The 41,083-nt window shown below is 45.9% G+C and carries 40 protein-coding genes, 1 tRNA gene and 4 pseudogenes; 33 read left to right on the top strand and 12 right to left on the bottom strand.

The features are described from left to right. Window positions 1-1,249: 1,249 nt before the first annotated feature. From JCM2765_RS07190 to JCM2765_RS17560, 5 genes are all read right to left on the bottom strand, one after another. Entirely contained in the window at window positions 1,250-1,888 is a 639-nt protein-coding gene (locus JCM2765_RS07190; protein ID WP_054735514.1) for a GyrI-like domain-containing protein, read from the bottom strand. A gap of 6 nt (window positions 1,889-1,894) precedes the next feature. Beyond that, the gene (locus JCM2765_RS07185) at window positions 1,895-2,329 is read right to left on the bottom strand and encodes a GNAT family N-acetyltransferase (RefSeq protein WP_054735511.1); all 435 of its coding nucleotides are present in this window, start codon (window positions 2,327-2,329) and stop codon (window positions 1,895-1,897) included. Between the two features lie 20 nt (window positions 2,330-2,349). Beyond that, the gene (locus tag JCM2765_RS07180; protein ID WP_054735508.1) at window positions 2,350-2,778 is read right to left on the bottom strand and encodes a MarR family winged helix-turn-helix transcriptional regulator; all 429 of its coding nucleotides are present in this window, start codon (window positions 2,776-2,778) and stop codon (window positions 2,350-2,352) included. A 132-nt stretch (window positions 2,779-2,910) separates the two neighbouring features. Beyond that, complete coding sequence (locus JCM2765_RS17565) at window positions 2,911-3,540, bottom strand: YczE/YyaS/YitT family protein (RefSeq protein ID WP_173585541.1); 630 nt, start codon at window positions 3,538-3,540, stop codon at window positions 2,911-2,913. 3 nt (window positions 3,541-3,543) lie between these two features. Then, window positions 3,544-3,987, bottom strand: coding sequence for a MarR family winged helix-turn-helix transcriptional regulator (locus JCM2765_RS17560; protein WP_054735505.1), 444 nt, complete (start codon window positions 3,985-3,987; stop codon window positions 3,544-3,546). Window positions 3,988-4,550: 563 nt separating this feature from the next. Here JCM2765_RS17560 and JCM2765_RS07165 point away from each other — a divergent pair. From JCM2765_RS07165 to JCM2765_RS07155, 3 genes and pseudogenes are all read left to right on the top strand, one after another. Continuing rightward, the gene (locus JCM2765_RS07165; protein ID WP_054735502.1) at window positions 4,551-5,552 is read left to right on the top strand and encodes a ketopantoate reductase family protein; all 1,002 of its coding nucleotides are present in this window, start codon (window positions 4,551-4,553) and stop codon (window positions 5,550-5,552) included. Window positions 5,553-5,554: 2 nt separating this feature from the next. Then, window positions 5,555-6,756 (top strand): annotated as a pseudogene (locus tag JCM2765_RS07160) (aminotransferase-like domain-containing protein). Window positions 6,757-6,977: 221 nt separating this feature from the next. Further along, the gene (locus JCM2765_RS07155) at window positions 6,978-7,475 is read left to right on the top strand and encodes a GNAT family N-acetyltransferase (protein ID WP_054735525.1); all 498 of its coding nucleotides are present in this window, start codon (window positions 6,978-6,980) and stop codon (window positions 7,473-7,475) included. A 412-nt stretch (window positions 7,476-7,887) separates the two neighbouring features. On the opposite strand, the gene JCM2765_RS07150 is transcribed toward JCM2765_RS07155, so the two are convergent. Then, on the bottom strand, window positions 7,888-8,202 hold the full coding sequence (locus tag JCM2765_RS07150) for a helix-turn-helix domain-containing protein (protein WP_054735499.1): 315 nt from the start codon (window positions 8,200-8,202) through the stop codon (window positions 7,888-7,890). 223 nt (window positions 8,203-8,425) lie between these two features. Between JCM2765_RS07150 and JCM2765_RS07145 the strand changes: the two genes are divergently transcribed. The 6 genes from JCM2765_RS07145 (at window position 8,426) to JCM2765_RS07120 (ending at window position 12,218) form a co-directional block, all read left to right on the top strand. Continuing rightward, window positions 8,426-9,031: a zinc ribbon domain-containing protein gene (locus tag JCM2765_RS07145; RefSeq protein WP_054735496.1), complete on the top strand. Its 606-nt coding sequence runs from the start codon at window positions 8,426-8,428 to the stop codon at window positions 9,029-9,031. A gap of 16 nt (window positions 9,032-9,047) precedes the next feature. Continuing rightward, window positions 9,048-9,572, top strand: a complete 525-nt coding sequence (locus JCM2765_RS07140) for a zinc-ribbon domain-containing protein (RefSeq protein WP_156301715.1) — start codon at window positions 9,048-9,050, stop codon at window positions 9,570-9,572. A 64-nt stretch (window positions 9,573-9,636) separates the two neighbouring features. Next, window positions 9,637-10,785: a hypothetical protein gene (locus JCM2765_RS07135; protein ID WP_054735490.1), complete on the top strand. Its 1,149-nt coding sequence runs from the start codon at window positions 9,637-9,639 to the stop codon at window positions 10,783-10,785. 78 nt (window positions 10,786-10,863) lie between these two features. Next, the gene (locus tag JCM2765_RS07130; RefSeq protein WP_054735487.1) at window positions 10,864-11,391 is read left to right on the top strand and encodes a zinc-ribbon domain-containing protein; all 528 of its coding nucleotides are present in this window, start codon (window positions 10,864-10,866) and stop codon (window positions 11,389-11,391) included. A 199-nt stretch (window positions 11,392-11,590) separates the two neighbouring features. Then, window positions 11,591-11,797 carry a hypothetical protein gene (locus tag JCM2765_RS07125; RefSeq protein ID WP_054735484.1) on the top strand — a complete coding sequence of 69 codons (207 nt, stop codon included), beginning with the start codon at window positions 11,591-11,593 and terminating at the stop codon, window positions 11,795-11,797. A gap of 184 nt (window positions 11,798-11,981) precedes the next feature. Then, entirely contained in the window at window positions 11,982-12,218 is a 237-nt protein-coding gene (locus tag JCM2765_RS07120) for a hypothetical protein (protein WP_054735481.1), read from the top strand. Between the two features lie 65 nt (window positions 12,219-12,283). Here JCM2765_RS07120 and JCM2765_RS16690 read toward each other — a convergent pair. Together JCM2765_RS16690 and JCM2765_RS07110 are read right to left on the bottom strand one after the other, a co-directional pair. After that, window positions 12,284-12,736 (bottom strand): annotated as a pseudogene (locus JCM2765_RS16690) (virulence RhuM family protein); the annotation flags it as partial. Between the two features lie 106 nt (window positions 12,737-12,842). Then, window positions 12,843-12,915, bottom strand: a tRNA-Lys gene (locus JCM2765_RS07110). 368 nt (window positions 12,916-13,283) lie between these two features. Here JCM2765_RS07110 and JCM2765_RS07105 point away from each other — a divergent pair. The 4 genes from JCM2765_RS07105 (at window position 13,284) to JCM2765_RS07095 (ending at window position 15,647) form a co-directional block, all read left to right on the top strand. Next, entirely contained in the window at window positions 13,284-13,733 is a 450-nt protein-coding gene (locus JCM2765_RS07105) for an acetyltransferase (protein WP_054735475.1), read from the top strand. Between the two features lie 225 nt (window positions 13,734-13,958). Continuing rightward, entirely contained in the window at window positions 13,959-14,093 is a 135-nt protein-coding gene (locus JCM2765_RS18735) for a hypothetical protein (protein WP_263849350.1), read from the top strand. Beyond that, on the top strand, window positions 14,048-14,875 hold the full coding sequence (locus JCM2765_RS07100; RefSeq protein ID WP_225352026.1) for an ABC transporter ATP-binding protein: 828 nt from the start codon (window positions 14,048-14,050) through the stop codon (window positions 14,873-14,875). Before JCM2765_RS18735 ends, JCM2765_RS07100 begins: the two co-directional genes overlap by 46 nt. Beyond that, on the top strand, window positions 14,862-15,647 hold the full coding sequence (locus JCM2765_RS07095; protein ID WP_054735471.1) for an ABC transporter permease: 786 nt from the start codon (window positions 14,862-14,864) through the stop codon (window positions 15,645-15,647). Before JCM2765_RS07100 ends, JCM2765_RS07095 begins: the two co-directional genes overlap by 14 nt. A gap of 75 nt (window positions 15,648-15,722) precedes the next feature. On the opposite strand, the gene JCM2765_RS07090 is transcribed toward JCM2765_RS07095, so the two are convergent. Then, the gene (locus tag JCM2765_RS07090; RefSeq protein WP_054735467.1) at window positions 15,723-16,328 is read right to left on the bottom strand and encodes an FMN-dependent NADH-azoreductase; all 606 of its coding nucleotides are present in this window, start codon (window positions 16,326-16,328) and stop codon (window positions 15,723-15,725) included. 53 nt (window positions 16,329-16,381) lie between these two features. On the opposite strand from JCM2765_RS07090, the gene JCM2765_RS07085 reads away from it, so the two are divergent. From JCM2765_RS07085 to JCM2765_RS07040, 11 genes and pseudogenes are all read left to right on the top strand, one after another. Further along, window positions 16,382-17,731, top strand: a complete 1,350-nt coding sequence (locus tag JCM2765_RS07085; RefSeq protein WP_054735463.1) for an aminotransferase-like domain-containing protein — start codon at window positions 16,382-16,384, stop codon at window positions 17,729-17,731. 168 nt (window positions 17,732-17,899) lie between these two features. Continuing rightward, complete coding sequence (locus tag JCM2765_RS07080) at window positions 17,900-18,226, top strand: PadR family transcriptional regulator (protein ID WP_054735460.1); 327 nt, start codon at window positions 17,900-17,902, stop codon at window positions 18,224-18,226. Continuing rightward, complete coding sequence (locus JCM2765_RS07075; protein ID WP_054735457.1) at window positions 18,223-18,576, top strand: DUF1048 domain-containing protein; 354 nt, start codon at window positions 18,223-18,225, stop codon at window positions 18,574-18,576. The genes JCM2765_RS07080 and JCM2765_RS07075 overlap by 4 nt, the downstream gene beginning before the upstream one ends. Beyond that, window positions 18,576-18,779: a DUF1048 domain-containing protein gene (locus tag JCM2765_RS07070; protein WP_054735453.1), complete on the top strand. Its 204-nt coding sequence runs from the start codon at window positions 18,576-18,578 to the stop codon at window positions 18,777-18,779. Before JCM2765_RS07075 ends, JCM2765_RS07070 begins: the two co-directional genes overlap by 1 nt. Continuing rightward, on the top strand, window positions 18,719-18,871 hold the full coding sequence (locus JCM2765_RS18730; RefSeq protein WP_369404048.1) for a DUF1048 domain-containing protein: 153 nt from the start codon (window positions 18,719-18,721) through the stop codon (window positions 18,869-18,871). The genes JCM2765_RS07070 and JCM2765_RS18730 overlap by 61 nt, the downstream gene beginning before the upstream one ends. Before the next feature lie 599 nt (window positions 18,872-19,470). Beyond that, window positions 19,471-20,186, top strand: a pseudogene (gene yycF, locus JCM2765_RS07065) (response regulator YycF). 34 nt (window positions 20,187-20,220) lie between these two features. After that, entirely contained in the window at window positions 20,221-22,095 is a 1,875-nt protein-coding gene (gene walK / locus JCM2765_RS07060; RefSeq protein WP_082405034.1) for a cell wall metabolism sensor histidine kinase WalK, read from the top strand. After that, window positions 22,085-23,377, top strand: coding sequence for a YycH family regulatory protein (locus JCM2765_RS07055; protein ID WP_054735450.1), 1,293 nt, complete (start codon window positions 22,085-22,087; stop codon window positions 23,375-23,377). The genes walK and JCM2765_RS07055 overlap by 11 nt, the downstream gene beginning before the upstream one ends. Beyond that, the gene (locus JCM2765_RS07050; RefSeq protein WP_054735447.1) at window positions 23,374-24,201 is read left to right on the top strand and encodes a two-component system regulatory protein YycI; all 828 of its coding nucleotides are present in this window, start codon (window positions 23,374-23,376) and stop codon (window positions 24,199-24,201) included. Before JCM2765_RS07055 ends, JCM2765_RS07050 begins: the two co-directional genes overlap by 4 nt. 467 nt (window positions 24,202-24,668) lie before the next feature. After that, window positions 24,669-25,478, top strand: a complete 810-nt coding sequence (locus tag JCM2765_RS07045) for an MBL fold metallo-hydrolase (protein WP_054735445.1) — start codon at window positions 24,669-24,671, stop codon at window positions 25,476-25,478. 232 nt (window positions 25,479-25,710) lie between these two features. Further along, window positions 25,711-27,001 (top strand): annotated as a pseudogene (locus JCM2765_RS07040) (S1C family serine protease). Window positions 27,002-28,448: 1,447 nt separating this feature from the next. Here JCM2765_RS07040 and JCM2765_RS07035 read toward each other — a convergent pair. Next, window positions 28,449-29,756 carry an RNA-guided endonuclease TnpB family protein gene (locus JCM2765_RS07035; RefSeq protein ID WP_054735441.1) on the bottom strand — a complete coding sequence of 436 codons (1,308 nt, stop codon included), beginning with the start codon at window positions 29,754-29,756 and terminating at the stop codon, window positions 28,449-28,451. Window positions 29,757-29,926: 170 nt separating this feature from the next. Here JCM2765_RS07035 and rlmH point away from each other — a divergent pair, with 170 nt between their 5' ends. The 5 genes from rlmH to JCM2765_RS18075 all read left to right on the top strand — a co-directional run bounded on the left by rlmH (window position 29,927) and on the right by JCM2765_RS18075 (window position 33,782). Continuing rightward, the gene (gene rlmH / locus JCM2765_RS07030) at window positions 29,927-30,406 is read left to right on the top strand and encodes a 23S rRNA (pseudouridine(1915)-N(3))-methyltransferase RlmH (RefSeq protein ID WP_054735519.1); all 480 of its coding nucleotides are present in this window, start codon (window positions 29,927-29,929) and stop codon (window positions 30,404-30,406) included. Between the two features lie 162 nt (window positions 30,407-30,568). Next, window positions 30,569-31,066: a TetR/AcrR family transcriptional regulator gene (locus JCM2765_RS07025; RefSeq protein WP_054735438.1), complete on the top strand. Its 498-nt coding sequence runs from the start codon at window positions 30,569-30,571 to the stop codon at window positions 31,064-31,066. A gap of 114 nt (window positions 31,067-31,180) precedes the next feature. Beyond that, window positions 31,181-31,648, top strand: coding sequence for a hypothetical protein (locus JCM2765_RS18080; protein ID WP_054735435.1), 468 nt, complete (start codon window positions 31,181-31,183; stop codon window positions 31,646-31,648). Further along, window positions 31,621-33,318 carry an efflux RND transporter permease subunit gene (locus JCM2765_RS07015; RefSeq protein ID WP_054735433.1) on the top strand — a complete coding sequence of 566 codons (1,698 nt, stop codon included), beginning with the start codon at window positions 31,621-31,623 and terminating at the stop codon, window positions 33,316-33,318. The genes JCM2765_RS18080 and JCM2765_RS07015 overlap by 28 nt, the downstream gene beginning before the upstream one ends. Beyond that, a complete protein-coding gene (locus tag JCM2765_RS18075; protein WP_054735430.1) occupies window positions 33,315-33,782 on the top strand; it encodes an MMPL family transporter in 468 nt (155 codons plus the stop codon). Before JCM2765_RS07015 ends, JCM2765_RS18075 begins: the two co-directional genes overlap by 4 nt. A 527-nt stretch (window positions 33,783-34,309) precedes the next feature. On the opposite strand, the gene JCM2765_RS07005 is transcribed toward JCM2765_RS18075, so the two are convergent. Further along, on the bottom strand, window positions 34,310-35,704 hold the full coding sequence (locus JCM2765_RS07005; protein WP_054735427.1) for a DHA2 family efflux MFS transporter permease subunit: 1,395 nt from the start codon (window positions 35,702-35,704) through the stop codon (window positions 34,310-34,312). A gap of 351 nt (window positions 35,705-36,055) precedes the next feature. Between JCM2765_RS07005 and JCM2765_RS07000 the strand changes: the two genes are divergently transcribed. The 4 genes from JCM2765_RS07000 to JCM2765_RS06985 all read left to right on the top strand — a co-directional run bounded on the left by JCM2765_RS07000 (window position 36,056) and on the right by JCM2765_RS06985 (window position 39,586). After that, window positions 36,056-36,616, top strand: a complete 561-nt coding sequence (locus tag JCM2765_RS07000; protein ID WP_054735422.1) for a TetR/AcrR family transcriptional regulator — start codon at window positions 36,056-36,058, stop codon at window positions 36,614-36,616. Window positions 36,617-36,713: 97 nt separating this feature from the next. Next, window positions 36,714-37,202, top strand: a complete 489-nt coding sequence (locus JCM2765_RS06995; protein ID WP_054735419.1) for a prolyl-tRNA synthetase associated domain-containing protein — start codon at window positions 36,714-36,716, stop codon at window positions 37,200-37,202. Between the two features lie 77 nt (window positions 37,203-37,279). Next, on the top strand, window positions 37,280-37,927 hold the full coding sequence (locus tag JCM2765_RS06990) for a B3/B4 domain-containing protein (protein ID WP_054735416.1): 648 nt from the start codon (window positions 37,280-37,282) through the stop codon (window positions 37,925-37,927). 447 nt (window positions 37,928-38,374) lie between these two features. Next, window positions 38,375-39,586 carry an RNA-guided endonuclease InsQ/TnpB family protein gene (locus tag JCM2765_RS06985; RefSeq protein ID WP_054735413.1) on the top strand — a complete coding sequence of 404 codons (1,212 nt, stop codon included), beginning with the start codon at window positions 38,375-38,377 and terminating at the stop codon, window positions 39,584-39,586. A gap of 240 nt (window positions 39,587-39,826) precedes the next feature. On the opposite strand, the gene JCM2765_RS06980 is transcribed toward JCM2765_RS06985, so the two are convergent. After that, the coding region (locus tag JCM2765_RS06980; RefSeq protein WP_054735411.1) for an elongation factor 4 family protein at window positions 39,827-41,083 on the bottom strand (1,257 nt) is incomplete at its 5' end.

Raw genomic sequence — 41,083 nt, 5'->3', positions numbered from 1 at the left:
GGTTTTGGGATTTGTGGTGAGGAGGCCTTATGTGCAAGTCTTTGCTTTGCGGAGCTCGTTTCGGCGCAGGCTAATGAAGGCGGTAGCGGCAGCAAGCTTCACAATGATGACGATAATTGCCAACAAGGAAGTTCAAGTGGCGCCGAAAATAAGTAATAGTAATGAGCGTCGCCAATCACCACTCTGAAATAGATAAAACACTCGGTTTTTGGTCAGTATTGCTTGGACGCCCTTATATGCAAGTCTTTGCTTTGCGGAGCTCGTTTCGGCGCAGGCTAATCAGTGCGGTAACGTCAGCAAACTTCACAATGATGGCGATAATTGCCAACAAGAAGTTCAAATGGCGCCGAAAATAGGTAGTAGTAATGAGCGTCGCCAAACGCACTCACTATCATAGAAGCACACAATAATTTTCACTTATCAACAGGGAAACCACTAAAAACCAAGCGGCATGCAGACTTATCCACTAAGTCCCCATACCGCTTTTTTAATTCCACAACAAAAAAGCCGCCCATCCACAAGGGATAAGCGACTCGTTGGCAAGCCCGCTGACCTTCGGAACGCACGAATGCGCCGATCTTTGGAATCTCGCCATGGTTTGGCACCGTTTAGTAGTATTACAGGTTGGTGGGGAAAAGTCAAGCGGAGGATGGTTATTGTAGTTTTTCAGTTTCTATACCAAAAGAAAATTCATAAGCGGAGACCTGTGCATAAGTTGTTACTGACAAGGTTTTAAACTTAGGGCGTTTTATCTGTTTCAAAGTGATGCTGGCGACGAGCACTGCTATTACTTTTCGGCGCCAATTAGATTTTAGTTCGCAATAATCGGCATCATTATGAAGCTGGTTGACGTCACGACATTCATTAGCCTGCGCCGAAATGAGCTCCGCAAAGCAAAGACTTGCACATAAGGCCCTTCCAACACAAACCCCAAAAACCGGGGTTTATGTTGGAAGGGCCTTATGCTCCAGTCTTTAACCGCTTTGCTCCGCTCTCTGCCCTAAAAAATCCCCCACCGCTTAGGGAACGGTGGGGGATCGAGGGGAGGATAACGTTGCTTATTTAATCGATGTTCCATTTAGGGGGAGGAAACATCATCGTTATCAGGTTTAGGGGTAGCCAATTAGGATTCCTAATTGACTATGACGTTATCATAACCTGGAATTGTGTTGAAAGTGTGAAGAAATGCTTTCGAGAAGGTAAAGATGCGGTAAATAATCCGTTAAGGTCATTAAGAAAGTCTAAATGCCTAGTTAGCGGATGGTGCTAACCGGTATCGTAACAGGGTTTTGCGCTTCTCTGATGCGACCCGTCTAAAGTCAGATAAGTAGACTTCTCGGTGTTGATAATCGCCCATCGTGGTTGTTTTGGTTAGACCGTGCTCGGCCAGATAAGCCTGCATCTTCGCAAAGGTTTCGCCCTCCGTATCAAACGGGCCAACGTGGATCATTTGCAGCGATGGTCCTTCGGTGTAGGTTTCAAAGCGGATTTGATCCAGAAACGGCACGTCCTTCTTTTCACGGGTAGCTGCAATCGCGTCAGTCACCTGTTCAGCCGTGACTTGGTCGGGTTGCCGAATCATAATTTTATACACTAAAGCGTCCTTGTTTAATTGGGCACCACGGGAGCCATCTGCGGTCGTCCAGACGCCTTCTAACGGATAAACCGTATATTCAAACGGATTGCCGTAAAGGCCCTTTTTGTAGCCCATCCGTAACGCGTACGCAACTGGGTAGAGTGATTGGATCTGGTCGCTGAAAAGCGCATCGTTTGGGTTGCCAGCGCCTTCAAGGGTGAGGTAGTTGCTAGTTGGCACATCGACTACGCCAAGTTGCTTTGGCAGGTACAGGCCTTTTTCGGCTTTGCGCCATTCGTATTTTGTCATCATAGCCTCCTAAAGGGCGTCGTGCACCATTTTAATGTGGGGTGTGGACTCGAAGATGAATGGGTCACCGACGGCGGTAAAGCCGAATTTTCCGTAGTAGCCCTGAACTTGAACCTGAGCTTCGATTTCGATGGGCAGGCCCTTAAAGTAAGTGTCGATGGCGGCCATGATCTGATTCATCAGCGTGTTGCCCAGACCGGTTCCGCGATGCGATTCCGCCGTCACAACCCGGCCAAACGTCACGGTTTCACCGTGTTTAAATACCCGCGCGTAGGCGATCACCTCGTCGTTTTCAGTATCGAAAACGTGAACGGCAATGGCGTCGTTATCATCGACTTCTTGGTAGATCCGTTTTTGCGCCACAACGAAGGTGGCGACGCGTAATTTGAGAAAATTGAAGAGTTCGGTTGCACTTAATTCTGAAAATGGTTTAGTTGTCCACATAGGGTCACGTTCTTTCTAGATTAGGGTAGTAGGAGGCGGTTGAGCGTCTCGATGGCGTCAAAGACTTGCTGTTGCTCCTCTGGTGAGAGTGGGTCAAGTAATTGGCGCAGTTGTTGATCTGATAGTTGATTTAAGGTGTCGTTGAGCTGCTTGCCAGTGGTTGTTAATTCTAAAATTACCGCTCGAGAATCTTCGGCCGATGGCGTTTTCGTTAACAACGATTGGGCCATTAGTCGGTTGATCAATCGACTGGTATAGCTACGATCAAGGGCTAAACCGGCCGCCACCGTTTTAGGTGAAGTTGGCGCCGTTTCGGCGATTAACATCAGTACCCGCGCTTCCGGCCAGGATAAATTGGTGTCGAAAACGTGCTTGGCTAATAAGCCTAAGCGGTAGGTGTAGTTGCGGTCAAAGCGGCGCATACCGGCAAGTTGTGCCGTGGTTAACATGTGAAGGCCTCCTTTTTAGTGGCTTTTGTCCATTATATGCAGTTAATGTGTATTTGTCGAGAAAAAATTAAAAAAGGTCGGTTAACTTTGCTGCTCATAGCAGCAAAGTTAGCCGGCCTTTCATGGGAACAATTATGCTTTCATCCATGCCGTTAGTCGTTGAAAATGAATGGTATAAACTTCTACGATTCGGCCCGTTAACGCTGCGGATAATAGCGTCCCTTCCCGAATCCCGGATAGTGAATGACGGAAGACCAGCGCAATCACGGCCGCGATGACCATCATAGTGAGGTCCTGACGAATCTTCACCTGTGGGAAGGGCCGTTCAGTGACTAAACTAATGGCGGTTGTGAGCCCCTCACCCGGCATCATGATGGCTTGGGAGTTAACTTCAAAGTAAACGCCAAGTGCGAGGATCACGATACTGATCAACGTTGCAATGAGCTGAGCCCAATAGGTAGTGAGTGGTAATCCTTGGTAGAGCCGAACGAACCCATCAATGAAAACGCCGAAGAAAAGACTGGGAATTAACTGGACGATATTGCGCCAGGTAAAGCGATGGCGCAAAATCAACTTTTCCAATAGAATCAAGACAATCATAAAAATAATCGTCGTCTGACCTAACGTCAGATGACTGACAAGACTGGTGACGTTCGGGATACTGGAAATGGGCGAAGTACCCAACGCCGCAACCCGGGATAACGCAACCCCAGCAGCCATTAAAATAATCCCGAGTAACAACAAACAAAACCGTTTTAACATGACCTAAAACTCCTTTGATGACGGGAACAACGTTAGTGCTTGGTAGACGAGCTTAAGCTGAGTCGTGAAGCTCGTCTGATCGACCTCAGGGTGGGCGTTGAAAAAGTCGGTCCACCACGTATCCATCACATTTTGAAGTTGTCTAGCTAGGGTAACGCCAGCGGCCGTTAACGTAATGCGTTTGATGCGTTTATCCTTAACATCGCTAATCCGAGTGACCAATTGACGCTGCGCTAAATCGCGGAGGTCGCGCGCCAGCAAACTAGGATCAATGACCATTTCTAACGCGATTTCACGTTGGGAGCGTTCAGGGTGATCCAGGATGAAGAGGAGTAGGTCGCTTTCGGTTGCCCGAACGTCCAAGCCAGCCAGTTGCTGATTGAAGTCGTTCTTTGAGAGGCGGTAGGTGGCCGCCAGGTATTTACTTAATTGATACTGTTCTGACATTTGGCAAAACTTCCTTTGATTAATTAGTGGATATGTCCATTATTAAAAAAACGCGCGTTAATGTCAAATTAATGGAAAATGAGAGCCAAATTTAAACCAAAATCAAAAAAATTTTTAGTAAACTGTAAATGCTATTATATCGGGGATTACGTTTGAATTTTATTATCCAATTTTGAACAAATAAATTAAAAAAAGTTGACAGATTCTCATTCAGGGGACTAAACTACAGTCAATCTTAAATACGACGACAAGGATTTGACCCAGTGGATTAACTGGATAGCCCTATGAAGCGAGTGCCGGTTTGGTGAGACGGCATTAGGACTATCGAGTGAAAGACTCGGTTCGACGGGTTTGCTTTACGAGGCAAACGGGAGGCACCCCTTACTGTGCAGCGTATCGCAAGTTTACTTGCTGTATGTGCTGAGGAATTGCTGTAGTGGCAATTTGAATTAAGGTGGTACCGCGTTACTAAACGCCCTTTGGTCTTTGACCAAAGGGCGTTTTTCGTCGTCGTAATTACATATTGGACTTTAACTGAATTAATCTAAAAGGAGTGGATTTTAATGAAATATGGAATTATTGGTGCAGGTGCAATGGGTATGCGTTACGGGGTTATGTTGCAGGAAAACGCCGGCGTGGACGTCGACTTTATCGATACTTGGGAACCAAACGTTGAAAAGATTCGGGAACAGGGTGGCGTTTCGGTCGCTCGGGACCATGAAAACCGTCGCATCATTCCAATTAACATCTACTACCCAGAAGAATATGCGGGCCATCCAGACGTTTGGATCGTCTTCAAGAAGCAAATGCAATTGGCTGACGAAATCGAACGGGATACCAAGGCTGGCATCTTCCACGATGATCAGTACTGTTTCTCAGCAATGAACGGCATGGGCCACTTTGAAAAACTCGAAAAGGTCTTTCCTAAAGACCACATTGTCTGTGGTTCAGCCATGATTGCTACCCGGATGGATGGTCCTGCTAACGTTGATTTCATGGGTGCTGAAGGGACCGAAGTCATGCACATGGCTCGGTACAACAACGAAAAGCCAGACGCTACGGTTCAAGGTATCTTCGACGACTTCACCGCTGCTAAGTTGGGCCCCGTCTTCTCAGACGAATGGCAAGGCATGTGCATGTCAAAGGTCGTCTTTAACGCTGTGACCAACACGTTGTGCACGATGTTTGAAATGCAAATGGGTCAATTCATCGAATACGATGGTGTCCGGGCCATGTCTGAACAACTCTTCAACGAAGCCTTCGACGCCTGCGAACGTGCCGGGATCCACTTGATTGAAACCCGTCAAGAAGAGACCGATTCCGTCATCACCGTCAGCCAAGCTTACAAGTACCACTACCCATCAATGTACCAAGACTTCTCAAAGGGGCGTCCAACCGAAGTCGATTACATCAACGGTTACATTGCTAAAATCGGGCGCGAACACGACTACGTTTGCCGGACCCATGAATTTGTCGTTCACGAAGTCCACATGGCAGAAATGATGCGTAAATACCACCAACCACAAGGTAACGTGGCTGATCAACCAGCAGAAGCGGAGGCCTAAGCATGGACTATCAATTTTCGAGAAACGTCCCAGTCAGTGACGAAGATCCCGTCGGCAACATTCTGAAGGTCGCCGGCGATCCCAACATTATTTCGTTTGCGGGCGGCCTCCCTGCACCAGAATTATTCCCAGTTGAGGAACTCAAACAAGTGACCGACGCCGTTTATGACGAATCCGGTCGCCAAGCGCTTCAGTACAGCATCGCCAATGGTGATCCTGAGTTGCGCGACCAAATCGCCAAGCGGATGAACAAGCAAGGGATCACCTGTGACACCGACAACATCATCATTACCACCGGGTCCCAACAGTCAATTGATTTGACGGCTAAATGCTTCATCAACCCCGGCGACACGGTGATTGTTGAACAACCGACTTACCTCTGTGCGTTGGATGTCTTTCGCAGCTACGGCGCGCACTTAGTTGGCGTTGAAATGGACGATGATGGCATGAAGATGGACGCGTTGGAGGCAGCGGTTCAAGCTAACCCGAACACCAAGTTCATCTACACGATTCCAAGTTTCCAAAACCCAACTGGCCGCACGATGCCCGCCGATCGCCGTCAAAAGATGATCGACATCGCTGACAAGTACAACGTGATGATTTTGGAAGACGACCCATACGGTGCTATTCGCTTTGCGGGCGAAGACGTGGCGCCAGTGAAGACCTTCGAACACGAGGAACGGGTCATCTACATGAGCACCTTCTCGAAGATTCTCGCCCCAGGCCTTCGTATCGGCTGGGTCGTTGCCGAAAAGAAGCTCATCAAGAAGTTCACGCTGATGAAACAAACCGTCGATGTCCACTCCGATAACTTGACCCAACACATTATTGCCAAATACATGGCAACTTACAACATTGATGACCACATCGCTAAGATCAAGCAGGTCTACCGGAAGCGCGAAGGCATCATGATGGACGCTATTCAAGAATACTTCCCAGAAAACGTGCATTACAGTCACCCTGAAGGTGGGTTGTTCATCTGGTAGAAGTCCCAGGTAACATCAACACGCAGGACCTCTTTAACACCTGCATCGCCAACAACGTCGCCTTCGTTCCCGGCGAACCATTCTACGCGGATAAGGTGATTCCAGGGACGTTCCGGTTGAACTACTCTAACATGGCCGAAGACCAGATCAAGGTTGGTATTCAACGATTAGGGAAAGCAATCGAAGAAACGATGAATGAAACAGTTGCGGCTGATTAAAGGGAGCTGCAATTAAATAGGATTCAAAAATGCGCTGACTAGCTTAATGCTGGTCAGCGCATTTGTTGATTAAAACAGCCACTAATTACAGCCACTAATTATAGTAGAAACAGAATCAAAAAAGCATGAATCGTAGTTGCTAACACCGCAATGGCACGTGGTATTTTTCCTCAAAAGGGCGTATGATGAAAAAAATTAAGTTGAAAGTCAGGTTTTCTAACATGGACGTTACTTATGAATATGCTACCCGGGCTGATTTGCCTACAATCGTTGCCATTTATAACCAAATTATCCCCAGTCGGCTCGCTACGGCGGACTTAGATCCCGTCTCAGTCGACTCGCGACAAGCTTGGTTTGATCAATTTGACCCGAACTCACGGCCAATCTGGTTGATGAAGGACGGCGACAAGATCGCCGGTTGGGTAAGCTTAGAGTCGTTCTACGGCCGTCCTGCTTACCACAAGACGACGGAAATCAGCATCTACATTGACGAAAACTACCGGCATCAGGGACTGGGCCAACACGCGTTAAACTTTGTGTTCTCACAGCTTGATGGTCTAGGTATCGATGCCTTAGTCGCCTTTATCTTCCACCACAACATTCCCAGTCAGGGGCTGTTTAAGAAGAACGGTTTTGAAGAATGGGGTCACTTGCCAGACGTTGCGCTGATGGATGGTCAACATCGAAGCCTGGATATTTTGGGGCGGCGGTTTGATTAATTGAATTGGAAAGTCACTTTCGCGGATGGCAGAGGTGGCTTTTTTAGTTAGTATGAAGATTTAGGAAAACGGTATTTTGAGAAGTTAAGTTGAGAAATTCGAGGTTGAGTTTGCCGAAAAACCGATTTTTGTGAATTAGAAGTCGGCTTAGCGAGTTGAATTTGCTGAAAAGGCGATTTTTGGCAAATATAAGTGACATTCTCGCATTGAATTTTGCGAAAAACCACTTTTCGGCAATTATAATTAGCAATTGTGGTTTGAACTTTGCGAAAACGGCTATTTCGTGAAATAGAGATGCCGATTATGGATTGAACTTAACGATAATGCGGTTTGACGAATTTCTTTAGCACGTCTATAAAAGGCACCATTCAATTTTTGAATGGTGCCTTTTATAGACGCGTTAAATTAAAAATCACTTCATCAAATCCAGCATCTGCAGTACCAACCGTAACGCTTCATCTCGCTTCTCGGCAGGCAACTGCTGCAGTTTTTCAGTTACGATTGAATGGTTTAACACATCATCATCCGCAAAGAAGTCACTCAGTGGTAGGCCAAGTCCGTTAACGATTTTAGCTAGCATGGGAATGCTGAGGTTCGGGACCTTGCCCTGTTCGACTTTTGAAATCAGGGACTCCGAAACATCTGCTAATTCGGCTAATTTGAATTGGCTATAACCTCTCACGCGTCTGAGATGGCGAATTTTGGCTGAAATATCACTACTATTCATGATTGCGACACCTCCACTGCCACTTTCTTATTTTTGAAGGCATTTCGACAGGGATAACTTTGATTGATATATAGTAAAATTATACTGATTGCGGTAAAATTGTCCTATGATACTAGTATTCTTATACTATAAACAATGAACTTAATAAATTTAGGGGCCGGGGTAGTAAAGTTAGAGTTTCGCCAAGCACGGCAAAACGAGTTGACTGTAGGAGGAGATGGCGATGAAATACTGTCCAGCGTGTGGCGCTAAAAACGCTGATGCAGCTAAATTTTGTGCAAAGTGTGGTGCCTCATTTGCGGATGCGGAACCGGTGGATTCAACGGTTAAGGCAACAACGACACCAGAATCACCGGCGAGCACCGTTACCGAAAAACATAGAAGCAGTGGCAATGGTTGGATCGGTGCCATTATTGGTGTGATTGTTGTTGGCATCGTGCTCATTGTCGGTGGGCACAGTTTCTATTTGAATCACCGGTCAGCACAGGCAACGGCTGATATCGGTCAGACGATAGCCAATAAGGAATTCGGTGATGATGAGGTTCGGGTCTACTATTCTAAGTCGGAGAACACGTTCACGATCAAAACGTTATCTGGGTCAGCGATTCGATCCAGTTTCACTGAATACGTTGAGGACGGTGACAACCAATCTGAAATTGACGATGTGACGACCGAGTATCAGCGCTTTATTGACGGGGTTGAAGGTAAAATGGGCTCTAAGTATAGGGAAGCGTACTATACGTACATCGAAAACCCGTGGGATAGCACGAAGGTGTTCTGGGATAGCCGCGGGACCAAAATTGGTTATAACTGGGCGGAAGATAACTAAGCGAGGCATCAGACAAGTGGAAAAAGTAGCGTATAAAATTTGCCCAGCTTGCGGTGCTCAGAGTAAGGGCGATGCGAAGTTTTGTATCAAATGCGGTCAAAGTCTTGAGAACGAACCGGTGAAGCTACACGTTGAGAATGGGCTTTACTTTAAATCGGATACGGCCAGTAAACCACTTTTATTTGGTGCGGTTCCGGTGACGTATCAGGTAGTTGGACCGGTTTCTGGTTGTGTGACGGTTAGTAGTCAACAGAACGCCGATTATGAGGCGTTCATGGAAACCTTGTTCAATAAACTTAGAGAAGTGCTCGACGTTAACGACCTGGATGGGGCAGCGAATTTGAGCGTGATTAGTTTTAATTCGGTGGCTAACGGAATTGGTAGTGTGACGTTGATGGTAACTGGTGATGGATTGGTGAAAGTGGCGCAATCCGGACTTGATGCTGAGAGTTCGATTGAGGCGACGAGTGACGATGCGCAACCAACTGCGGTACCGGTTGAAAGCGTGGCTGACATGCTATCAAAGGATAACAGTAATTAGCTAGATATAAAGGTAGCTTTGATTGTAGATGAGGATCAAATTAATAGTTAGGGGATATCATACCATGAAATTAACGAAGCAACTTGCAATTGCGATGGTCTCAGCTGGTGTATTTGGCGGCGTACTTACTGGGGTTCAGGGGACATCGGCGAGTGCTAAAGCGACAGCGAAAGTGCTACAGGTTAAAACAATCAAAACGGCTAACTATAAAGCGGTGAAGGGCGCTAAGGGGTATCTCTATAGCACCGCTAAGTTAACGAAGAAGGTTCATAACGTTAAAAACTATGCGAACACTAAATTCTCAGTTTCAAAGGAAGCGGTTGTTCGAAAAACTAATGGGAATAAGGCTGTGTATTACTATGTCAAAAGTGCGAAAGCTTCAGGTTGGTTGTGGCACGGGTATTTGAACAAGGTGACGCCTAAAGCGGCAAGTGACGCGAAAATCTCAGTGCTGGAACAACAGATTGCTGAGTTGGCGCAGCGCTTGTCGGTGCTACAAAGCCAGCCAACTGCTAGTACGCCAGTGGCACCTGTAACGAGTTCGGCGGATGTGACGAAGTTGCAGGCGCAGATTGATAGTTTGCAGGGACAGTTGAGTGCGGTGAAGGGGTCGGCTGGTACTGGGAATACTAGCGCTACTGAGATTAATAAATCTGGAGACAGCGATACGACTGAGCCAGATGATAATAGTGGTGATAGTACGACAGCAACGGCTAAAGATCCGTTTAGTGGCACTGCAACGGAATACTATATTGGAACGCCATTTAACATCTATCTCTATTCGGATGAACAAGCAAAAACATACCCAACGATGATTGCTAACGATAATACGACTGCAGATGGGGCATTGAAAACTTTAAAAGTCTACAGCAGTCCTGATCGTGTTACGACTAATAATGCTCAGAATGTTTTTTGGGATAGGACGGATGGCGGTGTAAACCAATACGGGACTATCCCGGTTAGTTATGACGGTCAAAAAGGTTATATCGCATCGTCGTATATGACAGTTGTTCCTGCCAATACGGATTTTTATGAACTAGGCAATAAGCCGGATATCGCTGGCGTAGGAAACGTTGCGCCAACTGAAGTAACGTTTCCTAATCCATTGGTAGATCGAGCAACTTGGACACAATACAGTAAAAGCGCGGAATATGGGAATACAATTAAGTGGTATTACCATGCGGATACTAAGACCTGGTCTCAGACATACTAATTTTTAGCTTGAATTAGGTAATGATAATGAATAAGGCTAGGGTGTTGCGTGCGTCGATATTAATACGGGGATGTCGGAATGAAATTTTGTATAAATTGTGGTCAGCAACTAGAGGACGGTACGTTGTTTTGTCCAGCTTGCGGGACCAAGGTAATTGACGTTAAGGATGAACCGAAGGAGGCGCCAGAACCGATGTCACCGGCGATGGCGCGGCCAGTGGCGTATCAACCGAAGAAAGTTGAGAAACCGGTGACGGTTGAAGAACCTCAGCAACAACTGGGATTTTGGGGAAGTGTTGTGTATGCTTCCAATAATATCGGTTTCTGGAAAAATAAGGTCGCCGAAAGTCGGAAGTCGGTTTTTTGGTGGGCGTTTTTATGGTTTAGCTTATGGATCATTCTTGTTGATGTGATTTTGTCGTTGATGTCAGTGACTTATTTAGTCCCATTAGACTTAATAGATGTTGCCTTGACGTCGGCTTGCATGCGACGACTTAGATATTTAGGCTACAATTGGAAACTTGGCTGGTTACTGCTTGTGCCAATTGTTAACATTTATCCCTATATTCTGATGCTTTTAAATACACCAAGAAAAAAGGCTAAGTAGGACAAAATGAGAGGGTTAAACATCACAAAAACGGCGCTTAAGGGCACCGTTTTTGTGTCTGTTGGATGATTTTAAAGTCAATCTAACTTGTTTTGATAACTAAACAGCTGAAAGCAGTATAATAACAGTGAAAGCCCCACACAATAATAGTTAATGAGTGATTATGACATTCACTAGAGCCAAAGGGGAGGACTAGTCGATGAGCAAGCATTCGAATTTCAGGTATAACAACGTTGTCATGCCGTTTTCCGGCAACGTGAACGGTAAAACAAGGGACGTTAAAAGAATTAAACGGCGAGCTAATACCCGAGTGAGATTAGCGAAGTTGAAGATGCGATTGAAGCGGTGGTCAATTCCCATCGCCATCTTAGTGATTGCCAGCATTATCTGCCAGATGTTCGACTGATTACTGTCGCAGGCGTTGAGGCGGTTGTGTTACTTGGGGGATCGTTCTGGTTGTTCGTTAAAATCCTTTTTTGGTTTTCGAAAAAGGATCAGCGTCCTGGTGGCGGCATGGATTCAACTGATTATGATAATGGCTATGAGGATGGTTATTTTGAGAGTCATCATGATGATGGGAATTTGTTTTGATGACGAGGGAAGAACTGAATAACAAGGTGAACCAGTTGAAGCAACGTTACGAAGCGTATTTTAATAGACCATTCCCAGATCGAATTATTGGTTGGTGGGATCCGAGATATGCGAATGAACCGGGTGTATTGGAAAATGGGGTTAAAGCGATGCAGACGGATGTTGAAAAGGCCATTCGGACAAATACGCCGATTGAGGAAATGACGGAGGAAGAGTGGCAGCGAATTATATTTTGAGTTTAGAAATTTAGAGACGAAAAGCCGTCGTGGGTGCGTATACAGCATCTACTACGGTTTTTAATTTCCGCAAAAATATCGGTAATTTTCTGCCAGACTCGCCGTTCACTAGCTCTGATGGACCGGACGCGTTCGAGTAATTCATTGAAGTAGTCTTTTTCTAACAGGTTGGTACCTTGCTTTAAGCGGTCATCGTCCATGACAAACCCCTTAATCATGTATTCTTTGAGTGTTTGAGTTGCCCACTGTCGGAAATGAGTGGCTTAGATTGAGTTAACGCGATAGCTGACTGAAATGATGACGTCTAAATTATAGTAATTTAGTTTTTCTTCAACAGCGCCACGAATGCCTCTATTAACGACTGTTGCAAATTTTGCAATAGTCGTATCATCATTGAGTTCGTGCGTTTCGCAGATATTTTTGATATGTCTGCTAATAGTTGAAACGTCTTTCCCGAAAAGTTCGACGATTGTTTTTTGAGTCGCCCAGATAGTCTCGTCACTGACGAGGACGTTGATACTAACGTTGTGATATCATTATACCTGCTAGAGGTACTAGAAGACACAAAAAAACCAGCTACCACGGTGTCTAAGCACTGCGTGATAACTGGTTAATATCTTATGATGGGCAGTCAGGGGATCGAACCCTGGACCCACGGATTAAGAGTCCGTTGCTCTGCCAGCTGAGCTAACTGCCCATAAGGTTTAAGTTGTGATGTGAGTAAGTAACTCGCTCAATCAACGTTTACTAATATATCATGTAAACCAGCATCTGACAACACCTTTTTTCAAAAAAAATGTATAATTAGGGAATTTTTTGTTGGATTATTGATTGGAAACGTTGATTTAACGGGATTTGTTGAATTTAGAAAATAAAAAATAATCAGGCGCTTCTCACAGCAAGATGTGACGAAAGAAGCAATCGTTAAGTCCAGGGTTCGACTCCCTGACGGTTCATCATCAACCAAGTTGGGTAGATTTCTCATTAAATGGGGCTGGCTTGACGACTTTAACGTCACTTGGTACCATCAAGCGACTAAGATAATGATAGAGGGGAGATGATCAAATGACGATTACAGTTTGTACCCAACGCAGTCCGGAAATGATTAGCCAACTCGTTGATGTTTGGGAACAATCGGTCGTTGCCACGCATACGTTTCTCAGTGAGGCTGAAATTGCTGAAATCAAGACGATTGTGCCATCAGCGCTGATGGCGATCCCGCGCTTGCTGATCATTCGGCATCCTGAGATACAGCAACCCGTTGCGTTTATGGGCATCGATGCACCACGGCTGGAAATGCTATTTATCGAACCAGCAGCTCGTGGCCAAGGCTTAGGACGCCAATTACTGCAGTATGCGATTCAACACGAAGGTGTGACCGAACTTGACGTTAACGAGCAAAATCCGCAGGCGATTGGCTTCTACGAGCATCTAGGGTTTAAAACGGTGCGTCGGTCTGAATTAGATGGTCAGGGCAAGCCGTATCCAATCCTTACCATGCGGTTAGCTCAGTAGATGGCGAGCAAGTTTGTTAAGCATCATTGACGATGACTAGTTAATTTGCTTGACGGATGGTCTACTCGCTGTTACTATGTAGTGGTACCTAGTATTAACGAATAGATAAACATGCTGGGCTTATTTAAGTGTCGAATTAGACTAACTACCTAGTAATACAATATAGATGATTATCGACACTAGCGCACGGCAACAAGCAACACAAGTCAGGGAGGCGACACAGTAATGATTGCGATTGATGTAACGGATGTTAAAAAACGGTTTGGAAAATTAGAAGTGTTAAAGGGGATTACGCTCCAAGCACAACAGGGGAGATTTTCACCCTGCTTGGGGAAAACGGTGCGGGGAAGAGCACGCTGATCAATATTTTGACGACGCTGTCACAGGCGGACGCTGGGACGGTGTCGATTATGGGGCTTGATCTGGTAAAGAACGGCAATCAGGTTCGGCAACAGATGACGCTTAACGCGCAGTCGATGACCGTGGACGAGGATTTTACGGGATTGGATAACCTGCGATTGATTGCAACGTTGCGGAACGTTCAAGACGTACCGGCTGCCATTGAGGCAGTCGCCACGCAACTTGATCTCACCACGTTTTTAAAGCGCAAGGTGAAGATCTATTCTGGTGGGATGAAACGCCGGTTGGACATTGCCATGTCGTTGTTGGGCAATCCGCAGATCGTTTTTTTGGATGAACCCACGACTGGTGTCGATCCGAAGAACCGGCTGGCACTGTGGCAGCTCATCCGTGAGATGCGGGATGCCGGGAAGACCGTTTTTCTCACCACGCAGTATTTGGACGAAGCGGACGCTCTATCGGACCACATCGCTTTTATCCGGGATGGACGGATTGTCAAATCCGGGACACCGGCCGAAATCAAACAACGGGTCACGGAATCGTACACGTTGACGGTTACACCAAGCCAACGCGCGGAAGCAGCTACGGCGTTAACAGCCGCAAAGATCGCCTATACCGAACAGACTGGTAGTTTTAAGTTAACGGCTAGTCTGGCGCCGGTTGCGCTATCGCTACTGATGGATCAGCACCTGACCGTGCAACAGTATGACTTAGATGAAATTAGCTTAGAGGACGTTTTCTTGAACGTCACGGATACGGAGGCCACTCATGCAATCAATTAAACAGTTAACGATGCTGACCAAGCGCATCGTGCGTCAAAACTTAACCAACGCGGACACCTTGATCACGGTGATCGCCATGCCGGTGTTCATGCTGCTTTTCTTCGTGTACGTTTTCGGTGGCAACATTGCGACCGTTAGTGGCGGTGGGATGAGTGAAGGCGATTATTTAACCTACGCGCTGCCCGGTTTCTTACTATTAACGATGGCGATGGGCTCGGCCTACACCTCGTTACGAATCAACACGGATCAAACGACTGGGTTCCTAAGTCGGTTGCACTCATTGCCGATTCGCCGGTGGGTGATTTTAGGGTCCCACGTACTAGCCTCGATTATTTTCATGTTGCTGGCAGAGGTTGCCGTCTTTTTAGTGGGGATGGTGATGGGTTACCGAGTCGATGCGCCATTATCGGCAGTATTGGCCTTCTGGGGAATTTCATTGTTATTCGGGTTGGCGATTACGTTACTGGCGGTGCCGTTTTCGTTAAAGGCGGATAACTACGCTTCTGCTGGCGGCTTTTCCTACCTATTACTGATGTTGTTGTTCGTTAGTTCGGCGTTGATGCCAACGGCCGGGATGGCAAAACCGGTGCGGATTTTCGCCAATCACCAACCGATGACACCAATCGTTAACGTGGCGCGAGGATTGTTAGATCAAAGTGTTCAGGCGTCAACCCATACCACGTTGATTGCGCTGATTTGGTTGGTTGCTGGAATCATCGTATTTGGTGGACTGTCTTACGTGGTTTATGCGCAAGTGTTCTTGAAGAAGTAATCAAATAGACTGAACAGCTAAAAACAGCCTTGAGAACTACCGGTTTGGCGTTCTCAAGGCTGCTTTATTAGCCAATTATTTAACGACTGATGCCAAGTAAGCACTTAACCGCTTCTTTGCATCTTCAACCAATTGCGCTTTGTCATTTTCCATTAGGTCTAACCCTTCAGCACGAATCAGTTCCATCTTGGTGATGCCCATGAAGTTCAAAACGGTCCGCATGTAGTGGGGCGCAATGTCAGCGTTGACGTAGCGGATATCATGCTCGTAGTCGCTACCGCTGGACTGAATGTAGGCGACTTTTTGCTTGCCGTCTAGGAGGCCAACGGAACCATCTGCGGTGTATTTGAACGTCTTATTGGCAATCAAAATGTTGTCGATGTAGTCCTTGAGGCGGCTGACCACGTTGAAGTTGTGAAGCGGCATCATGATCAAAATCAAGTCGGCGCGCTTCCATTGGTCGATCAGTTGGTTCTGGGCGTCGTCAACGAGAGCTGGATTATTTAAGTTTTCAGCCGTAATTTCTGGAATGTTGGTTTCTGGGGCGTACAGAGTTAATTGTTCGACTTCGGCGTTAGGGGCCAGTTGCTTTAACTGGTCGAGGGCGGTTTGTTCGAGTTGGTTAATGGTGCGTTGGGGGTTCGTGTAATCTGGGTGAGCGTTAATAATCAAGATGGTCATAGTAAGATTCCTTTCGAGTATAATAGTAGTAGTTTAATTGAGGAGGGGTCGCGATGTTTCTCATCGACCGGCAAGCAACGGAGCAGATTTATCACCAGTTGTACCGCCAACTGCGCGCGGAAATTGAAACGGGGGTCCGGCAACCGGGACAGGTCGTCCCGAGCACCCGGTATTTGGCCCAACAGTTATCACTAAGTCGAAATACCGTCGATCACGCCTATCAGGACTTAGTCGCTGAGGGCTACTTAGTGAGTCGGCCAGGATCCGGCTACCACGTGGCGAACCAGTTACCATTCACGGTGGCGAGTCCGGCGTTGAGTGCGGTACCGCGGCCCAAATACCGCTACGACTTCACCGAAAACTACGATTACTTACGGCTCTTTCCGGTGCAAGCGTGGCAGGCCGCTGAACAGCGGGTTTTCCAACGTGGCGTTGCGCAGATTCAACCCGCGAATGGTGACTTAGGTTATTGCGAACAGTTGGTGAACTACTTGGCGCTGTTGAAAAATCTCCACGTTCAGCCGGAACAGATCGTGATCACCAGCGGATTCAATGAAGCTGCCGGGATCATTGCTCAGCTTGTGCCAGCCTTTCACGATCAAGGCCTGGCCGTTGCGGAACCGATCGCACCCAATGCGCGGTCGGTGTGGCAGACGTTGGCGGTACCTGTGACGCAGTTTCGGGAACTGGCGACGCTGCCGGATGCGGCGGGTTACGTGTTATCACCGACCCATAACTTTCCTAGCGGCGCTGGCCTGACCGCCATTCAACGGCAAAAATTAGCGGCGTGGTTGCAAGAACGGCAACGGTACCTAGTTGAGCTAGATACGGACGGCAACCTGACTTATTCGGGACAACCAACGCCAGCGATTCACCATTACCTCGGTGGTGAGCGGTGTTTCTACTACACCAACTTTGATGAAATATTGGGCGCATCGCTGTGTATGGGTATCTTGGTAATTCCGGAAAACCTCGTTGGCCGCTATCAGGTCATCTATGGTAAGTTGCCCAACCGCAACTCACAGCTGCAGCAACAGGTCCTCAGCCAGTTAATTGCTAACGATGACCTCGAACGGTTCATGCGCCAACTCACCATCGTCTACGCCAACCGCCGGCAGTTGGTGTTAAATACGGTGCGGGACTGTTTCGGGTCCCAAGTTGAAGCAATGGACGTTGCGGCCGGGAGCTTTGTGACGCTGCGACTGCATTTAAAACAACCCGTTAAAACGTTGATTGCGGCTGCCGAACAAGTTGGTGTCGGGCTCGTTGACCCGGATCGGTGCTGGTCGAATTTACAACCAGCGTACCCGAGCATCGTGATGAGCTTACGGCAGATGGATGATGCCCATATTGTGGATGGCATTCGCGTCCTCGCTGATGCTTGGCAACAATTCTTAGTATAGTGAAAATTGAGCCGAACCCAAGAGCCAGTTGGGGTGAAAATGAGGGTGCCAGTTGAGTACCGGTTTGTCGAGCGGAATCGAATTGTCAAGTTCGGTTCTTGACGCTCATACTACCTATCAATATAATGTACTGGAGCTTAACTAAACTAACGAAAGCAGGTCAAACCCATGAACGGACTAACCGAATTACTTAAAGGGGCGCTGGAAGGCATCGTTCTTCAGCGTATCAGCCAAGGCGAGACCTATGGCTACGAAATCACCCAGTATTTAGTCGATAACGGCTTAGAAGATATCGTTGAAGGGACGGTGTATACCGTTCTGTTACGCTTAGATAAGAAGGGCCTACTCACCGTTACCCGGCGAAAATCAGACCGGGGACCAATGCGGAAGTTTTATTCATTAAATGCAGATGGTGAGGCCTACTTAGCTGAATTTTGGACGAAATGGGACTTTTTGACGACAACGATGACGGCGTTGAGGGGGCATCAAAAGTGAACTTTTGGGATAGAGTGACTGGTAATGATATGACACGCCAGATGAAGGCATTCGAGCAACAGGTTCAAACTTTGCCAGCTGATTACCAAGACGCGTGGCAGTTGATTCAAAAAACGGTTTGGAGCCGAACGGATCTTACCGGCCGAAACTTGATGCCGATTTTTGACGGTATCGTTGACTTGATGACGGAAGCTGCGGCGGATGGCCTTAGCGTGACGGAAGCGCTTGGTGATGATATCGCAGCGTTTGCGGACAACGTTGCGGCAACTAGTGGTGCTCAGAATCTACAGGATCGTTGGCGAGCGACTTTGAACCGACGAGTGGCTAAGAAGCTTGGGAGGTCGTTGTGATGGGATTGATGGCTGATAAGCAAGCTTGGCGGGCGCATGTGGCGGCGGTTCATGACCTGCCACGAGATTATGAAGTGGTTTATTTGGAGATTCAGAAGTACGTGTTTAAAGTTGGCCCGGTAGCGCTGATGGTCAGGAGAAACTGCTGGCGGAGTTACTGCAGTTATTTCAGGATGGTGCGGAACGGCAAGCTGATGTTTTAGACGTTACGGGTCATGACGTTGCGGCGTTTGCGGATGAGTTGATTGCGGGCGTTGGTGGCGTGACTTTGATGGATAGGTATTTAGCTGAATGATGTGAGTGAGCGACGTGAATCGATTGAGGATTCAGGTTGCTTTTTTTGTTGTCGTTTGTGTCCGGCGCGTGTTGGGTGTGATTTGGGTGTTGGCTGTTTGTCGTCGCCAAAGCCGCACGAAAACTGGCGCTCTCAGACTACAAATTCGGCGCCACTTGGGCTGTTATTTCCAGAGTTTCTGAAGTTATAGGAACTTGTCAATCACGCGTTTTCTGGCCACCGCGCCGAATGGCCAGATAGGCTTCTGACTTCGTCGAGTCGTGCTGCGCGAGACTGAGAGCTGCATGCAAGGCGAGTCCGGTAAACCCGTCAGGCCCAGGCGCCTTCACCGGACTCGCCTTGCACACCGCTCTCAACCCGTCTCGCTCCGCACACTTAATATGTAACCAGGGAAAACTCGCCATTAGCCACAGTACATCAATCGCTTCATAGGGTTCACTGTGTTATAATAACTATTGTATAGGCCGTTTTCACAAGCCTACACACCTACCTGAACGTGTCAGCCGGGCCGTGCACCCGCGCCTGACCTAACCGAATGTGCACTTAAACTAAAACTAAACATACCTGAACGAATCGTTATCTGAAGGAGGATAATTCAGATGAAAAAAATTCTAGTGGTCGACGATGAAAAACCAATTACGGACATTATCAAATTTAACTTAACTAAAGAAGGTTACGAGGTGGCTGTCGCGCATGATGGCGAAGAGGCCTTGCAACAAGTTGAAGAAGTTGAACCAGACTTAATTATTTTGGACCTCATGTTACCTAAGATCGATGGGCTTGAAGTGGCGCGCCAAGTGCGGATGAAGCACGATATGCCAATTATTATGGTCACTGCCAAGGACTCAGAACTGGACAAAGTGCTGGGACTTGAACTGGGGGCCGATGATTACGTCACAAAACCATTCTCAAACCGGGAACTGGTTGCCCGTGTTAAGGCAAACTTACGCCGTCAAAACAGCGTGAGTGCGGCCGTTCCTGAAGAAGAGGAAAACAAAGATATCGAAATTGGCGATTTGGTGATCCATCCAGACGCCTACTCCGTTTCAAAGCGGGGCCAAAACATTGAATTAACCACCGGGAATTTGAATTACTCCATTACTTAGCCCAACACATTGGCCAAGTGATGACCCGGGAACACTTGCTCCAAACCGTTTGGGGGTACGACTACTTCGGTGATGTCCGGACAGTCGACGTAACGGTACGGCGCTTACGTGAAAAAATCGAAGATAACCCTAGCCATCCAACTTGGTTGGTCACCCGTCGTGGGGTGGGGTATTACCTGAGAAATACCGATAGCGACGCCCAAGCATAGGCGACTAGCATGATCGTAAGGGGTAAAGAGACACGTGAAACGAAAAATTAGATGGTATCAGTCGATTCAGTTTAAGATTGCGTTTGTGTTCGCAATGATGTTGATCATTACGTTGGAAATTGTTGGAGCGGTCTTCGTCCAGCAACTCGAAACGCAGAACCTGCGCACGTTTAAGAACCAGATTTCACTCCAGCGTTATGTGAGTACCAATCTGACTTCTCAACTCTCACGGGCGAACACCGCATCAGCTAACCGACAGATTCGAACCCTGTTGTCCGATGCTAATATCCCGAGTACGGCGAACGCTGAGATTCGGGTGATCGATAACAAGGGGACTATTCGGGGGACGAATGAAGCCAATAATCAGCAGATTGTTGGCCAAAAAACCACGGATAACACCGTTAAAAAAGTCATTTATAACAACGGCGCTGGTAGCGAGACGACCACTTACGATTCGTCCAGCAACCAGTACTACTACATCAAAGTGACGCCGTTGATCAAACAAAGTAGCGGGAGTAGTACGCCCGTTGGGGTCGTGTACATTCGTGCGAGCCTCGAGAGCGTCTACGATAGTATTAGTAAAATTACAGCCATCTACCTCGTGGCGGCGATTATTGCCGTTGGCTTAGGGCTGGTTTTGTCGATCGTTATTTCCCGGGCAATTACCGTCCCAATCACTGAAATGAAGGAGCAGACCATCCGCATTGCGCGTGGGGACTACTCTGGACAAGTTCAAATTTACGGTAATGATGAACTGGGTCAACTGGCCAGTGCGGTCAATAACCTATCTGTCCGGGTGGAAGAGGCCCAAGAATCCACCGAGTCTGAGCGACGACGGTTAAATTCAGTGATGGCGCATATGACCGATGGGGTTATTGCGACCGACCGCCGCGGGAACGTGACGATCATTAACGAGACCGCCGTTGAATTCTTAGACGTGGACTCAGACCAAGCAATCGGCCAATCAGTCCTTGATATTTTAAACATCCGCAAGCGGTACACGTTGCGTGACTTATTGGAAGATCCAGACGAAATCATGCTGGACTTTTCAACCGATGATCACGACTTGATCCTGCAGGCTTATTTCTCACTGATTCAGCGAGAATCTGGCTTTATCAGCGGGTTAGCCTGTGTGCTACATGACGTTACTGAACAACAAAAGATCGATCAAGATCGGAAACAATTCGTGTCCAACGTGTCCCATGAATTACGGACACCGTTGACCAGTGTTCGGTCCTACATTGAAGCCTTGTCGGATGGTGCTTGGCAGGATCCAGAAATTGCACCGAAGTTCTTGAAGGTGACCCAAGAGGAAACCGATCGAATGATTCGGATGATCAATGACCTGTTGACGTTGTCACGGATGGATTCCGGAACGCAGAAGCTGAACCTCGAACTTGTGAACTTAAACGAGCTCTTTAACTACGTTTTGAACCGTTTCGATATGATTATCGATAGTAACGAACAAAACGACCGCTCTGATAAGCACTACACCATCAAGCGGGAATTTACCAAGCGGGATTTATGGGTTGAAATCGACACCGATCGCTTCACTCAGGTGTTAGACAACATTATGAATAACGCCATCAAGTACTCACCAGATGGTGGGATCGTAACGTGTCGATTGATTGAAACGCATAATAACGTGATTTTAAGCATCGCTGACCAAGGCCTCGGGATTCCGCGGGCTGATATTCCCCACGTCTTTGACCGGTTCTACCGAGTTGATAAGGCGCGCTCACGGGCACAAGGTGGGACTGGTTTGGGCTTAGCCATTTCCAAAGAAGTGATCCAATCGCTTGGCGGTAAAATCTGGGTTGAAAGTCGTGAAGGTCACGGCTCGACCTTCTACATTTCACTGCCATACGAACCTTACGATGAGGGGGATGATCTTTGGGATGAAGCTTAGACAACTCTGGCTCCCCGTTAGTTTGGGGATCGCCATGGTCATCAGTTTAGGCCTCTCAGTTATGTTGTGGACGAACCCCGCCCATTCCACGCTGAGTAGCCGAACCAAGGTGACCAAAACCAACGATAATTCAAATAACACCACCTTTCAGGATATTTACCTGCCGTCACAAATCGTGTCGACCGATAGTAAGGGCCAACAAGAGGTTCTGACTAACGATAAGATCAACATTGCCTCGCAGCTTCGCGACAAAATGAGTCGCTTTACGGCGACTGATGTTCAGACGGTGAGTGAACGGTCCAGTAAAGCCTACCTCAAGCAGTTGAAGCGCAAGAGTACGGTATTACTGAACTACGAGACACCAATGACGGTCAACTTTTTCCGCAAGGTCTTTGATAACCAACTCAAAGTACCAAACCAGAAATTCAACCGGGTTCAGTTACTGCTGAACGACCCGAAGCATTTGTATCTATTAAATGATCAAACGTTGCGGGTAGCGCGGGTGAAGTTGAAGAATAACGAAGCTGGCAAGTTAAAGAAAGTGTTGAGTGATCAGATGGTGAAGCACCCAGTATCGTTCATGATGCTGAATGGCAAACCACTGCTTTACTACCCCGATGCGCTGAAACTTAAAACTTACAGTTATCAACTAACTGAACAAACTCAAAGCTATTACGCAAACCGGATTATGACGACCAATGCCAACAGTAGTGTGCAGATCAAGCACCACAAGAACAGTACGGTCTACGATGATCATGGCTTCCGGCACATGGTGGTGAGCGATAAGGACGATACCGTGGTCTTTACGAACTACAACTCGCAGGTGAAGAGTAACAGCTTTTTGACGACCATGAACCACGTTTACCAGCAAATGGTGATGGTGGGCATGCCGTTAGATAACATGCGGTTCTTCGCTTACGACAGCGGGGCGCACACGGTGAGTTTCCGAACCTATGTCGGTGGACTGCCGGTATTTGACCAATCAAACTTTGGGGCGGTTCAGGTTCAGATCCTAGATCAGACTTCGTACCAAATGAACTTCTCACTGGATAGCTTGCAAGTGCCAATTCCACCAGCTCAGGATAGTGCGACGGTTGAATCGATGGGCACGCTCTTAAAACGGCTGGAAGCTGCGGGCGTTCATAAGCGTAAGATCCAAGATATTCAACTCGGTTACACTTGGACCCGAGATACCGGTCTGGATAAAGTCGTCAACCTCACACCAACTTGGTACATCAAAATTGGTGGCAAATGGCAAACGTATGAGGAGGCGATCCAATGAACTTCAAGCGCATTCAGATCATCTTCCTCATCATCTTTATCATGATGGACGGCTTTCTCTACCTGTCCTTCAACCGGAGTAGTGTTGGTAACTCAGATTCCTCCAGTAATAACATTCTGGAAGAAATGCGTAAGGATCAAATCAGCTTTACGAAGCCGACGACTGACACGCATGAGGGTTACTACTTCTCTGGTGAAAACGGCACGACATTGCGGGATGGTGCAGCGGCGCTACAGCAGCAAACCTACCGCTTTAATGGTCAGGAGCTGGTAAGTGAATTTAAGCGCACCATCAAACTTCCTGAAGGTGAGGCCAAGGCAACCTTGGATAAAATCGTGGCCAACCCGCTGTTAGTCATCAACGGGAAGGATTACACCTATAGCAGTAAGCTGTCGCGGGACAATGAGCTGATTTACGTTCAACGGGTAGCTGGGGGTCCGGTATACTCGCGGTACGGCCAACTTCGCTTTGCGCTGAATAATCAGCACCGGGTGATTGGTTACAGCCAAACTTATCTGGATAACGTGAAGCTGTTAAAGGAAAAGAGCAAGACCATCAGCGAGGAACGCGCGCTGACGTGGTTATACCAGTACAACGAAGTGCCAAATGGTGCTAAGATTTCCTGGTCTAACTTGGCCTACACGCGATTACTGACCGCTCGCGGGCAGTACGTCTTCTTGCCGACTTGGGTCTTTGCGGTTAAAATCAATAATTCATCTGCCGTTGTCTTGAAACGGGTCAACGCCTACACTGGCGAAATTCTCAAGACTGGCAACGGTAGTAATAACAGCAACGCTAATACGGAGATTTTTACGATGACTTAGTTGTTGTGCGATGAGCATCACTCACTTGTGGGTGATGTTTTTTTGTGCTGTCGTTTGCGTCCAGCGTAAGCATTAGGCGCAATTGGGTGTTGGCTGTTTGTCGTCGCTTCGCTCGCCAAAGCCGCATGAAAACCGGCGCTCTCAGGCTACAAAATTCGGCGCCACTTAAACTGTTATTTTTAGGGTTCCTGTCATTGTAAGAACTTGTCAACCACGCGCTTTCTGGCCACCACGCCGAATGGTGCTGCGCGAGGCAAAAGGCTATGTGTAACGGACTCTAAGCCAAACTACCAAAACCCGGTAGTTTACCTTAGAGACCGTTACACGCCGCCTTCTGACCGCCTCGCTCCGCACACTTGCACTAACCGCCACGCTTGTATTTTTGTACGAAATGGGTTCTAATAGTAGGCGATAGTAAAAATTTTAAAGTAACGTGGAACCGTAATTAAAAGGAAGTTGGGCAGTCTATGCAACAGGAAGATGATGGGTTGAAGGTCAGTGTGTTAGCCAGTGGGAGTACTGGAAACTGTACCTATATTGAAACCAAGGAACACCACATTTTAATCGATGCGGGGTTGAGTGGTAAGAAAATCGAAGGGTTAATGGCGTCGATCGGTCGGGACATGCACGACGTGGATTCGCTGTTTGTGACCCATGAACATTCTGATCACCGGAAAGCTGTCGGTATTTTGGCGCGGCGGTACGGGCTTGACGTTTATGCGAACCAGGGGACTTGGGATGCGATGGATGGCAAGATCGGTAAAGTTGACGTTGCCCAAAAGCACATCTTGGCCCCGGACAGCACGTTGAGTTTGGGTGACATGGACGTGGAGAGCTTCTCAGTGTCTCACGATGCCGCTGAGCCGCAATTTTACGCCGTTCACAGTGGCGGAAAGACCTTTGTTGTGTTGACGGACACCGGCTACGTTTCCGACCATGTCGAGGGCGTTATTAAGGATGCCGACGCTTACTTGATGGAGTGCAACCACGATGTTGAAATGCTGCGGATGGGCAGTTACTCTTGGCCGTTGAAGCAACGGATTCTTGGCGACACTGGTCACTTATCAAATGAAGATGGCGCCGATGCGATGATGGATGTTTTAGGTCGTCATACCAAGCGCATCTTCCTCGGGCATTTGAGTCAAGAAAACAACATGAAGTCACTGGCACACCTGACCGTTGCTTCCATTTTGGAAGACCACGATTTTGGCGTTGACCATGATTTCAAGATTTTAGATACCGATCCAGAGAAGGCCAGCGGGTTAGTGACGCTTTAAGTTTTTGCCTAATTCTTAAGGGTTTTAGCAAAACTTATAACTTTTACGAGTTAAGATTCAAACTTTTTTCATAACTAACCGTTACAATAGAACTTATACAGAACGTGGTTCAGTGAGGGACTGGACCAATCTGACAAAGGGCTGCTGACAGCGCTAGCCTTCGTGCCTAGCATTGAGGAGGACGGCTGTTGGAACCCTTACTAAAGGAGGGAAAGCGCGATTCGCGCGAACGATGGATAATCAACAGGGACCAAATTCAAATGAACCAATCACACCGCAACATTCTGGTACTAAGGGCTTATTAATTAAGGTGGCCGTTACGGCGTTGGTAGCCGGATTCGTGGGCGGGGGAATCGCTTACGGTGGCGCTAACTACTTCAGTAACCGGGATTCGACGTCAGTGCCAGCCGGGTCAAATAGCGGCGGTTCAGCATCGACTAGTAACTTAAAGGTGAACGTCAGCTCGCAGGCTTCCAAAGCATTTGCGACCGTTAAACCATCCGTTGTGTCAGTCATTAACTTGCAAAAAGAAAGTCAATCATCAAGTACTTTAGGTGGCCTGATTGGTGGCGACAGCAGCAGTAGCGATTCATCGTCATCAAGTAGCCTTCAAACCAGTTCTGAAGGTTCTGGGGTCATCTACAAGAAGTCCGGGAACGCCGCTTACGTTGTGACCAACAACCACGTGGTATCAGGTTCCAACGCGCTTGAAGTGATCTTAAGCAACGGTAAGAAGCTGGATGCTAAGATTGTTGGTAAGGACTCAGTGACCGACTTAGCCGTGTTGAAGATCAACAGTGCGGATGTGAAGAGTGTCGCTACGTTCGGCAACTCTGATAACATCAAAGTCGGTGAAACCGCGTTGGCAATTGGCTCGCCATTAGGCTCACAATACGCAACGTCATTGACGGAAGGAATTATTTCCGCTAAGAAACGGACCGTTGCGACAACCGATGAAACCACGAACCAACAAACTGGGAACGCCACGGTTATCCAAACCGATGCTGCCATCAACAGGTAACTCAGGTGGCCCACTGATCAACTTGGCCGGTCAAGTTGTTGGGATCAACTCAATGAAGTTGGCCAGCGATAACTCCGGGACCAGTGTTGAAGGGATGGGCTTTGCGATCCCAAGTAACGAAGTTGTGACGATCATCAACCAATTGATCAAGAACGGTAAGATCGTTCGACCAGCGTTAGGCATCAAGTACGTGGACCTTTCAGAAGTCTCAAAGACCCAACAAAAGTCCATCTTGAAGTTGCCAACCAGTGTTGAAAACGGGGTCGTTGTGATGACGACACCAGGTTCAAGCACCCCAGCAGGTAAGGCCGGTATTAAGAAATACGATGTCATCACGGCTTTAGGTGGCAAGAAGATCAGCACCGATTCAACCTTGCGTGACTTGTTGTACAAGTACAGCGTGGGCGATACGGTTGCTGTAACGTACTACCACAATGGGAAAATGAAGACTGAGAAGGTTAAGTTGACGGAGACTACTTCGCAGTTGAATAGTAATAATTAGTTAGAGTGTAAAACAAAACGTTTAGAGCGCGGAGTGTAAGGGCGACCCGGTTAAAACCTCGGTTTTTGAGGTTTTGCCGGGTCGCCCTTACATGCAGCGCTCTGTTTTATTTCACACGTTTCGGCGCGGTGGCCGGAGAGTTGAGTGCCGACAAGTTAGTGAACGTTACCGATTGTCCGGAAACTACCAGTTTAAATGGCGCCGAAAACAAAGTAATAGCAATGCACGTCGCCAGAAGCGCTCGATAAACTATTTCCAACCTCGGTTTTTGAGACTTTTGCCGGGACGCCCTTACATGCAGCACTCTGTTTTATTTCACACGTTTCGGCGCGGTGGCCAGAAAGTTATGAGATGACAAGTTAGAGAACGTTACCGATTATCCGGGAACTATCAGTTTAAATAGCGCCGAAAACAAAGTAGTAGCAATGCGCATCGCCGGAAGCACGCAATAAACTATCTCCTCCTTGGTTTTTGAGACTTTTGCCGGGACGCCCTTACATGCAGCGCTCTGTTTTATTTCACACGTTTCGGCGCGGTGGCCAGAGAGTTGTGTGATGACAAGTTAGGCAACGTTGGCGATTGTCCGGAAAATATCAGGTTTAATAGCGCCGAAAACAAAGTAGTAGCAATGCACGTCGCCAGAAGCACTCAATAAACTGTTCCCAGTCTTGGTTTTTGAGACTTTTGCCGATCCGCACTCACATGCAGCGCACAAAAAGTCGCATCACTAATTGGTCGATCCCCACTTCACCAACGCAACCCACCAAAAGCATCACAAATTAACTACTCCTACCAAAAAATTAAAACCCAATGAACCAAAAGCCGCTGAAACCGGACGAACTGGTTTCAGCGGCTTTTCATTCTTCTGAAAAATCGAATATTCGGAATGCGTAAATGGTATAAGTAACGGAAGTTTAGGAAATATAGCCTGTGGATAACGAATAACGAAAGCGCTGTCCCCTAGAAAAATTCGGGAACGTCTAAAAAAGTTATGAACCTGTGGATAACTTTGGGGATAACTCAAAAGTTGGGTGAAAGCTTGTCAGTACTAGTTTTTCCCAGGCGTGTCGCGAAATCTATAAACAGGTTGTGGATAACTAAAAGCATGAAAATAAAAAATCCCCGTAAAACGTTGCTATGACGGGGTTCTTATTGGTAGAATAGGGGAGAAGCTGAGTGTCGGAATGAAAATTGGTATAGGTTTATCGCCATTAAAAGTGGGTTAGAAATGTAAGGGCTATCAACAAAAAGTGCCTGTGGATAACTTTGTGGATAAGTTTAGTGGAGGTTAGAATAGTTATCAACACCCCTTATTAAAATAAGGGGTTTGTAGCTCACGCGGTAACTTCCCGCGGTGGTCAAACATATCAGTTGCCTGATACTCCCTTCCCAAAGTGACTACATCATATCGGACGGTTGACAGCGCCCGTTTAGTTGCGAAGCATTGCTAATCAACTGTTGTTTTAGTTGATTTTGGCTTTTTAAACCTCGGTTTAGTATGACCGGCGACGTAACGTTGCCCCAATGTCTGGATGTTCATCGCCCCAACTCGATCATCGTTGGAACGATAGCCACAGTCAGCACATTGATACTGACGTCGCTGTTGATCTCGATTTTCTTTATTGATCACTTCGCATTTAGGGCAGCGTTGGCTTGTAAAGTTAGCGGGTACTTTTAAGACGAGACTCCCTTGACGGCGAGCTTTATAGGTCAACATCATTTCAAGCTGATAGAAGGCCCACGAACTATTATCGTTTCGTAGTGCTTTAGGTAAATCGTCGCGGTTGAAGCTAACACCGGTTAAATCTTCTAACACGAATAAGGTATCTGTACCATACGTCGTAACGAGTGTCTTAGATAGACAGTGATTCACATCTGTCATCCAGCGGTTCTCTCGATTTTCAATTTTCTTTAAACGACGCCGGGCTGATTTAGTTCCTTTGCGTTGAAGTGCTTCACGAGTTTTTTTAAATTTCGATCGCTTGCGCTGAACAGTTTTACCGGAAACGAAGGTCGTTTGTTGTTGATGATCATAGGTAGTGACTAAAAAACGTAGCCCACGGTCAATGCCAACGACTTTCGGGGTATTGGATAAGTGAAGCTCATCAGTGTCCTTGGTCATGGCAATATGCAGGTACCATTTACCACGAATGTGTAAGATTTTAGCCACACCAAATTTCCAAGTGCCATCTAGATACTGTTCAAAACCGTGACTAGTACTAGTAATGGGTTCACCAGCTAGATATTCCTGTAAACCGTGGCAAACTGGCGTGACGCGAATTCGTTTTTCCAGCGTGTTAATGGATAAGTCGCCATTACTCAAAAACGACCAGTCCCGCCCGCGTTGTAAATCAGTTTGTGGTTGGGAAAAATTAATGGGTTGCCACAGCCAGTGACAGTCACGGTGGACCCAAAATAGTTCCGGTCGGCCATTTGGTAATTTTTCGCCAGTTGGATAGCAGTAAGGGTGGTCACCTAATTGGGTTTCGACCGCCTTATAACGCGCCATTACTGTGCGAACGACTGATTGGGCCAGTTGGGCTTTCAAATGAAAATCGTGTCGTAATTGGTGATACAGGCGTTTGGTCAGCGCCTGCGTATTGGAACGAAAGTGATCATCAAAGAAGGCCTGAGAAACAAAGTTACAGGCGTTGCGATATTGTTGCATCATGGTAGTTAATAAATCAGCGTCCGTATTGCGGTGCAGTTTGAGTTTTACTTTGATTACCACTGATTGTTTCGCTTTCTTCACCATTGGTCGATCTCCTTTATTGGAATAGACCAAGTGTACCAAAGAATCATATTTTGCAAAGAGAACAATAGTTCGTATATTTTATTTTGGATTCTAAACCAATTTTAAAGAAAAGAGGAGTGGCGGATTTTCCTCCCACGGTTGAAAACGTGGGTATCTCGCCCATCATATTAATGAACATCAAGTTCGTTGTCGTTGGTAAGTTGAAAGAGAAGTATTTTAAACAAGGTATCGCAGAGTATGCTAAACGGTTATCACGGTTCTGTAAGTTTCAAATTGTGGAGGTGCCGGATGAGAAGGCGCCGGAATCGTTAAGTGACTCAGAGATGGCGCAGGTCATGGAAAAGGAAGGCCAACGCATCTTGGACAAGATCAAGGATCGAGAATACGTCTATGCGTTAGCTATCCTTGGGAAGGAACGTTCGTCTGAGGAGTTCGCCAAGGAGATCTCCCAGCTCACAACGTACGGTCACTCGGATATTACCTTTGTTATCGGTGGTTCCTTAGGGTTAGATCCTGCCGTGTTGAAGCGAGCGAACACTCAGATTTCGTTTGGACGGTTTACGCTGCCGCACCAATTGATGCGATTGGTGTTGACGGAGCAGATTTACCGGGCGTTTATGATTAATGAGGGGAGTCCGTATCATAAATGATGCGGTTAAATGACTAAGCATTGCATTTGTAGTACAGAATAAAAGTCTGCTGGGAGTGTCAGACGAGACTAGATAAGCGCCAAATCGGATATCATCATCTAGGAGGAAGGAAATGCCAACCAATGCACAACTACGAAACCGACGTATTTTGGCAGATGCTTAATGAGTTTAGTTGAAGAAAAATCCTTTGAGAAGATTACGGTGCGTGATTTATGCCAACGCGCACATTTGAACCACAGTACTTTTTATCGTCAGTATCATAATAAATACGAATTGCTGATGGACATTCTCCCAGAGTTTATTGAAAATGTTTTTTCGGGCGAGTGGACTAACTCAGAAGAAATGTTGCGCTCAATTTTAGCGTGGACAGAAGATAATCGAATTGTGGTGCGTAATTTATTGGCGGAGATTGACTCAATGACAACATATCGTGAATTGTTGCGTGCTGTTTCTGAACAAATTTTAAGCAACCCAATTCAGAATACAGTTACAAGTACCTTGGCTGACACCATTAATCGAATGTATTTTCCAAAACTTGTGGCTGAGAATATGGCGACTTTGATGTTTCAAGTCGTGTTACAGTGGGCAGATCAGTCGAAGTTTACTGAAGCAAAAAGAGAAGCATACATTGCAGATGTTTTGCGATTGTTTCAGTTATAATGAGTTAAAATGCGCCATGTATCTCATTTTGAGTTACATGGCGTATTTTGTTCATTTACCACAGTGGTACATGCTAATAAACTAAATTCCTGTAATTATTAGGGAGGTATCAATGTGGCCAAAATATTTAATGTAATTGGACAATTTATCCATCAGCACGCCGTTGCTGTGATAACGGTAGTATTAGCATTGACTGTCGCCGTTGGCGTTGGAATAACCAAGATTCAAATGACGATGGGTAATGATATGTTCGTATCGACGAAGTCTAAACTATATCAGGATACTCAAACCTATAGTAATCATTTCGGTGGCGATAGCTTTGTGGTTTTGATCAAAGCCAATAATGGGACTGCGGTTAATACGAAGACGTTCCAAGCGGTGACCAAATTTGAAAAAAATGCCAAGCAAATCACGAATGTTAAAGGCGCAACTAGCATCGTTGATGTGATCAATCAAGAGATGGCCGGTGGTGATACCTCGATGCGGAGTGGCGCTAATAGTCCAGAACTGCAAAAACGGCTAATGGCAGAACTTTCGGCCTCTGATAAAAAAAGTTGTCGGCTGATTTACAGACGATATTAACCAGTCAGCAAAAACAAAAACTTTTGACTTATGCCACCACTAATTTAAATTCTGAACAAAAACAACAGATGGCGACTGCACAGGCACAACTTTCAGCGCTACCACAAGCGCAGCAACAAAGCGCATCAGCTAAGATGCAATCACAATTGATGACAAAACTCAACGCAACGCAACAAGTAAAGGTTCAAGCATATAGTATGAGCTTGTTGAACGCGGGGCAAACTTCTAAGCTGAGTAGTGAATTGATGGGGATGCTCCCGTCCGTTCAAAACATGAAAACGTCTACGATTCATGCTTTGTTGTACAGCAATGATGGCAAGCTACCAAGCGCAATGAAGCAGCTGCTCCCGAAGAATGGGAAGTACATTTTGGTTAGCATACCGACAACGGCTAAATCTTCAATGAACGACTACCAGTCGATTTATGGTAGCTTGAAATCAACATTAAAAGATAGTGGGCTTAAAACAAGCGCTTATTCGGTTTCCATTGGTGGGAATCCGGCTATTCAAGGTTCAATTGCGCCAGTTATGATGCATACCATGGGAATTATGCTTGGCGCCTCTGTAATTTTGATGATTGTGATTTTACTTATTGTTTTCCCAGTTCGTCGGCGAGTATTACCCCTTGTTGTGACATTGGTAGGTATTGTCTGGACGTTTGGCTTGATGGGATGGTTCGGTTTGAAGCTCTCTATGGCGACCATGGCGACCTTGCCAATTCTGATGGGCCTGGGTACGGATTTTGCGGTTCAGTTTCTTAATCGATATGAAGAAGAATTCCGACAACACCCGGTTAGTGCAGAAGCTACGCAACGTGCCACGAAGTACACTGGACCAGCGGTAGCCACAGCAGTTGTGGTAATGATCTTTAGTTTTCTGACCATGCATTTATCCAAGGCACCAATGATGAAGGGGTTTGGAACGACGTTAGCGATTGGGGTGGCCGTATGCTATGTTGTTGAGTTAGCACTGGTCTTTGCATATCTGGCTTTGGTAGATCGTAAGTCGGTGAAGCAGTCGGTTACCACTAGACCCTTTAAACCGAGTCGCTTGAGTCAAGTTCTGCGTGGCTATTCTCGATGGGTAATGAAACATGCCTTGGTTTTAGTCATTGTTGGTGCAGTTGCCGGGGTTGCTGGATTCTTTTTCGAAGGTAAGCTCGGAATCGAAACTGATGTGCAAAAAATGATTCCACAAGATATGCCAGCCCTCGTGGCTAATAAACAAATAATCAAACAAGTTGGCTCACAAACGAAACTGACCTACATGGTCGAAGCCAAAGATGTTCGCAGTCAGAAGGTCGTTAACTATCTGCGCTCTTTTGGAAAAGATGAGCAAGCTAAATATGGTAAGGGTAAGATTGAAACAATCAGTTCACTCGCAACGACGCTTGATGGCATGAATGCAGATATCGGCACCCAAAAGGCGTTGAATCATGAAGTATCTACGTTGCCTCAAGCGATAAGCAACCAGTTCGTGACAAGTGACCATCAAGCAGCGTCAATTACAGTAACGCTGAACAAACATCTAAGTTCTGCGGACGGCTTGAAGTTAATGAATAACATCACTAAAGATGCTCAAAAACATCCAGCTGGGGTTCGTATCGCAGTTGCCGGTGGTCAAGCAGAACTTCTTCAAGGCATCAGCAATATGACTGCTAATCACGGTTGATCATCATTGCTGGACTTGCGATTATCTTCATAGTTTTACTCTTGGTATATCGGAAGGTAAAAGATGCGATTTATCCAATTTTACCAATTGCCATTGTGCTTGGTTTGTCTCCGCTGACACTGTATGCACTTGGTATTAGTTATAACCCGGTGACTGTGGCCTTATCGTCATTGGTACTCGGAATTGGTACTGAGTTCACGATTTTAGTCCTTGAAAGGTATAGCGAGGAACGACGACGCGGTACTGACGTGCCAGTTGCCATCGAGAATGCGATTGGCTCAGTGGGACAAGCAATCACAGTATCTGGCCTGACTGTTATGGGTGGGTTCTCTACATTGATGTTTGGTGGTTTCCCAGTCCTCCAGTCGTTTGGGCTGATTACAGTGCTTGATACGGGTTATTCCTTGTTGATGACGCTGACTATCATGCCTGCGGTTATCTATTTATTCCGTAAAAGAAAATAAGAGGGGGCTAAGCTACTTCGACTTTTTATATTTGTTCTGTACGTTTGCAAATGAAAACGAGCCTGAAACGACTTAGCCCAATTTGCTAAAACACCAAGTATATATTATCAATTTGATACTAGCATCTGCCCAGTGGCTTATGGTTGCTGGGCTTTTTCGATGGGGGTAATGAAAATGAAATTGAAACGGAAATCCTAAGGCGCATTCCTTCAGCAAATGTTTTTTCAAGATATTGTTGCTACTATTTTGCTGCTTAGGTTTCGGCGAACGTCTGTCTGTTGTTCAGGTATGGTCGGATTGAGGATGCTTAGCGTTAATTCAGAGTATGGTGAAATTTTTGACGCCGATGAATCGATTAGCTGTAGTAAGATTAGTGGTATCTAGTGAATAATTAATCGCAGAGTTATCCGTTTCGGCAGTCCGTATCATAAGTGATGCGGTGAATATAGGCACTAACCACGATCCAATAAAGCCAGCTAGTCTTTCAGAGATTAGCTGGCTTTATTTTAACCTGCATTGCGGTTATTCTATTTATTTGATCTATTCAAAGTTAGCCACATAATCAAACAGCTCAACCCAGTTAAAACGGCTAGTACAGAAAATCCGGCTTTAGTGCCCAACCGCGTTGTGACGGTGTAGATGTCAGACGATGGTGTACCGGATTGAAACAATGCAACGATGGTCGAACAGACTGTTGTGCCAACAGCGCCAGCAAATTGTTGAGTCACGTTGAATGTCGCATTACCATCGGCTTTGTAGGTGCTTGGTAGCAAGGTGATGCCGTTAGTCATAATGTTAGCTAGAGCGGTCCCAACACCAAGCATGAAGATGGCGTAGAATATGATAATTGTCGCATTGGAAAGGTGACTGGTGCTAAACAAAAATAAACACAGTGCTAGGAAGATAATAATCGTGCCGAGTTTGATGGGTTTATTAGCGCCAAATTCATCAAGTATTTTGCCACTCAATAAAGTGAAAATAGCACCAATAATTGCGCCTGAAAGTAATTGTAGCGCTGCTATTGTGGCAGATTTATTCAGAACGATTTGGCTGAAATTTGGTAGTAAGAAGCCAAGTCCAAGTAGTGTCATTTGAATTAACAAGAATGAAACAACGTGAGCAGAAAATTGCTGATTTTTAAAAATGCTTAAATTTAACAATGGCTGAGTTTGGTGTTTACTACGATGTAAAAAGCCTAGTAATCCGATTAAGCCAACCAGTAGTGACGTTACAAATTGCCAACTTGCGATACCATTTGTACTGATTTGGTTAAGCGCTAAAATAAAGCCACCAAACAATAATGGGATAAATGCGAATCCGATAAAATCAAAGGACCGTTTATTTAGCGGTCGAGATTGAGGGATCGTAAAAAAGCCTAAAACAAGTGCCACTAACAATATTGGGAGTAAAAAAATGAAAATATAGTGCCAGTTAAGCACATCACTGATGATACCACCTAAAGTTGGACCTAATGCGGGCCCGATGGCAGTTACTAGGGTGCCCACAGCCATCATAATCCCCAGTTTTTCAGTTGGAACTTCATCAATGATAATATTAAACATTAGAGGTAACGCAACGCCAGTACCAATTCCCTGAATGATTCTGCCAACTATTAGCAAAGCGAATTTTTCGGCAAAGGCGTCAATGCTCACACCGATAATAAAGAACACAATTGCAAAAATAAATAGGGATTTAGTTTTAAACCGTTCTTTTAAATAAGCCGAAATTGGAACGATGATAGAAACAACTAATAAATATGAAGTCGTCATCCATTGAACCGTTGAGGTACTGATGTTGAATTCAGCCATCAGTGTTGGAAAAACAATGTTCATGGATGTTTCGATTACCATGCCGCAAAAAATCATCACACCAGTTGCTAAAACTGCTAGTAATATTTGCGTCATTGAATGCTTTTGGGTCATAATCATTTCCTTTCCGTTGATTGAAGATGTTTTATTGCTAACTCTGATAGGGTTGAAAAGTGACGCTGCCGATTTGATAACTAATGATTGCTCAAGCTCTTTTTATTAGAGCAGTGGCTTGTTGGAGCAACTGAAAATCTTGTGCCGGTACTGAGGCACAAGATTCAAATGTTAATCCCTGCGTGGTTTCACCACGCGTATCAGTGATTTTGCGTTATTGGGTAATAAGGCAATTTTCAGGAATAAAACTTCCTTTCAGGTTGTATGATTTTTTAAATTATGAGACAATCGTAGCGTAAATATGACTATGAAACAATTGCTTCATAACTTATACAACACTGGAGGCTGATTATGTATCATATCGTTAATGACGCCCGGGCAAAAAAGTCTGCCCGCTTACTAGTCCATGCGACCATCACGCTTGCCAATCAAAAAAACTTCAATGAAATTTCAATTTCTGAGCTACAGCGTGTATCTTCTGTCAGTCGGAGCACGTTTTATCGATTATTTGATACGCCGGTAGACGTTTTGGCATACGCCTGCGAACAAATGATGGCAGATGCTGAAGAAGAAATAAACCGTGTGACGGACGCAGACGCGCAGCATGTGCAACTCCTGTTCATTGAAGCTTGCATGAAGCGGGTGGATTTACTGAGAGCGTTGGTTGCAAGTGATAAGACGGGTCTGTTACGGGCGGCGCATCATCAACACATGTCGACGATGATTGAGAGCATGCATATCCAGCAAACGATTCAAGCAGATACCATCGATTACATCAATAACATCATGGCCGATATTTTGCCTTCAGCGATGTTCGTGTGGTTAGCGCACGGACGCAGAGAGGATGCGGCAACTGTCAGTCAACAGATTCGTGCAAGCATTCAGGTGCTATCTTATCTGTATGGTGTCTAATTGAACGCGGTCAATCAGTTGTAACCTTATCCATATAACAACTGGCCATAATTTTGCGGTTTGGATAACAGTAATCCAATACCTCGAAGGAGGAACCATGAATAAAGAAGCAATCTACCAATATTTAAAGCGCCATGGCGTAGCATTTGAAGTAAATGAGCATCAAGCAGTTTTCAATATGGGAGAGCTAGACTCTGTGGATTTGGCTCATCCTGAGTGGAACGCCAAAAATCTATTTATTCGAGATGATAAAAAACGGCATTATTACCTGATCTCGGTTAAAGGTGACAAAAGAGTTGATTTGAAAACCTTCCGCAAAAGATACGGGTTACGGGCACTTTCCTTTGCGTCAGAGAATGACTTGCTAACCATTATGGGGTTAACACCCGGATCTGTGACACCGCTTGGTCTTTTGAATGATGCAGACTGTAAAGTTCATTTCTACCTTGATGCTGAGTTTGTGGGTAATCTCATTGGGGTACATCCTAATGACAATACGGCCACAGTATGGCTAAATGCTGACACGCTTGTTAATCTCATTAAAGCGCATGGCAATGATGTCGATATCGTTGAACTAAATGGATGAGATGTGGCATTGTTACCTAAATGATGCAGTTGAAACGTAAATACTAGTAAACTAGCTATATAAAAGGAAGTCTTCAGATGATATTTTCAATTGATCCGACGATTGACGGGGCCTTACTTGTCAGTGAAATCACCTTCAAAAACACGGCGCACAGCGATAGCCTTTGGCATGATCGGCTTGATCCACTAATCGATGAAATCGCTAATCGTGACAATTTAGCGACATTACGAGATAATCCCGCAATTCAAGCAACTAAAGCCGGCTATAAACATGTGGGTAAAGATCCCAGTCGTTACCGACCTTCAAGTGATAGCTTGTGGCGGCGGGTGATCAAAGGCAAAGGGCTATACGCGGTCAACACGCTGGTAGATTTGAATAATGAGTTATCATTGCGGCTGCATTTGCCACTAGGGAGTTACGACTTGGAGCACCTTGTTGCGCCGCTCGCCTATACGGTGGCGCCAGCTGGAGCCACCTATCCGGGAATCGGGAAGGCAGCAATCGATCTTGCCAACGGCTTGGTTTTAAAGGATGCCAATGGGTTCTTTGGTAGTCCAACGGCTGATTCAACCCGAGCAATGATCACTGAAGACACCACGCATGCGTTAGTGATCGTCTATGCGTTTGGCGAGTTCGATGCACCCAAAATTCAAGCAATGGTTGCTGACAGTTGTCAGACTTATCTTGAAGATTGTACGGTCGCCGAACAGTTTGTTGTGAAATAACAGGCTTGTGGTGCCGCTTTAATTTTTGATTAATATAGTACAGCTTGACATAGAGATTGGAACATGGATAAAGTGTGCGAGCAAGTTGCAAGGAAGATAAATTAACGCGCTTAAATCAAAAAAGCCAGCTAACCACCGAGCAATAATTCGCTCAATGGCTAGCTGGTTTTGATTTACTGAAAGTTAGGCGTAATGCCCCGGTTTTTAAACCGGGGATGTAAGCTCGTTTGCTTAACGCTATTTTGATACTTAGTTTTAAAATTTTTCCACTTTTTAGCATTCTGGTGGTTATTTCGCACATCTTGATATAAACGACAAGAAATGGGGCAATTTTTTCTCGGTGCACCGACTTTGTCTGAAATGAACATACGTTCTTGATGGGCACTTCTTTTCTTAGTAAAATTAACTTATAAATTACGAAGGGAGGTACTTATCATTAAAGGCAAAATGACTGACGAACGTAAACAGGCTATCAAGGTTCGAATGAAGGCAGTTAAGGCAACCTTCACTTACAGTTTTGGTTTCCAAATTCGGGTCTACCCCAGTGCGCAACAAGCTGATATTATGTTGTTCAACTGCCATACAGCTCGCTACATTTATAACGCTAAAGTCTTTCGAGATTGGGGCTCTAAGCAACACGCGAAATGGCTGAACACTGATTCTCGATTAGATACCAACATGCCGAGCATGGCGATCCGCAATTATCAAGCGTCTTGGAACATGTGGCGCAAGGTCAATTCAGCAGGTACGCCGAAACCTAAGCGTAAAGACCAATATCGATTCAGTTATCAAACAAAGAACAGTTATCCAGCTAAGTCTCGTAAAGCTGGTGAGGATATTTTTAACGGTGCGAAAGTTAAAGTGACCGATTCCCATCATATTCAGATTCCTAAAGTTGGACGTTTAAAAGCGTCGGCTAACAATATTAAGCATTTGCCTCATGAAAAAGGTGTCCGAATTGGCGTAACCACCATTAAACAGGAACCGGATGGTGCTTGGTATGTGTCCTTTCAAATCAAAGCGGATCATCCCTTGAAACAAGCGCTGCCGAAAACGGGTTCAGAAATTGGTATTGATTTAAATCTATCCAACTTCTTAACTGATGATCAAGGTAATCAAGTGCCGAATCCCCGCTATTATCGTAAGATGCTAACAAAACTGGCTAAACAGGACCGTAAAGTGGCTCGTCGAAGGCGAAGGGCCAAGAAAGAACATCGCCGTTTGCTAGACAGTCGGAATTATCAAACAGCCCGTCATCAAAGAGCTAATCTTCATAGTCATATTGCCCATCAACGTAATGATTTCCTGCATCGAACTTCCACGGTACTGATCCAGAACCACGATTTGATCGTGTCCGAAGAACTACGTGGGAAAAATATGTTGAAGAATCATGCCCTAGCGATGAGTATTAGCGATGTGGGCTGGCGTACCTTTATTAGTCAGTTAGAGTATAAGGCCGAATTGTATGGACGGACCTATATCACGGTTAATCCGGCTTATACGACCAAACGCTGCCATTGCTGCTTGGTGATCAATCATCAGGTTAAACTGGGCCAAGAAGAATGGCGTTGCCCGAACTGTCATGTTTTTCATATTCGCGACCATAATGCCGCTATTAACATTAAAAATAAGGGATTGGCGCCGCTCCAAGAAGTCTAAATCTCACGAATAATCCATCGGTGCCGTGGCAACTCCGGATTCCGACTCCAAATGGCTGAGGGTAAAACCTCGTAAATAGGTAATTAGCGTGTCAGACCAAAGTTGAACGATAACTGAGGCAGTGCTGTATCTAAGCAAGCAGAAACGGTCAGGTAGACTGATTATCGTTCAGGAATGCTTCCGAAACGGTTAAACGCGAAAGAAGATTGCTGCTCAATAACTACCGCTGTTTCAATCCATCTACTTCAAGTGGGTGGTAGTTGAAAATGAAATGTCTAATATCGAGTTAAAGACATCCTGTGAAAGTTTGATGTCACTTTTCGCTGCCTGACGTTTGTTCACATTTTGGCGTCGTAACAAGGCCTGTTTCTTAGAGATGCTTTTTTTCTCACCGTTCACGGCCGCATTTTTTCGTAATGGTGGGATATCGACCCGAGCAATTGATTTACCTTCAACGATTGCTTGGGTTGGCATTGGATACAAATGCCGTGGCACCGTATATTTTAATTTTTCCACTAATTTTTGGGTCATATCAGGTGCATCTTCTCGATGGACGACAAATGATAAGGCGTCAACGACGGCATAGTTGATGGCCACTTCAACTTTAACTACATCCGCGATCTCATAGTTAGCAAATTCAGTCTCTAGCGTTGCGTACCCGTGCGAAATTGATTTTAAAGCGTTGAAAAAGTCATATGCAATTTCAGCGGTAGGGATATGATAGCGTAATGCAATTAAGTCACCTTGATTACCCATGTTGACTAACTGACCTTTATGCGTATCCGCAAGTTTCATCACTTCCCCAAGAACTTGATTATCGGTTGTGATCCTGATATCGGAGAAGGGTTCTTCGACATAATCGATTTTGGCGAAATCCGGAAACATAATGGGATTATTGACGATTTGTACGTCATTCGTGCCTTTCAAGTGCACTTTATAAGTTACATTGGGTGATGTGGTTAGGACATCTAATCCATATTCTTCTTTAAGGCGTTCGCGAATGATTTGGAGGTGAAAGATGCCCAGAAATGAGCAACGAAATCCTTGACCAAGTGCCTCTGATGTTTCGCGGACGTATTGAAAGGAAGAATCGTTCAGACTTAATTTTTCAATGGCTAATTCCAAATCACGGTAGGTATCGTCTTTGGGATAAAAACCAGCGTAAACCATGGGATGAGCGGGCTGATAGCCGGGTAAGGCTTTTTCGGTAGGTTTTTGTGCATCGGTAAGGGTATCACCAACCCGCAATAGCATCGGATCTTTGAGTCCGGTAATCATGTAGCCAACATCCCCAACGCTAAGTTTAGTTGTCACGGTTCGTTGTGGTGTAAAAGTCCCAATTTCTTTGTTTTGGATGGGCGTATTAGCTGCCATTAATTTCACTTGCTGCCCTTGTATTAGTTCACCGTCGATAATGCGGATATAAGCGATGATCCCTTTGAAACTATCATAAAGCGAATCAAAGACCAGGGCTTTAAGCGGTTCTTGAGCACTACT

This window comes from Secundilactobacillus similis DSM 23365 = JCM 2765 (assembly GCF_001311075.1).
Lineage (GTDB): Bacteria > Bacillota > Bacilli > Lactobacillales > Lactobacillaceae > Secundilactobacillus > Secundilactobacillus similis.
The sequence above is the reverse complement of the archived record's forward strand: the minus strand, read 5'-3'. Positions and strand labels throughout refer to the sequence as shown.

What these genes read in the sequence shown, in the direction of transcription:
- JCM2765_RS07120 (WP_054735481.1), top strand. Translation starts at nt 11,982, where the DNA reads ATGACGAGGGAAGAACTGAATAACAAGGTGAACCAGTTGAAGCAACGT.
- JCM2765_RS07150 (WP_054735499.1), bottom strand. Translation starts at nt 8,202, where the DNA reads ATGAATAGTAGTGATATTTCAGCCAAAATTCGCCATCTCAGACGCGTG.
- JCM2765_RS07135 (WP_054735490.1), top strand. Translation starts at nt 9,637, where the DNA reads ATGAAATTAACGAAGCAACTTGCAATTGCGATGGTCTCAGCTGGTGTA.
- JCM2765_RS07090 (WP_054735467.1), bottom strand. Translation starts at nt 16,328, where the DNA reads ATGACCATCTTGATTATTAACGCTCACCCAGATTACACGAACCCCCAA.
- JCM2765_RS06990 (WP_054735416.1), top strand. Translation starts at nt 37,280, where the DNA reads ATGATATTTTCAATTGATCCGACGATTGACGGGGCCTTACTTGTCAGT.
- JCM2765_RS07000 (WP_054735422.1), top strand. Translation starts at nt 36,056, where the DNA reads ATGTATCATATCGTTAATGACGCCCGGGCAAAAAAGTCTGCCCGCTTA.
- JCM2765_RS07125 (WP_054735484.1), top strand. Translation starts at nt 11,591, where the DNA reads ATGAGCAAGCATTCGAATTTCAGGTATAACAACGTTGTCATGCCGTTT.
- JCM2765_RS07165 (WP_054735502.1), top strand. Translation starts at nt 4,551, where the DNA reads ATGAAATATGGAATTATTGGTGCAGGTGCAATGGGTATGCGTTACGGG.
- JCM2765_RS06995 (WP_054735419.1), top strand. Translation starts at nt 36,714, where the DNA reads ATGAATAAAGAAGCAATCTACCAATATTTAAAGCGCCATGGCGTAGCA.
- JCM2765_RS07085 (WP_054735463.1), top strand. Translation starts at nt 16,382, where the DNA reads ATGTTTCTCATCGACCGGCAAGCAACGGAGCAGATTTATCACCAGTTG.
- JCM2765_RS07045 (WP_054735445.1), top strand. Translation starts at nt 24,669, where the DNA reads ATGCAACAGGAAGATGATGGGTTGAAGGTCAGTGTGTTAGCCAGTGGG.
- JCM2765_RS07155 (WP_054735525.1), top strand. Translation starts at nt 6,978, where the DNA reads ATGGACGTTACTTATGAATATGCTACCCGGGCTGATTTGCCTACAATC.
- JCM2765_RS07055 (WP_054735450.1), top strand. Translation starts at nt 22,085, where the DNA reads ATGAAGCTTAGACAACTCTGGCTCCCCGTTAGTTTGGGGATCGCCATG.
- JCM2765_RS18735 (WP_263849350.1), top strand. Translation starts at nt 13,959, where the DNA reads ATGATTGCGATTGATGTAACGGATGTTAAAAAACGGTTTGGAAAATTA.
- JCM2765_RS06985 (WP_054735413.1), top strand. Translation starts at nt 38,375, where the DNA reads ATGACTGACGAACGTAAACAGGCTATCAAGGTTCGAATGAAGGCAGTT.
- JCM2765_RS07190 (WP_054735514.1), bottom strand. Translation starts at nt 1,888, where the DNA reads ATGATGACAAAATACGAATGGCGCAAAGCCGAAAAAGGCCTGTACCTG.
- JCM2765_RS07095 (WP_054735471.1), top strand. Translation starts at nt 14,862, where the DNA reads ATGCAATCAATTAAACAGTTAACGATGCTGACCAAGCGCATCGTGCGT.
- JCM2765_RS07180 (WP_054735508.1), bottom strand. Translation starts at nt 2,778, where the DNA reads ATGTTAACCACGGCACAACTTGCCGGTATGCGCCGCTTTGACCGCAAC.
- JCM2765_RS07070 (WP_054735453.1), top strand. Translation starts at nt 18,576, where the DNA reads ATGGGATTGATGGCTGATAAGCAAGCTTGGCGGGCGCATGTGGCGGCG.
- JCM2765_RS07050 (WP_054735447.1), top strand. Translation starts at nt 23,374, where the DNA reads ATGAACTTCAAGCGCATTCAGATCATCTTCCTCATCATCTTTATCATG.
- JCM2765_RS07005 (WP_054735427.1), bottom strand. Translation starts at nt 35,704, where the DNA reads ATGACCCAAAAGCATTCAATGACGCAAATATTACTAGCAGTTTTAGCA.
- JCM2765_RS17565 (WP_173585541.1), bottom strand. Translation starts at nt 3,540, where the DNA reads ATGTTAAAACGGTTTTGTTTGTTGTTACTCGGGATTATTTTAATGGCT.
- JCM2765_RS07080 (WP_054735460.1), top strand. Translation starts at nt 17,900, where the DNA reads ATGAACGGACTAACCGAATTACTTAAAGGGGCGCTGGAAGGCATCGTT.
- JCM2765_RS07105 (WP_054735475.1), top strand. Translation starts at nt 13,284, where the DNA reads ATGACGATTACAGTTTGTACCCAACGCAGTCCGGAAATGATTAGCCAA.
- JCM2765_RS17560 (WP_054735505.1), bottom strand. Translation starts at nt 3,987, where the DNA reads ATGTCAGAACAGTATCAATTAAGTAAATACCTGGCGGCCACCTACCGC.
- JCM2765_RS07185 (WP_054735511.1), bottom strand. Translation starts at nt 2,329, where the DNA reads ATGTGGACAACTAAACCATTTTCAGAATTAAGTGCAACCGAACTCTTC.
- JCM2765_RS07145 (WP_054735496.1), top strand. Translation starts at nt 8,426, where the DNA reads ATGAAATACTGTCCAGCGTGTGGCGCTAAAAACGCTGATGCAGCTAAA.
- JCM2765_RS07130 (WP_054735487.1), top strand. Translation starts at nt 10,864, where the DNA reads ATGAAATTTTGTATAAATTGTGGTCAGCAACTAGAGGACGGTACGTTG.
- rlmH (WP_054735519.1), top strand. Translation starts at nt 29,927, where the DNA reads ATGAACATCAAGTTCGTTGTCGTTGGTAAGTTGAAAGAGAAGTATTTT.
- JCM2765_RS07035 (WP_054735441.1), bottom strand. Translation starts at nt 29,756, where the DNA reads ATGGTGAAGAAAGCGAAACAATCAGTGGTAATCAAAGTAAAACTCAAA.
- JCM2765_RS07025 (WP_054735438.1), top strand. Translation starts at nt 30,569, where the DNA reads ATGAGTTTAGTTGAAGAAAAATCCTTTGAGAAGATTACGGTGCGTGAT.